Genomic DNA, 54,107 nt, shown 5'->3' on the forward strand with positions numbered 1-54,107 from the left:
AAACGGCGGCCCGGGCAAGCAGTTGTCCACGGTACTGACCCGCTCGATGATCGAGCGGGCGCTGACCGAAGCGGCACGCTGATGCTCAGCCGCAGCAACTGGCTGATCCTCGGCCTGGCCGTGCTGGCCGCCGCGCTGGGCGGCTACCTGCAACACCGCCAGCGGGCCGCCGGGACGACGCCGCCAAGCCTGCTCGGCCAGTTGCCGCCGCCGCTCGTGCTGCCCGACCTCGACGGCAAACTCCATCGACTGGACGATTACCGCGGGCGCCGCGTGCTGCTGAACTTCTGGGCCAGCTGGTGTGCGCCGTGCCTGCGGGAGATGCCGGCGCTGGCCGAGGCCCAGGCCAAATTCGGCGAACAGGGGGCGATCGTGATTGGAATAGCGATGGATGAGCCAGTACACGTTCGCGCCTTTTTGGCGGCACATCCGGTGGATTACCCGATCCTGATCGGGGAGATGGGGCCACCAAGCAGCTCGCTGAAACTCGGCAATACACGTCAGATACTGCCTTATAGCGTGCTGATCGACGCCGATGGACGCATCCTGGCCACACATGCCGGGCCGCTCTCCGCCGCGCAGCTGGCACGGTGGCTGGCACCGGCGGAAGCCGAGCACTGACATACGGCCACGCACGGAAACCCGGCGCTTCTCCGTCAAACATCGCCGATCTGCAGCGAACTGGACAAGATTCCCGACTGCGCGCACACTGCGCCGGGTTCCGGGGCCTCCGGACGCTGGCGGACGGTTTCGTGGCGAAAATCCTGGTCCTGCACGGACCCAACCTCAACCTGCTGGGTGCACGCGAGCCGCAGATCTATGGCCGCGAGACGCTGGCCGACATCAACCGGCAACTGGCCGAGCGCGCGCACGCGGCCGGGCACGAGCTGGCCTGGTTCCAGTCCAACGCCGAGCACGAGCTGGTCGGGCGCGTCCACCAGAGCCGCGACGACCGTACCGCGATGATCCTGTGCAACGCCGGCGCGTTCACCCATACCAGCATCGCGCTGCGCGACGCGTTTGCCGCGGTGGCGATCCCGTTCATCGAGGTGCACCTGTCGAACCTGTTCGCCCGCGAGTCGTTCCGCCACCACTCGTACCTGTCCGACCTCGCGCTCGGCGTGATCTGCGGTTTCGGCGGCGACAGCTACCGGCTGGCGCTGGACGCGGCGCTGCAGCGATTGCAGGCGCCGGCCGCGTCCTGACCGGCGTGCCGCCGTACGGCCCACCCCATCCACTTCCAGCCACCCCGGTGGCATGACTGACCAAAGGCTGATCCGATGGATTTGCGCAAAATCAAGAAACTGATCGACCTGCTCGAGGAATCCAACCTCGCCGAACTGGAAATCAAGGAGGGCGAGGAAGTCGTCCGCCTGTCGCGCGTGCCGAAGAGCGCCGCACCCGCCCCGGCCGCCGTACCGGCCGCGCCGGTCGTGATGGCCGCCGCGCCCGCCCCGGTCGCCGCGACCCCCGCGGCGCCGTCCGCCGAGGCTGCGGTCGCGAACGCGCTGCCCGCCGGCCACGTGGTGAAGGCACCGATGGTCGGCACGTTCTACGCCTCGGCCACGCCGGGCACGCCGGCCTTCGTCAAGGTCGGCCAGCAGGTCAAGGCCGGCGAGACGCTGGGCATCATCGAGGCAATGAAGATGTTCAACCAGATCGAGGCCGACGTGGCCGGCACCGTGCAGGCGATCCTGGTCGAGAACGGCCAGCCGGTGGAATTCGACGAACCCATGTTCGTGATTGCCTGAGGCCGCCCGGATGCTCGAGAAGGTCGTCATCGCCAACCGCGGCGAAATCGCCCTGCGCGTGCTGCGCGCCTGCCACAGTCTGGGCATCAAGACCGTGGCGGTGCACTCCACCGTGGACCGCAACCTGAAGCACGTCGGCCTCGCCGACGAGTCGATCTGCATCGGCCCCGGGCCGTCGGTCGACAGCTACCTCAACATCCCGCGGATCATCGCCGCGGCGGAGATCACCGACGCCCAGGCGATCCACCCTGGCTACGGCTTCCTGTCCGAGCGTGCCGACTTCGCCGAGCAGGTGGAGCAGTCCGGCTTCGTCTTCATCGGCCCGACCGCCGAGGTGATCCGCCTGATGGGCGACAAGGTCGAGGCGATCCGCGCGATGAAGTCGGCCGGCGTGCCATGCGTGCCCGGCTCCGGCGGCCCGCTCGGCGAGGACGTGGACACCAACGTCAAGATCGCCCGCGAGATCGGCTACCCGGTGATCATCAAGGCCGCCGGCGGCGGTGGCGGCCGCGGCATGCGCGTGGTGCGCACCGAGGCGCACCTGGGCAACGCCATCACCATGACCAAGGCCGAAGCCAAGGCCGCGTTCGGCAACGAACAGGTGTACATGGAGAAATTCCTGGAGAATCCGCGCCACGTGGAGATCCAGGTACTCGCCGACGGCCAGGGCAACGCGATCCACCTGGGCGAGCGCGACTGCTCGATGCAGCGCCGCCACCAGAAAGTCGTGGAAGAAGCCCCGGCCCCGGGCATCACGCCGGAGCAGCGCGCGGCGATTGGCAAGGTCTGCGTCGACGCCTGCCTGCGCATCGGCTACCGCGGCGCCGGCACGTTCGAGTTCCTGTTCGAGAACGGCCGCTTCTACTTCATCGAGATGAACACGCGCATCCAGGTCGAGCACCCGGTGACCGAATTCATCACGGGCATCGACCTGGTGCGCGAGCAGTTGCTGATCGCCGGCGGCGAGAAGCTGTCGATCCGCCAGGAGGACGTCAAGATCACCGGCCATGCGATCGAGTGCCGCATCAACGCCGAGGATCCGGACACGTTCATGCCCAGCCCCGGCACGGTGAAGCGCTTCGAGGCGCCCGGCGGCCCCGGCGTGCGCGTGGACACCCATCTGTACGACGGTTACCGCATCCCGCCGAACTACGATTCGATGATCGGCAAGCTGATCGTGCACGGCCCCGACCGCGAGACCGCGATCGCGCGCATGCGCCTGGCGCTGGCCGAGACGGTGATCGAGGGCGTCAAGTGCAATATCCCGCTGCAGCAGCGGATCATGGCCGACGCCGGCTTCCACCATGGCGGCCAGAACATCCACTACCTCGAGAAGCGGATGGCCGAGCAGAAGGAACACAAGGCGGCCGGCGAAGAGAGGGAGTGAGTGGAGAGGAGTGAGGAACGAGAGAGGGCACGCACGTGGCGCGCCCCCTGAATCGGCCTTGCCCGCTCCATCCACACCGCAAGATCCGCTCTCCGACAACTTCTCCAGCCATCGGCTCTTCTTCCACTCCTCTCCCCTCACTCCTCGCCTGATGCCTTTCCTCGAACTCTCCCTGGTCGTCCGCACCGAACAGCAACCCCGCGCGGAAGAAGCGCTGGACGACCTCGGCGCATTGTCGATCACGCTGCGCGACGCCGATGCCGAGACGCCGGACGAACAGGCCATCTTCGAGCCGGGCGTGGGCGAGCTGCCGCTGTGGCCCACGATCACGCTCGACGCCCTGTTCGACCAGCACGCCGACCGGCGTGGCCTCGCCGCCGCGCTGGGCGAACTGCTGCCGTGGCTCGAACCCGACCAGCTGAACTTCGCCGAGGTCGCCGACCAGGAGTGGGAGCGCGCCTGGATGGACCAGTTCAAGCCGATGCCGTTCGGCCGGCGGCTGTGGATCTATCCGTGGAACATCGAGCCACCGGCCGACGATGGACTGGTCGTCGTAAGGCTGGACCCCGGCCTGGCCTTCGGCAGCGGCACCCATCCCACCACTGCGTTGTGCCTGGAGTGGCTGGACGGCCTCGACCTGGCCGGCAAGACGATCACCGACTACGGCTGCGGCTCCGGCGTCCTGGCGATCGCCGCGCTGAAACTCGGCGCGACCGGCGCGGTCGGCGTCGACAACGACCCGCAGGCGCTCACTGCCTCGCGCGACAACGCCGAACGCAACGGCGTCGCCGACCGGCTCGCGCTGTTTCTCCCGGAGGACGTCGAGGCGGAGGCGGCTGATGTCTTCATCGCGAACATCCTCGCCGGCCCGCTCGGCGAACTGGCGCCCACCTTCGCCGCCGCGGCGAAACCCGGTGCACCGTTCGCGATCTCCGGCATCCTCGCCGGCCAGCAGGACGAGCTGCTGCAGCGCTACGCCGAATGGTTCGACGAACTGCGCGTGGATACCCGCGAGGACTGGGTGCGCATCAGCGGCCGCCGCCGCTGAGCGGGCGACGGCCGCCGGCGACTCCCTGCTAAGCTTGCCGCGGTTCGATCGAAGCGGCTCGCATGTACACCCAATGTCCCGAATGCCTGTCCGTGTTTTCGCTGGATGCGCAGACACTCGCGAAGGCGCACGGCCACGCCGTGTGCGGACACTGCCATGCCAGCTTCGACAGCCTCGCCACGCTCACCGCGCAGTTGCCGCCGGAGCCATTCGTCGAGCTGCCGGTCAACGAACCCGCGTTCGAGCCGCCGTGCCTCGACCTGGTGGTCTACCGGCCGCGCTCGGAACCGCCGGTGGTGGTGGTCGGCGACAATGCGGCGAGGGCAGGCGCAGCGGCGATCGAGGATTTTTCGCAGCTGGTGTTCGCCCCGCGCTTTGCGCGCGAGCCGCAAGCCCGTGCGTCCGGGCGGTCGGGCCGGCGCACGCGGCACCGGCATGGGGCGCTGTCCGCCGAACGACGCTGGCCGTGGGTGCTGGCATGCCTGACGCTGGCGCTGCTGCTCGGCGCCCAGCTGGCCTGGGCCAAGCGCGATGAGCTGGTCCGCAACCCGCTTACCGGCGACTGGTTGCGCAGCAGCTGCGCCCTGCTCGCCTGCCGCCTGCCGCTGGTCGCCGCGCCGCAACAGCTGCATCTGCTGGCCAGCAACGTGCAGGCCCACCCCAGCGTTGCCGGCGCGTTGATGATCAGTGCCAGCGTGCGCAACGACGCCGCGTTCGCCCAGCCGTATCCGGTGCTGACGATCACCCTGTCCGACGCGCAGGGCCAGCGCATCGCGATGCGCCGGCTGCAGCCGCACGAGTATCTCGACGACGAGGCCACCCTGCAGCGTGGGCTGGCGCCGGGTGCAGCCGCGGTGCTGCTGCTGGAAGTGGAGGACCCCGGCGACAAGGCGGTGGGGTTCGAACTCGGTTTCGAATAGCACTTAAAATTATCGGCACACGCGGGTAGACTCGGCCCCCTGCGCAGATCGCCAAGCCGGTACTCGACACCCCCGCGATCTGCCGCGACAGCCATGACCATAATGCAGCGGCCCATGCAGCCGCCGCCTCGCACCCGAGGGAAGATGTCCGTGAATGCCGTAAGACTGCCTGCCGTCGAGGCCGCGAAACAGACCTCGTCGCAGAACGCCGGTTCGCCAGGCGTCAGCTCCCAGGGGCAGAGCGCATTGAGCGAATGCGTCACCCGCACGGTACGCCGCTATCTCGCCGACATCGGCGACACCGAGTGCGCCGAGGGCCTGCATGCGCTGGTCCTGCGCGAGGTCGAACTGCCGCTGCTGCGCGAGGTGTTGGCCTTTCACGACGGCAACCAGAGCCGCGCCGCCACGGCGCTGGGCATCAACCGCGCCACCCTGCGCAAGAAGCTGGCCGCACACGGCCTGCTGTAATCCCTCGATCCGGCCGCCCCTGCACGGGACGGCTATAATGAGCGGCTTTCCCGCCAAGGAACCCCGCCCATGTCCGCCCCCCAGCTCGTCCCGGTCCGTCGCGCCCTGCTCAGTGTTTCCGACAAGACCGGCCTGATCGATCTGGGCCGGCGCCTCGCCGCGAAAGGCATCGAACTGCTCTCCACCGGCGGCAGCGCGAAGGCGCTGCGCGAAGCGGGCATCGCGGTCACCGAGGTCAGCGACCTCACTGGCTTTCCCGAGATCATGGACGGCCGTGTGAAGACGCTGCACCCGAAGGTGCATGGCGGCCTGCTCGGCCGTCGCGGTACCGACGACAGGGTGATGGCCGAGTTGGGCATCGCGCCGATCGACCTGCTGGTGCTGAACCTGTACCCGTTCGAGGCGACCGTGGCCAAGCCCGGCTGCACGCTGGAACAGGCGATCGAGAACATCGACATCGGCGGCCCGGCGATGCTGCGCTCGGCGGCGAAGAACTGGAACGACGTGGGCGTACTGACCTCGCCGGATCAATACGAGAACGCACTGACCGAGATCGAAAGCCAGGGCGGCCTCGCCCGCGCCACCCGCTTCAGGCTCGCGGTGGCCGCATTCAACAACGTGTCCAGCTACGACGGCGCGATCAGCGACTACCTGTCCGCGCTGGAACTCAACGACACGCAGGACGCGATCGCCGGTCATGCCGCGTTCCCCGGCCAGGTCAACGGCCGCTTCGTGAAGCTGATGGACCTGCGCTACGGCGAGAACCCGCACCAGCAGGCCGCGTTCTACCGCGACCTGTATCCGGCACCGGGCACGCTGGCCACGTTCCGCCAGCTGCAGGGCAAGGAGCTGTCGTTCAACAACATCGCCGACGCCGATGCGGCGTGGGAATGCGTGCGCAGCTTCGTCAAGCCGGCCTGCGTGATCGTCAAGCACGCCAACCCGTGCGGCGTGGCGGTGAGCCTGGACGGCATCGGCAAGGCGTACGACCTGGCCTTCCAGACCGACCCCACCTCCGCGTTCGGCGGCATCATCGCGTTCAACCGCGAAGTCGACGGCGCCACCGCGCGTGCGATCGTCGAACGCCAGTTCGTCGAGGTGGTGCTGGCACCGGCTTATGCGGATGACGCGCTGAAGGCCTTCCACAAGAAGGGTAACGTGCGCGTGCTGGTGATCCCGACACCTGCTGGCGGCGACTTGCGTGCCGCGCACCCCGGCATGAACTCCAAACGGGTCGGTTCCGGCCTGCTGCTGCAGAGCGCCGACACTGGCATGATCAGCGCGGCGGACCTGAAGGTGGTCACCCGCAAGGCACCCACCGAGGCGCAGATCCACGACCTGATCTTCGCGTGGAAGGTGGCCAAGTTCGTCAAGTCCAACGCCATCGTCTACGCCCGCGACCGCCAGACCATCGGCATCGGCGCCGGCCAGATGAGCCGCGTGTACAGCGCGAGGATCGCCGGCATCAAGGCGGCCGACGAAAAGCTCGAAGTGCGCGGCTCGGTGATGGCGAGCGACGCCTTCTTCCCGTTCCGCGACGGTATCGACGCCGCTGCCGCGGCGGGCATCAGCGCGGTGATCCAGCCCGGCGGCTCGATGCGCGACGCCGAGGTGATCGCCGCCGCCGACGAGCACGACATGGCGATGGTGTTCACCGGGATGCGCCACTTCCGCCACTGAGCCGGACTGCGCCGGCAGTGGCGCACTCACGCCCCGTAGAAGTCGCGCGTGCCAAGATCGGCGGTGAGTCCGGAAAAACGGCCATGCGCTACGAGCTCTATTACTGGACCGGCATCCAGGGCCGCGGCGAATTCGTGCGGCTGGCGCTGGAGGATGCCGGTGCCAGCTACGTCGACGTGGCCCGCGAGCAGGGCGACGACGCCATCATGCGCTACCTCGACGGCGTGCACGAGGGCGCGCTGCCGTTCGCGCCGCCGTTCCTCAAGGCCGGCCGGCTGCTGATCGCGCAGACCGCGAACATCCTGCAATACCTGGCCCCGCTGCTCGGCCTGGTGCCGGAGGGCGAGGGCCGGCGGCTGTACGCGCACCAGCTGCAGCTGACCATCGCCGACCTGGTCGCCGAGGTGCACGACTCCCATCACCCGATCGCCGCCAGCCTGTATTACGAGGACCAGCTCGGCGAGGCGCGCCGCCGCTCCGCCGACCTGCGCGAGACGCGGTTGCCCAAGTACCTGGACTACTTCGAGCAGGTGCTGGAGCGCGGCGGCGGCCACCATGCGCTGCACGAACACTCGTATGTCGATCTCTCGCTGTTCCAGTTGACGAGCGGGCTGGAATACGCGTTTCCGCGCGCGATGCGCCGCCTCGGCAGCAGCCTGCCGCACCTGCAGGCGCTCAAGGTGCGCGTGGCGCAGCGGCCACGCCTCGCCGCCTACCTGGCATCGCCGCGGCGGCTGCCGTTCAACGAGAACGGCATCTTCCGCCACTACCCGGAGCTGGATGATCCGGCGTAGATCCCGCTCAGGCCAGCGCGATCACCATCGCGCCGGCCACGATCAGGCCGCCGCCGACCAGCAGCGACAGGCTCGGCTTCTCGCCCAGGAAAACCAGCGCCAGCACGATCGCGATCGCCACGCTGAGCTTGTCGATCGGCGCCACCTTGCTGACCGGGCCCAGTTGCAGGGCGCGGTAGTAGCACAGCCACGACAGGCCGGTGGCGATGCCCGACAGCACCAGGAACAGCCAGCTGTGCAGCGGCAGCCCGCTTGGCCTGGCCCATTCCTGGCGCAGGCTGAGAATGCCGGCGGTGACGAACAGGATCACCACGGTGCGGATGAAGGTGGCGAGGTTGGAATTGATGCCGGCCACGCCGAGCTTGCCGAACAGCGCGGTCAGCGCGGCGAACAGCGCCGAACCCAGCGCAAACAGCAACCAGCTTTCACGCAGTTGCATCGCGTCGCCCTCCGCCCGGATACCGCTTCGGCTCCGCCGGCACGCCCGCGCCGGCGGGGCGGTTCAGTGGCCGCTGTCCGCTGCGGCAGGTGCGCTCGACTCCGCGGCCGGCGGCGGGCTCTTGCCCCACTCCAGCAGCTTGTACATCACCGGCCCGACCGGTTTCATGCCGTGCTCGTCGACCAGGCGGCCCTGCGGGTCGACCATGTAGGTCTGCTGGATGCCGCTCTTCGGCGTCACCACCACCATGTAGACGCGGCCGTTGCGGCTGTACTCCTGGATGCTGTTGTCGCCCTCCTGGCGGATCCGCACCTGCGGCGGCGACTGGTCGCGGGGCGCCGTCCGCGCGCCGCCGTCGTCGCGCATCGATGGCAGGGACTGCGGCTTCAGCTTCAGCGATGTGCCCGTCGTCCGCGCGGAAGCCGGTGTCGCCGGCGCCACCGCCTTCACGCCCGGGTCGTTCAGTCCCGGCGGCGGCGGCACGTTCGCCGGGGCAGCGGATTGCGCTATCGCATGCGTGGCGAACAGGAAGCTGGCGGCAAGCAGCAGGGCGGCGTTTTTCATGGCGGCGACCTCGTTGGGGCAGCAGAGCATAACAGCGGCCACCGCCCCCATCCGTGAAGCGCGGCATTCCGTCTTGGCGCAGGAAGGCTGCGCGCATCGGCCCCGCCAAGCAGGTCCGACTGCCCCGCGTCATCATTCGGCCGTGTATCGACATACACTCCCCCATTCTTCCCTGTCGCGCCGGCCAGCAACCCACCGGCGCGGCCTGCTTCGCACAGGTCAGCCCGCCCCCATGCCCAAACTCATCCTGATCGACGGCTCGTCCTATCTGTATCGCGCGTTCCATGCGCTGCCGCCGCTGAGCAATGCCCGCGGCGAGCCCACCGGCGCGCTGTTCGGCGTGGTCAACATGCTGCGTGCCACCCTGAAGGCGAACCCCGATTACCTGGCCTTCGTCAGCGACGCGCCCGGCCCCACCTTCCGTGACGCGCTGTACGACCGGTACAAGGCGAACCGGCCGCCGATGCCGGACGACCTGCGCGCCCAGGTGGAGCCGATGCTGGCGATCGTGGGCGCGCTGGGCTTTCCGATCCTGCGCGTGCCCGGGGTCGAGGCCGACGACGTGATCGGCACGCTGGCGCTGCAGGCGCAGGCGCTCGGCATCGAGGTGGAGGTTTCCACCGGCGACAAGGACATGGCCCAGCTGGTCGGTTCGCACGTCACCCTGGTCAACACCATGAGCAACACGGTGATGGACCGCGACGGCGTGATGGAAAAATTCGGCGTGACGCCGCAACAGATCATCGACTTCCTCGCGCTCACCGGCGACGCCATCGACAACATCCCCGGGGTACCCAAGTGCGGCCCGAAGACCGCCGCGAAGTGGCTGGCCGAATACGCCACGCTGGACGGCGTGATCGCCAATGCCGACCGGATCGGCGGCAAGATCGGCGAAAGCCTGCGCGCCACGCTGCCGCAGCTGCCGCTGTCGCGCCAGTTGGCGACGATCAAGGTCGACGTGCCGCTGGAGTTCGGCCCCACCGAGCTGACCCGGCGCGAGGCCGACAGCACGCTGCTGCGCGAGCTGTACACGCGCTACGAATTCAAGGCGGCGCTGAAGGAACTGGACAATGCGGCACCGGCCAGCGGGGAAGGCGACGACACTTCTGCCGCGGCCACGACGGAAGGCATCGCGACTGAAGTCGCTCCTGCAGAGGCGGCCGACTTTTCATTCGCGGGCGAATACGAGCTGGTCACCACGCCGGCACAGCTCGATGCATGGATCGGAAAGCTGCGCGAGGCGCCGCTGATCGCGTTCGACACCGAGACCACCAGCCTCGACGCGATGCGCGCGGACATCGTCGGCCTCAGCCTCTCGGTGGAGCCGGGCAAGGCCTGCTACATCCCGCTCGGCCACGACTATCCCGGCGTGCCGAAGCAGCTCGATCGCGACAGCGTGCTCGCCGCGTTGAAGCCCCTCTTCGAGGATCCGGCGCGGCCCAAGCTGGGCCAGCACGCGAAGTACGACATCAACATCCTGTCGCATTACGGCATCGCCGTGCAGGGGCTCAGGCACGACTCGATGCTGGAGTCCTACGTGTGGAACGCCACCGCCACGCGCCACGACATGGATTCGCTGGCGAAGAAGTACCTCGGCTACGACACCGTGAAGTACGAGCAGGTCGCCGGCAAGGGGGCGAAACAGATCTCGTTCTCGCAGGTGGACCTGGACACCGCCTGCCGCTACGCCGCCGAGGACGCCGACGTCACCCTGCGCCTGCACCACGCGCTGTGGCCGAAGCTGGAGAGCGTGCCGTCGCTGCGCCGCGTGTACGAAGAGATCGAGATCCCGCTGGTGCCGGTGCTGGCCGAGATGGAACGCCGCGGCGTGTTGATCGACGGCGACGAGCTGCGCCGGCAGAGCCAGCAGCTGGGCAGGCGCATGCTGGAACTGCAGCAGCAGTCGTACGCGCTGGCCGGGCGCGAGTTCAACCTCGATTCGCCGAAGCAGCTGCAGGCGGTGCTGTTCGACGAACTGCACCTCGAAGCAAAACTGAAGACGCCGACCGGCCAGCCGTCGACCAACGAGGAAGCGCTGGAGGCGATCGCCGACACCCACGAACTGCCGCGGCTGATCCTCGACTACCGCGGCCTGGCCAAGCTGCGCAGCACTTATACGGACAAGCTGTCCGGCATCGTCAACCCGCGCACCGGCCGCGTGCACACCAGCTATCACCAGGGCTCGGTGGCGACCGGGCGGATCTCCTCCTCCGACCCGAACCTGCAGAACATCCCGGTGCGCACCGAGGAAGGCCGGCGCATCCGCCAGGCCTTCATCGCGCCGCCGGGCTGGCAGGTGATGGCGGCGGACTACTCGCAGATCGAGCTGCGCATCATGGCGCACCTGTCCGGCGACGAGGGCCTGCTCAAGGCCTTCCGCGAGGGCGGCGACGTGCACCGCGCCACCGCCGCCGAGGTGTTCGGGCTGAAACCCGAGGAGGTCAGCGCCAACCAGCGCCGGGCCGCCAAGGCGATCAACTTCGGCCTGATGTACGGCATGAGCGCGTTCGGCCTGGCGCGCCAGCTCGGCGTGGATCGCGGCGAAGCCAGCGACTACATGGCGCGCTACTTCGCCCGCTACCCCGGCGTGCACGCATTCATGGAGGCCACCCGCGAACGCGCGCACCGCGACGGCTACGTGGAGACGATCTTCGGCCGCCGGCTGTACCTGGAGAACCTCACCTCGCGCAACCAGGGCCTGCGCCAGGGCGCCGAGCGCGCCGCGGTGAACGCGCCGATGCAGGGCAGCGCGGCGGACATCATCAAGCGCGCGATGATCGCCGTGGCGGCGTGGCTGGCCGGCCGCGACGACGCCCACATGCTGATGCAGGTGCACGACGAACTGGTGTTCGAGGTGCGTGCCGATGCGATCGATGCGGTACGCGCCGCGGTGGTCGAGCGCATGTCCGGCGCGGCGGAACTGGCGGTGCCGCTGCTGGTCGATGTCGGCGTGGGCGCGAACTGGGATGAGGCGCACTGAGCGGTGCCGCGCCGCCGAGTCGCGTTTGCCGCGGTTAATATTTCATGAGAATGAATCGTTTCTGAATTTTTTTCGGAACGCTGCAACTTTTTCCCGCCAATCGCACTCCAACACATCGGATGCACGCAACGGCATCCTGGCGCGTCCACCTCCCTGGACCCGCCACAGGCACGAAACCTCTCCCCTGGGTTTTCTTGCCTGCCCCCCGCCCCGGAGGCTCCCCCTAGCCTCCGGGGCTTTTTTTCGTCCCGCGTGCCGCCTGTACACTGCAAACATGCCGTCCCCGGCATACTCGGCCCGTCACCCACCGAAGGAGTTCCCATGCGCGCAGGACTTTTCATCGCCGGCATCATCCTGCTGGTCGCCGGCATCTGGATCACCCTCGGCAAGGCCAGCTACCAACAGACCGAAACCCTGGCCCAGCTGGGTTCGGCGAAGGTCGAAGCCACCCACACCAAGGCCGTGCCGGCATGGCTCGGCATCGCCGGCATCGTGGCCGGCGGCCTGCTGGTGGTCGGCGGCATCGCCGGCAGGAAGCGCTGAGCGCCCACCGCGGCTCCAAGCCGCCGCGCCATCGCGGCGGTTTGCGCATGCGGCCATTACAATGGGCACGATGGATGTCTCGTACCTGATCGACCCGCTCAACGACGCGCAGCGCGAAGCCGTCTGCGCTCCGCCCGGCCACTACCTCGTCCTCGCGGGCGCCGGCTCCGGCAAGACCCGCGTACTCACCCACCGCATCGGCTGGCTGACCCAGGTGGAGCGTGTGCCGCCGTGGGCGATCCTCGCCGTCACCTTCACCAACAAGGCCGCCGGCGAGATGCGCGCGCGGCTGGAAAACCTGATTCCGGGCGGCATCCAGGGCCTCACCGTGGGCACCTTCCACGGCATCGCGCACCGCCTGCTGCGCCGGCACTGGCGCGAGGCCGGGCTGCCGGAAGGCTTCCAGATCCTCGATGCCGACGACCAGCAACGGCTGGTGAAGCGCGTCGTCGCCGGACTCGGGCTGGACGAGGCGAAATTCCCCCCGCGCCAGGCCGCCTGGACCATCAACGGCTGGAAGGACGAGGGCAAGCGCCCCGACGCCATCGAGCACCGCGACCATCCGGTCACGCACACCTTCGTGCGCATCTACCAGGCCTACGAGGAAGCCTGTCGGCGCGCGGGCCTGGTCGACTTTGCCGAACTGCTGCTGCGCGCGCACGAATTGTGGCTGAAGAACCCGGCCGTGCTGGAGCACTACCAGCAGCGCTGGCGGCACCTTTTGATCGACGAGTTCCAGGACACCAACACCCTGCAGTACGCGTGGATCCGCGTGCTCGCCGGCGCCACCGGCAAGGCGGCTTCCGGACAGGTTTTCGCCGTGGGCGACGACGACCAGTCGATCTACGGCTGGCGCGGCGCCAAGGTGGAGAACATGCAGCAGTTCCTGCGCGACTTCCCCGGCGCGCGCACGATCAAGCTGGAACAGAACTACCGCTCCACCTCGACCATCCTGAAGGCGGCCAACAGCGTGATCCAGCGCAACGGCAGCCGCCTCGGCAAGCAGCTGTGGACCGCCGGCGGGGAGGGCGAGCGCATCGCGCTGTATGCGGCCTACAACGAACAGGACGAGGCGCGCTTCGTGGTCGAGCGGATCCGCGAATACATCGCCGAGCACGGCAGCGCGAAGGACTGCGCCATCCTGTACCGCTCCAACGCGCAGTCGCGCAATTTCGAGGAGCAGCTGGCCCAGCGCAGCATCGGCTACCGCGTCTACGGCGGCCAGCGCTTCTTCGAGCGTGCCGAGGTCAAGGACGCGCTGGCCTACCTGCGCCTCACCGCCAACCGCCACGACGACGCCGCGTTCGAGCGCGCGGTGAACACCCCGCCACGCGGCATCGGCGATCGTACGCTGGACGTGCTGCGCCGCCGGGCACGCAGCGGGAGCAGCTCGATGTGGGAAGCCGCGCTCATCGAACTCACCGGCGGCAGCGAACTGGCCGGGCGGGCGAAGAATGCGGTGAAGGCGTTCCTCGGCATGATCGACACGATGGCCCGCGCTTTCCAGCCGCCCACGCCCGATGGCGAAAAGGAGGCGCTGACCCTCGCCGAGCAGATCGACCACGCGATCACCCACACCGGCCTGCGCGATTTCTACGAGAAGGACAGCCGCGGCAACGCCGAGTCGCGGGTGGAGAACCTGGACGAACTGGTCAACGTGGCCAGCCGCTTCGAGCGCACCGCCGAGGACATCGACGCGGGCCTGGGCGAACTGTCGGCGTTCCTCTCGCACGCCACCCTGGAGGCGGGCGAGAACCAGGGCGAAGCCTGGGACGACTGCGTGCAGCTGATGACGCTGCACTCGGCCAAGGGGCTGGAGTTTCCGCTGGTGTTCCTGGTCGGCATGGAGGAAGGCCTGTTCCCCAGCCAGCGTTCGGTGGAGGACGAGGGCCGGCTGGAGGAGGAGCGTCGGCTCGCCTACGTCGGCATCACCCGGGCCCGCGAGCGGCTGGTGGTGAGCTACGCCGAATCGCGCCGCATGCACGGCACCGAAATGCTGGCGCGGCCGTCGCGCTTTCTCGGCGAAATACCGGCCGAGCTGGTCGACGAAGTGCGCCCGCGCGTGCACGTCACCCTCCCGCGGTACGCCGGCCGCCCGCACGAGGTCGCTCCGTCGCTGGAGGAATCGCTGCCGGTGAAACTCGGCCAGCGCGTCAGCCACCCGAGCTTCGGCGATGGCGTGGTGATCAGCGCCGAAGGCAGCGGTGCACACACCCGGCTGCAGGTGAACTTCGAAGGTGCCGGCAGCAGGTGGCTGGTGGCGGCGTACGCCAATCTCACGCCGCTATAGCCGTAGCTGTCCCTACCGTGTCCGCCCGACCATAACGCATTGCGTCATATGACGAAAAGCGTTATGGTCGCCGCATGATACGGAGCTTCGCGGACAAGGAGGCGGAGAAGATCTGGGGCGGCACGCCGTCTCGACGCCTGCCCATGGATATCCAGTCGGTCGCGCGCCGCAAATTGCGCATGCTCGACAACGCCTCGACGCCGGACGATTTGCGTATTCCACCAGCCAACCGCCTCGAAGCGTTGAAGGGCGACCGCAAGGGCTGCCACAGCATCCGCATCAACGACCAATGGCGCGTCTGCTTCCGCTGGAAGGACGGCGATGCCCACGACGTGGGAATCGTCGATTACCACTGATTACCGGAGTCGGCCATGAAGACCCTGCCCAACATCCATCCAGGCGAAGTGCTCCTCGAAGAGTTCCTGCTGCCGCTGAACATCAGCCAGAACGCCCTCGCCCGCGCCGCCGGCGTCCCGCCGCGCCGCATCAACGAGATCGTGCTCGGCAAGCGCGGCGTCACCGCCGACACTGCCGTGCGGCTTGCCGCCGCGCTCGGCACCAGCGAGCGCTTCTGGCTGGGCCTGCAGGCCGACTACGACCTGGAGGAAGCGCACCGGGCGCTGGGCAAGGCGGTGGGACGCATCGAGCGGATCGCCGCCTGACTGCCCCATCGAACAGGTGAAGCTGACACCCCTGGCTTTCCACTTTTTAAGCTTTCGACCCGACGGCAAAGCTATCCACGCAACCGCGGCACGCCATGCATGTCGCGTTCCTCCAGCGCGACCGGTTGCGTATCGGGCTGCAGCGGATTGGCCATTTGCGCCAGCGGGACGATCGCGTCGCCGCGGCCGAACGCCAATGCATTGCGATAACAGCGCTGCGCCTGTTCGGCATCGCCCTGCCCGGCAAACGTATCGCCGAGCGCTTCCCACGCACCGGCACCCGGCGCCAGGGCGAGCGAGCGCTGCAGGTATTGCCGCGCCTTGCCCCATAGTTTCAGCCGCACGCACATGCGGCCGAGCGTGAGCAGCAGGTTGGCGTCGTTCGGGTGCGCGTCGAGCCAGCCTTCAGCACGGCGCAGGCGCGCCTCGACGTCGTCGCCGGCCAGCATGCCGTAGGTTTCGATCAAGAGTGGCGACCACTCGCGACGCAGCGCGGATTCCACCTCGTCCATCGCCGGCAGGGTCAGCCCGAACGCGGCGGCGCGACGGGCGTAGGCGTCGATCACCGCGGGCACCCGGCGCTGCGTCTTCGGCAACTGCGACCACAGCGTGTTGAGGCTGGCGCCGTCCGCCGCGGCCTGGACGGTGGCGACCAGCACCTGCGCCTCCAGCGCGGCATAGGCGCGATTGCCCAGCGCGCCGCTCTTCTGCAACGGCGCCAGCGCTTCGCGGGCGCGCCGGATGTCGCCGGTGGCCAGCGCCGCCCTGACCAGCTCGCGCCAGCCGCCCGGGGTCAACGTGCCCTTGTCGGATTCGGGGATCAGCAGGGCCAGCGCCTCGGCCGGCCGGCCTTCGCGGCGCAGCACGCGGGCGCGCAGCACGCGTGCCGCCTGCGGCGCGGATTGCGCGGCCTGGTCCAGCGCCTCCAGCGCGCGGCCATGTTCGCCGCGGCGCGAGGCGGCCTCGGCGGCGGCCAGCAGGGCCGGACCGCGCAGGCTGTCCAGCCGCGAGGCACGATTGAGGTCGCGCTCGGCGTCGCCGTGGCGGCCTTCCATCAGGGCGATCAGGCCGGCGCCCAGACGTTGCTGGCTGAGCCGCCGGTGCCGCCGCGAGAACGCGCCGAACGGCCAGCGCAGCAGGCGCCACGCCACGACGATCAACGCCCACGCCAGCAGCAGCAGGACCAGCGCCGCGACCACCGTGGTCTCCACCCGCCAGCCGCGCAGGCGCACCAGCACGTAGCCGGGATCGGCCGCCACCCAGTGCCAGCCGAACGCGGCCAGCGCGGCGGCGACTACCAGCAGGCCGATCCCGTACCAGAGCCTCATGGCCGGGCTCCGCCCGCCGTCGCGGGACTGGCCGGCGCGGGGCTGAGCGCGTGCACCGCACGCAGGTTGCGCAGTTCGCTCAGCGCGGCGCCCAGCTGCACCGGCGCGGTCGCCGGCAACTGGCTGGCGAGCTGCTTCAAGGTCTCGCGTGCCTGCTGCACGGCCGCTGCCTTGCCGTCGAACTGGCTGGCCAGCGCGCCGTCCACCCGCTGCAGCGCGGCTGCATAACCCGGGCTGTCATGGGCCAGCAACGCCGCCTGCGCCTGCGCCAGGTCGAGCGCGGCCAGTTCGCGCGCGAAACGCGCATCGGCTACCGCCAGCGGCGCGCCATCGTCGCGCTGCACGCTGACCACGCTGGCCAGCGCGTGACGGATGCGCGACCAGGCGTCGGTGGCGGGGGCGGTGTCGGCGTCGAGCGGCTTCAGCGGCAGCGCGGCGAGCTCGCCACGCAGGGCCTCCAACTGCTGCAGCGCGCCGGCCTGGCTGGCCGGCTGGCTCTTCACCAGCGCCTCGCGCTCGGTGTTGACGCTCTGGCGCAGGCCGCTGAACGCGCCATCGTTGACGGCGGCCAAGGTCTGGTCGGCCAGCGCGTACGCGTTGGCCGCGCCCTGCGCGTCGTGGAACAACGTATAGCGCTCGCCGGCCATGCGCAGCAGCGATTCGGTTTCGTCCAGCAGCATGCCGTCGCGGCCGGACAGGCTCTTCTCGGCCAGCTTGGCCACCGCGTCCTCGAGGTGGCGCGTGCGCTCGGCCTGGCCGAGCAGTTCCTCTCGCAACGAACGGTTGACCTGGACCGCGTCGTCCAGCCGCCGGCTCAGGCTGTCACGCTGGCCGTCGGCCGCGGTCAGCGCGGTTTCCAGCGTGCCCACGCGCTGCTGCAGGCCGGCCAGCTGCCGGATGTCGCCGGCGCTACCCCGCTCCTGCTGCCACTGGCGCCATCCGACATAACCGGATGCGCCCACCGCGATCAGCGCCAACAGCACCGCCAGCGCCAGGCTGCCGCCGCGGGCGGGAGATGCCGGACGCGGGGTCCGCAAGGACGGATCGGCCGGCGCGTGGCCGGGACGTGCGCCCTCGGGCGCGACGGACTCGTTTGACTGGTCTGGGGAGCTCATGCGCGCATGCTAACAGCCCATACGGCCGCGTTCGTAGCACGCCCGCGTGAAGGGCTCAGGCCGCGCCGGCCGCGGCGTCGAGCAGATCGGCGGAGAGTGCCGAAGCAGCCGACACGATGCGCGTGAAGCCCGCAGCGCGGGCTGCCGCCGCCAGCCTCCCGCTGCTGGCCACCGCGGTCGCCGCGCACAGCCGCACCCACGCCGCCGCCGGCAGCAGTTGTCGCAGGTTGTGCAAGGCCTCGGCGCTGGAGAGCAGTACCCGCGCCGACGGCCGCAGCCGCGACAGCGCGTCGAGATGGCGGCGATCCAGCCGCGGCGGCACTCGCCGGTACACGTGCAGTTCGCGCAATCGCGCGCCACGCGCGGCGAGCTGTTCGCGCAGCACGCCGCGACCGCCGGGCGCGCCGACCAGCGCCACCCGGCGCCCGCGCAGGTCGCGCAAGGCGGGGTGTTCGAGCAGGCCTTCGCTGTCCTGCATGCCGCGCGGGACCAGCGGCGCGGCGACGCCGTGCCGACGCAATGCACGTGCCGTGCCCCGACCCACCGCCAGCACCACGCCCGCCGTGTCGAGCGGCAGCAGCGCCGCGGCGTAACGCACCGCAGCGGGACTGGTGAACACCAGCAGTTCATCCTGCAGCGCCAGCCGCAGGCCGTCGCGCGCCGCCGCCTCGTCCGCCGCGCCGCGCAGCGCCAGGCCCGGCAGCAACAGCGGCACGCCACCAAGTGCGCGCACCCGCCGCGCCAGCGCCGAGGCGGTGCCGGCCGGCCGCGTGATCACCACGGTCCGACCATGCAGCCGGGGTTTTCCGGAGGATTGCCGCTGCATCCGCGCACCGCGTCCCTTCACTGTGATGGTCTCAGTGTAGCGGTGGCCCTACACTGACGGGCTTCCCTTCCCCCGAATCCCCGATCACGTGAGTACCATCGACGACGCCGCGACACCCGCCCGACAACTGATCGAGTTCATTCGCGACGAGATCCCGCTGGCCCACGCCATGGACCTGCAGCTGGCCGGCAGCGGGGACGATTTCCTCAGCCTGCGCGCGCCGCTGGCGCCGAACGTGAACGACAAGGGCTGCGCATTCGGCGGCAGTCTGGTCAGCCTGATGACCCTGAGCGGCTGGGCGCTGGTGGAACTGGCGCTGCGCCGGCGCGGCCTCGACTGCGACGTGTTCGTGGCCGAGTCGACCGTGCGCTACCTGGCACCGCTGTGGCAGGACTTCCACAGCAACGCCCAACTGGCCGGGGACGCGAACTGGGCCACCTTCTTCAACACGCTGGCTGCCCGCGGCAAGGCGCGCATCGGCGTGGACTGCGTCATTCCCGGCGACAACGGCCAGCCCGCCGCCACCCTGGCCGCCCGCTTCGTCGCCAAACGGCGTGTCTGAGTCGTCCGCCGCCACTTGGGGCAGAATGGCCGGATATCCATCGGGGAGGAAGACCATGCGCCGCATCCTGAGCCTGCTTGTCGCGTTGTCCACGCTATTTGCGCTGGCCGGTTGCGCCACCAAGACCCGCAGCGACGAACTGACCACCACGCTGAAGGCCTACGGCAGCACGCTGCGCTGGGGCGACTTCCGCAGCGCGGCGCAGTTCATCGAACCGTCCCGCCGCGCCGCCCATCCGCTCAGTCAGCTCGACCTGGCGCGCTACCAGCAGGTGCGGGTAAGCGAATACGACGACGGCGCCGGCCCGGTGCCGAGCGGCGAGTTCGACGTGCAGCAGACCGTGCTGATCAACCTGATCAACGTCCACACCCAGTCCGAGCGCAGCGTCGTCGACCACCAGACCTGGCACTACGACGAGAAGACCAAGCACTGGTGGCTGACCAGCGGGCTGCCGGACATCACCCAGGACTGAACCGCGGCGGCCGCGGCATACCCGTATAATCGCCGGTTTACCCGGATCGGCGCCGCGCGCGCGAAGTGGACTGACGATGAACGATTTCCTGCACAAGCTGCCCGAATTTGTAGGCAACCATGCGGCCTTGTCGGCCCTGTTCGTGATCCTGCTGCTGGCGCTGGTCGTCATCCAGGTCAGCACGCTGTTCAGCAAGGTCAAGGAACTGAGCCCGGCCGGCCTGACCCAGCTGATCAACCGCGAGAGCCCGCTGCTGATCGACCTGTCGGCGATCGCCGAGTTCGAGAAGATGCACGTGCCTGGCGCGAGGCACGTGGCGATGAGCCAGTTCGACCCGGAGCACAAGGACCTGGCGAAGACAAAGGAACTGCCGGTGGTGGTGATGGACAAGGACGGTCACGGCAATTCGCTGAAGGCTTCGCAGCGCCTGGTCAAGGCCGGCTTCGCCAAGGTCTACACCCTGGGCGGCGGCGTGCTGGCCTGGCACGCGGCGCAGCTGCCCGTCGCCAAAGGCAACAAGTAGCCACGCACCCGCTCTTCGCCGTATCGAAAGATCAGGGCGGGCGCGGCCCCCCGCAGGTGCCCGGGCTCCCGGCAACGTATCGAAAAGCCGGCGGACAATGTCCGCCCTACCGGTCTAGCTAGCCATCGTGGATGCCGGCGCGCCCGGTGAGGATCTGCGCCAGCACGTCCGGCGCGTATTCGAACGAGTCGTAGTAGAGCCGTTCCTCCGGCAGGCCCGCGGCGAGGAACTGCGGGTGCGCGGCGTCGATCATCGCCGGCGGCCCGCTCATGTACAGGTCGTGGCCGGACAGATCCGGCTGGTCCTGCAGCACCGCTTCGTGCACCAGCCCCGTGCGCAGCCCGTCGGCCTGCGCCGGGTCGGAAACGACAGGGAAGAAATGCAGGTTCGGCAGCTCGCGCCCCCAGTATTCGGCCAGGTTGCGCAGGTACAGCTCGGCCGCGCCGCGCACGCCCCAGTACACCCGCATCGGCCGGCGCGTGCCCAGTGCGATGAAATGCTCCACGATCGCCTTGACCGGCGCAAAGCCGGTGCCACCGGCCATGAAGATCATCGGCCGCTCGGAATCCTCGCGCGGCACGAAGGTGCCCAGCGGCCCCTCGATGCGCAGCCGGTCGCCCAGCTGCAGCCGGTCGCTGACCCACGAGGTGAAGCCGCCGCCGGCGACGTGCCGCACGTGCAGTTCGATCATGCCGTCGTCGCGCGGGCCGTTGGCGACCGAGAACGGCCGGCGCCGGCCGTCATCGAGCAGCACGTCCACGTACTGTCCCGGCAGTCGCTTCAGCCGGCGCTCGCCGTGCGCCGGCAGCAGGCGCAGGCCGATGACCTCGCGCGCCAGCCGCCATTTCTCCGCCACCACCACGTCGAGCTGACGCCGCGCGATGTCCTCCACCGAGGTGACCTCGCGCGCCTCCAGCAGCAGGTCGCTGGCCGGTACCGCCTGGCACAGCAGCACCGCATGCTGCGCCAGCGCGCCCGCGTCCAGCGCCCGCGGCGGATTGCGCGGGTAGTCGCAGCGCCCCTCCAGCAGGATCGCCTTGCAGCTCCCGCAGACGCCGGCCCGGCACGAATAGGGCAACGCCACGCCGGCGCGCTGCGCCGCCTCCAGCACGGTTTCGCCGGGAGCCACCAAGAACCGGCGACCGGAAGATTTGAGAGTGACGGTAAGCACCAGCAGCATTGTCGCGGCGATCGCTGCGGACAACAATGCGGCCTTGCATCACGGGAATCAACGATGAGCCTCTGGAAACAGCCCGCCGACCTCGCCCGCCTCAACGGCTGGAGCGCCAATACCCTGATGGAGACGCTGGGCATCCGCATCACTGCGGTCGGCGACGACTGGCTGGCCGGCAGCATGCCGGTCGACCGGCGCACCCACCAGCCGTACGGCCTGCTGCACGGCGGCGCCTCGGTGGCGCTGGCCGAGACGCTGGGCAGCACCGCGGCGATGCTCACGCTGGATCCCGAGAAGGAACTGGCGGTGGGGCTGGACATCAACGCCAACCACGTGCGCGGCGTGCGCGAGGGCACCGTCACCGGTACCGCGAAGGCGCTGCACATCGGCCGCACCACCCAGGTGTGGGAGATCCGCATCGAGAACGAGGAAGGCGCGCTGGTATGCATCTCGCGCATCACCATGGCGGTGATCCCGGCGCGCGGCATGGGCGTGCGTTGACCGTGACGTTCCCGCGAGCACCCGCCCCTCACCTCAATCCTCTCCCCCGCGTGGGGAGAGGAGGCGATCGAAAGAGGCGCGGTACCCGATGACAGCCGGCACGCCGTACTCCACCCTTACCCCCGATCTGGTGCTCGATGCGGTGGGCACCTGCGGCCTGTGGCCGGACGGCCGGCTGCTGGCGCTGAACAGCTACGAGAACCGGGTGTGGCAGGTGGGACTGGAAGACTCCGCCCCGGTGATCGCGAAGTTCTACCGGCCCGGCCGCTGGAGCGACGCGGCGATCATCGAGGAACATGCGTTCACGCAGGAACTGGCCGAGGCCGAGCTGCCGGTGGTGGCGCCGCTCGCCTTCGGCGGTCACACCCTGCTGCACCACGGCGGCTTCCGCTACGCGCTGACCCCGCGCCGCGGCGGCCGCGCGCCGGAACTGGAGGCGATCGACCAGCTGCAGTGGCTGGGCCGGCTGATCGCGCGCCTGCACCTGATCGGCGCCCGTGCGCCGTTCGCGCATCGCGGCCAGCTCGATCGCGACACGATGGTGCAGCAGCCGATGCACGCGGTGCTCGCCTCGTCGCTGCTGCCCACGGCGCTGCACGCGAACTACCACGCCGCGGCGACACGGCTGGATGCCGCGATCGCCACACGCCTTGAGGCGGTCGGCCCGGCACGCCAGCTGCGCCTGCACGGCGACTGCCACCCGGGCAACGTGCTGTGGACCGACGCCGGCCCGCACTTCGTCGACTTCGACGATGCCCGCACCGGCCCTGCCGTACAGGACCTGTGGATGCTCGCCAGCAGCGAGCGCGCGATGGACGCCGTGCTCGAGGGCTATCGGCAGTTCCGCCCGTTCGACCACGCCGAGCTGGCGCTGGTCCCGGCGCTGCGCGCGATGCGCCAGCTGCACTATGCCGGCTGGATCGCCGCGCGCTGGCACGACCCGGCGTTCCCCGCCGCGTTCCCGTTCGCCGCCGAATCGCGCTGGTGGGAACAGCACGTCGCCGACCTGCACGAGCTGGCCGACGCGCTGGCATGAAGGCGCGCCGCGGCATGCGGCCGCAAGAACTTCCTTCCGCACACGCAAGCAGGCATGCTTGGCCGGATACCCTGCCGAGCGTGCCCATGAAACGATCCCGCACCGCCGCCCTGCTGCTGATGAGCACGGCTCCGTTGTTGCTGACCGCCTGCGACCGCAGCGAAAGCGCCTCGCGCGAAGGCCTGTACACCTCGGTCGCGGCCTGCGTGGCGCAGACCAACGACAGCGCCACCTGCCAGCAGGCGTTCGCCAAGGCGCAGCAGGACGCGACGGCCACCGCGCCGCGCTTCGCCAACCGCGAGGCGTGCGAGGCCAGCTACGGCAAGGAGCAGTGCGCCGAACGCAGCGACGGCGGCAATCATTCGTTCTTCGGCCCGCTGATGACCGGCTTCTTCCTGTCGCAGATGATGCGCAACGGCATGGCCGCGAGCGGCTTCAACAGCGCGCCCGCGTTCCGCGACAGCAACGGCGGCTGGCAGCGCCCGGCCGCCGGTGCCGGCGGCGTCTACAGCGGCGGCGCCGGCACCGCGATGGTGCCGGTCAACGCCACGCCGAACCGTGCGGTCACGGTCAGCCGTTCCGGCTTCGGCACGTCCGGCAGCAGCCGCGGCATCGGCGGCTGATGCGCCGCATCGCCACGGCCGAGCGCCCCGACTGGCGCGCCAAGGCCGCCGCCTGCGGCTTCGGCTTCCACACCATCGACGACGCTCCATACTGGGACGAGTCGGCGTACTACGCGTTCACCTTGCGCGAGATCGAGCAGGACATCGAGGCGCCCACGGAAGAACTGCACGCGATGGCGCTGGACATGATCGAGCGCATCATGGGCAGCGAACAGCAGTTGCGCCAGCTGGCGATCCCCGAACCTTACTGGGACTGGATCGCCGAAAGCTGGCGCAAGCGCGACCCGCACCTCTACGGCCGCCTGGATTTCGCCTACGACGGCACCGGCCCGGCCAGGCTCTATGAGCTGAACTACGACACGCCGACCTCGCTGTTCGAAGCCGCGTTCTTCCAGTGGCAATGGCTGGAGGACCAGCTCGCGCGCGGCGTGCTGCCCGCCGGCAGCGACCAGTTCAACTCGATCTACGAATCCCTGGTGGAAGCGTTCGGCACGATCGCGCGCGGAATCGCGCGGCCGTTCCACTTCGCCGCCGTGCGCGACTCGGTGGAGGACCAGGGCACGGTCGCCTACCTGCGCGACTGCGCGCTGCAGGCCGGCATCGACTGCGGCGCGCTGGCGATCGAGGACATCGGCATCTCCGCCGACGGCCGCTTCACCGACCTCGACGACAACGTGATCGGCTGCCTGTTCAAGCTGTATCCGCTGGAGGACCTGTTCCGCGAATCGTTCGGTGCGTACCTGCCGCGCGCCGGCCTGCAGCTGATCGAGCCGCCGTGGAAGGCGCTGCTCAGCAACAAGGGCATCCTGCCGCTGCTGTGGGAGGCGCATCGCGGCCATCCGAACCTGCTGGCCGCCGAATTCGACGGCGGCGGCGCGCTGCCGCGCGGCTGGGTGCGCAAGCCGCTGCATTCGCGCGAGGGCGCCAATATCGCGATGCACCTGGACGACGGCCGCGAGCTGCGCACCGGCGGCCCCTACGACGGTCCGTGCGTCCGCCAGGCCTGCCATCCGCTGCCCGGCTTCGATGGCCAGCATCCGCTGGTCGGCAGCTGGGTGGTCGGCGACCGCGCCTGCGGCATCGGCATCCGCGAGGACCGCTCGCTGGTCACCCAGGACAGCGCCCGCTTCGTGCCGCACGCGATCGTCGAGGAAGCGCGCGGCGTGCTGATGGCCTGAGCCACATCGCCCTCTGCGGAAAATCGCGACGCCGCACAAATCACTCCGGCCCCGCTCGGCTAAGCTTGCGTCTTTTGGAACGGGACCACGCGTGCGCAACTTTCTCTTTCGCCTGATCGGCATCCTCGAAGTCGCCGGCGGCTTCTATGGCGCGGCGCTGATGCTGCGCCGCCTGCTGCCGCTGGGTTCGACCCACGACAGCATCCTCGCGCTGATCGGCCTGCTCCTGTACGGCTTCGTGCTGGTCGCCGGCGTGCTGCTGCTGGAAGGCAGCGAAGGCGGCGTGCGGCTGTCGCGCTGGGCGCAGCTGCTGCAGTTGCCGCTGATCGCCACCCCGGTATTCAGTTATGCGCTGCATTGCGGCGCCTTCGTCAACGTGTTCGTCACCCTGCAGGCCACACCGCGGCTGGGTATCGACTGGCACTTCGGCAGCCAGGGCTTCGTGCTGGCGATGGCCGGGCCGGCGGTGTCGAGGCTGGGCCTCAATCTGCTGGCGTTGCTGTCGTGGCTGGTGCTGCGGCTGCGCTGACGCCGTGATCCCTTCCCCTGCCAAGCAGGGAGAGGCGCAGAGCACCAGCTATCATGCGTGGATGAATACGTCCGCTGCGCTTCCCGTCATCCGCCTGAAATCCGATCGCAGCCCCGGCCATCCGTGGGTGTGGTCGGCGCAGATCTACAAGCCGGAGCAGAAGTTGCCGCCGGGCAGCGTGGTCGAGGTGCACGACGCGAAGGATCGCTTCGTCGGCCGCGCGTTCTGGAACGGTCACGCGCGCATCGCGCTGCGCCTGCTCGACACGCATCCGGATGCGGTGATCGACTCCGACTGGATCGCCGCGCACATCGCCCGCGCCGTGCAGCTGCGCCGTGACTGGCTGCAGCTCGACCAGGTCAGCGATGCCTGGCGCGTAGTGCACAGCGAGGGCGACGGACTCTCCGGGCTGATCGTCGACCGCTACGCCGACGTTCTGGTGATCGAATATTTCGCCGCCGGCATGTGGAAGTTCCGCGAGGCGATCCACGCCGCGCTGCTGGCGCACTTCCCCGGCGCGCAGCTGTACTGGTTCGCCGAATCGCACGTGCAGAAGCAGGAATCGTTCGACTGCCGCAGCCCCGACGTGCCCGCCGCGTTCGAGGTGCGCGAGCACGGCCTGCGCTTCCACGCCGCGCCCGGCTCCGGCCACAAGACCGGTTTCTTCGCCGACCAGCGCGACAACCGCAAGCGCTTCGCGGAGCTGGCGAAAGGCCGCCGCGTGCTCGATCTGTGCTGCAACGCCGGTGGCTTCGCGGTGCACGCGATGGCGGCCGGCGCGCGTGAAGCGGTCGGCGTGGATCTGGATGCGGGCATTCTGGAAGTCGCCCGCGCCAACGCCGCCGCGAACAACGTCGCGGTGGCGTTCGAGCAATCCGACATCTTCGACTGGGTGCGCGCCGCGGTGGCGCGCGGCGAGCGCTACGACGCGGTGATCCTCGACCCGGCCAAGCTCACCCGCGACCGCAGCAAGGTGATGGACGCGCTGAAGAAGTACTTCGCGATGAACCGCATGACGCTGGACATCATCCCGCCCGGCGGCCTGCTGCTGACCTGCTCGTGCACCGGCCTGGTCGGCGAAGGCGAGTTCCTGGAGATGCTGCGCCGGGTGGCGCTCAACGCCGGCCGCGAAATCCAGGTGCTGGAAGTGCGCGGCGCCGGCGCAGACCATCCGTTCCGCACCGACGTGCCGGAAGGGCGGTACCTGAAGGCAGTGTTCTGCCGGGTGGAGTGAGCCCTCCGGAGTTCCGTAGGGCGGGCACCGCCCGCCGCCCCACCTCACATCCACAAGGACCAAAGCCGGCGGGCAGCCCGCCCTACGAGGCTGCCGGATGGATCAGGGTCGCCTTTCGGTAGAGGTTGTTTACGCGTTGCGCGGCAGTCGCCCGCGCAGCGAGGCGGCGTCGAACGGCCCGGGTTGCGCGATCAGCTCGCGCGCAGCGTCCACCTGGCCCCAGGTGTTCCACAACAGCACGCCGCGCACGCGGCCGCCGTCGAGGTAGTACACCACGCCCTCGCGGTTCGGCTCGCGCCAGTCCTCGACCACCTGCAGCCGCGTGTCGAGCAGGCCGACCGCCTCGTAGCCGAGGTCGAACAGGTCCGAATAGAAGAACGGCAGCACGGTGTATTCCCCGGCCACGCCGGCCATTGCGCGGCCGGCATGCCGGCCCATGCTGACCGCCGCGTCCTCGTGCTCCACGCGCAGGCGCCGGCCCAGCGCCGGGTTGTGGAAGTTGGCCACGTCGCCGGCGGCCCAGATGTCCGCGTCACTGCTGCGCAGCTGGGCATCGACCACGATGCCGTCGTCGACGGCGACTCCGGCCTGCTCGGCCAGCGCGGTGTTCGGCGTCACGCCGAGACCGGCCACCGCCGCCTCCACGCGCAGCAGGCTGCCGTCGGACAACACCAGTTCCACGCCGCCGTCGGTGGGGTTGCTGCCTTGCACGCGCACGCCGGCGCGCACGTCAGCGCCGCGACTGCGGTAATAGTCGTCGAGATAATGCGCCAGGCCCTCGGGGTAGCGCCCCGCGCCGATCGTCCCGCCGGGAAACAGCAGGGTCACCTTGCAGCCAAGGCTGCACAATGATGCCGCCAGCTCGCAGCCGATGAAGCCGCCGCCGATCACCGCGATGAAGGCACCGGGCTGAGCGTAACGGCGCAAGGCCTGGTAATCGTCCAGCGTGCGGAAATGGATGATCCGCTCGCCGCCCTCGAACGGCAGCCGCCGCGGGGTGGCGCCGGTGGCCAGCAGCAGGCGGCGGTAGCGGTAGCTGTCGCCGCGGTCGTCGTGCGCGGTGCGCGCCACGCGGTCCAGCGACTCGACATGCCGGCCCGTATGCAGCGTCGCGCCGCTTCGCGCGGTGGCAAGGTCGATGTCGGCCACCGACTTGTCGCCCTTCCACAGCGCCTTGGACAGCGGCGGCCGCTGGTACGGCGGCTGCGCCTCGGCACCGACGATGCCGACGTTCGCCGCGGCATCGATCTCGCGGATCGCCTTGGCGGCCGCGTCGGCGGCCATGCCGCCGCCGATGATCAGGTAATCGTGAACATGTTCCATATCTGTCTCCCGGGCCGACGGATCGGCCCATGATGCACCGCTGCGGCAGCAGCGACGTGAAATAGGCGCAGCCGATGAGACCACTCGACGTACACTGGATGCATCGACCCGGGAAAACGTTCCATGCCGCTCAACGAAGTCCTGCTGATTGCCCTCGTCATCCTCGCCGCGCTGGTGCTGCTGTTGCAGATCGCGGTGCTGCTGCGCGGACGCGGCGACCCCGGCCTGGGCGCGAAACTCGATGCCCTGAAGGACGACAGCGCACGCGTCGAACGCACCCTGCGCGAGGAACAGCGCGCCGGGCGCGAGGAGCTGCAACAGGGTTTCGACCGTTTCCGTAGACACGTCGGCGAGCAGCTCGGCGGCATGTCGCAGCAGCAGGCCGAGAGGATCGACGGCTTCGGCCAGCGCCTCGCCGCCCTCACCGACGGTACCAGCCAGGGCCTGCAGACGCTGGCGCAGCAACTCGCCGAGGACGCGCGCAAGAGCCGCGCGGAAACCACGCTCGCGCTCAACCATTTCGGCGAGCAGCAGCAGCAGCGCTTCAGCGCGCTCGGCGCTGAACACGAGAAGCGCATGGGCGAGGTGCGCGCCACGCTGGAGGCCAAGCTCGGCGCGATCCAGCAGGACAACGCAGCCAAGCTCGAGCAGATGCGCGCCACCGTCGACGAGAAGCTGCACGCCACGCTCGAAACCCGCCTCGGCGAGTCCTTCAAGCTGGTGTCCGAACGGCTCGAAGCGGTGCAGCGCGGGCTGGGCGAGATGCAGACCCTGGCCACCGGCGTCGGCGACCTGAAGCGCGTGCTCGGCAACGTGAAGACACGCGGCGTACTGGGCGAAACCCAGCTCGGCGCCCTGCTCGAACAGCTGCTCACGTCCGACCAGTACGCCGCCAACGTGGCCGTGGTGCCCAACGCCGACGCGCGGGTGGAATACGCCATCCACATGCCGAACGGTGTCGACGGCGCCCCATTGTGGCTACCGATCGACGCCAAGTTCCCGCTCGAGGATTACCAGCGTCTGCAGGAGGCCCAGGAAAACGCCAGCGCCGTCGCCGCCGCGGACGCCGCCAACGCGCTGGAGCGACGCGTGCGTGAGGAAGCCAAACGCATACGCAGCAAGTACGTGGTGCCGCCGCACACGGTGGATTTCGCCATCCTGTTCCTGCCCACCGAGGGCCTGTTCGCCGAAGTGCTGCGGCGGCCGGGCCTGTTCGAGTCGCTGCAGCGCGACCATCACATCACGGTCGCCGGGCCGACCACGCTGGCGGCGATCCTGACCAGCCTCAAGGCCGGCTTCCGCACGCTGGCGATCGAAAAGCGCAGCAGCGAGGTATGGCAACTGCTGGGCGCGGTCAAGACCGAATTCGGCAAGTTCGGCGCGGTGCTGGACAAGGTCAAGAAGAATCTCGACCAGGCCAGCAACCAGATCGACGCGACCGGCGTGCGTACCCGCGCCATCGAACGCAGACTGCGCGGCGTGGAAACCGCCCCGGGCGAAGTCACCCGACAATTGCTGGACGACGTGCCCGCACCGGACGACAGCGACGACGACGCCGAGACGTGACTTCCCCGCCACGCCCGGACCTGCGCCGGCTTGACGCGGACGTTAAACTGCCCCATCCGTCCACCCGAGATTCCCCATGAGCGAGCAGCGCAACCCTTACGATGTCAGCCAGGAGCAGGCCGAGGAGGCAGTGCGCACGCTGCTGCGCTGGGCCGGCGAGGATCCTTCGCGCGAGGGTCTGCTGGACACCCCGAAGCGGGTGGTGAAGGCGTACCGCGACTGGTTCTCCGGCTACGAATCCGACCCGGGCGACTACCTGCGCCGCACCTTCAAGGAGGTGAACGGCTACGACGAGATGGTGGTGCTGCGCGACATCGAGTTCGAGAGCCACTGCGAGCACCACATGGCGCCGATCATCGGGCGCGCCCATGTCGGCTACCTGCCGACCAACCGGGTGGTGGGCATCAGCAAGCTGGCGCGCGTGGTCGAAGGCTTCGCGCGCCGTTTCCAGGTGCAGGAAAAGCTCACCGCGCAGATCGCGCAGTGCATCCAGGAGACCCTGCAGCCGGCCGGTGTGGCGGTGGTGGTCGACGCCAGCCACGAGTGCATGACCACTCGCGGCGTGCACAAGCGCGGCGTGTCGATGGTGACCAGCCAGATGCTCGGCACCTTCCGCGACGATGCGCGCACCCGCGCCGAATTTCTGCAGTTCATCGGCATCCACGGCGGCCACCGCTGATGCGGCGCGCCGCCATCGCCGCGGCGCTCCTGCTGCCGCTGGCCGCGCTCGCGCAGGACTCGCGCGCGGACTACCTCAGGCTGTTCGACGCCAACGGTGACGGCAAGGTGAGCGAAGCCGAATACGTGGCCTACATGAGCCGGGGCTTCGAGCGCATGGACACCAACCACGACGGCGTACTGGAAAGCGGCGAACTGCCCGGTAGCCGCGGCAAACCGATCACGCTGAAGGAATACCAGGACAACCTTCGCCGCCAGTTCCACAAGCTCGACCGCCACCACCACGGCTACCTCGACGCCCGTGAACTGACCGCGCCGCCGCGCTGAACCTCAGAGCCGTCTCCCTTCCCGCAAGCAGGGAAGGAGCAGGGGCAGGCCGGCCTTCGCTCATGCCATCGGCACTACCTCCCCTGCCTGGAGGGGAGGAGCCATGCATGGCTCAGGCCGAGATCGCCAGCTTCTCCGAACGGTACAGCTGCGCGGTCACCAGCACCGCGAGCAGTGCCGCCGCCGTGCTGCCAGCCAGGCACAGGCCGAGCTGTTCGCCGCTGACACCGTCGCCGCGCAGCAGCTGCATGATGCCGAGGTTCTGGCCCAGCAGCGGCACCGCATACATCCACGCCTGCGCCTTGATCGGCATGAACGACAGCAACAGGCTGGGGATGATCGGCACCAGCATCAGCAGCGAGATGTAGGTCTGCGCCTCGCGATAGCTCTTGGCGAACGCCGCCACCATCGACTGCAGCGCGGCCAGCAGGACCACCAGCGGCAGCATCAGCAGCAGCACGCAAGTGGCGAAGCGCAGGCCGAGGTCCAGCTCCATGCCGATCTTGCCGGCGGGGATGAACTGCCCCACCACCGCGAACGCCAGCAGGGTGATCAGCAGGCTGGCGGTGGAGAACGCGCAGATCGCCGCCAGCTTGCCGCACAGGATCTTCCAGCGCGGCACCGGGTTGGCGAACAGCGGTTCCAGCGACTGCCGTTCGCGCTCGCCGGCGGTGAGGTCGATCGCCAGGTACATGCCGCCCATGAAGATGGTGATCACGAAGAAGTACGGCAGCATCGCAAACATCAGCACCGCGCGCGACTGTGGCGTGGCCTGGTCGCGCCGGGCCACCTGCAGCGGCCACGCCGTGCCCGGCGAGAGGCCGCGCGCGACCAGCCGCATCGCGCCCTGCTGGCGGGCATAGCCTTCGACCAGTTTGGTCACCCGCTCCACCGAGGTATTGGCGTCGCGCTGCGAGGAGTCGTAGAACAGCTCCACCTGCACCGGCTCGCCCTCGCGCCAGGCCTTGCCGTAACCGGGCGCGATGCGCAGCACCACGTCGGCGTCCTGCTTGCGCACCGCCTGGGCGGGGTCGGCCACCGGCGCGCCCGGCACCACGCCGCCGGCCTTCAATGCAGAGACCAGGTTCGGCGCGTGTTCGGCGCCGATCACCGGTACCGGCAGCGGTTTCTCGGCCTTGTCCAGTTCGCGGGTGAGGGCGTAGTTGATCATCATCACGAACAGCAGCGGCCCCAGCAGCGGGCCGGTGAGAAAGGCGCTGACGAGGGTCCGGCGGTCGCGCAGGTTCTCCTTCACCTCTTTCAGGAACACGGTGAGGAAGGCGCGGGTTTTCGGGGTTGCCTTGTTCATGCCGCCAGTCCCTCTTCGCTGCCGATGATCTTCACGAAGGCGTCTTCCAGGTTGGATTCGCCGGTCTGCGCACGCAGCGCGTCCGGTGATTCGTCGGCCACCACGCGGCCGTGCGCGATCACCACGATGCGGTCGCACAGCGCGGCGACCTCCTGCATGATGTGGCTGGAGAACAGCACGCAGCGGCCCTCGTCCTTCAGCTGCCGCATGAACCGGCGCAGCGCGCGGGTGGCCATCACGTCGAGGCCATTGGTCGGCTCGTCGAGGATCACGTTGCGCGGGTCGTGCACCAGCGCGCGGGCGATCGCGGTCTTCACCCGCTGGCCCTGCGAGAAACCCTCGGTGCGGCGGTCGGCGATGTCCTCCATCTCCAGCGCCTTGACCAGCGCCTCGCGCCGGCTCGCCAGCAGGTCCTCCGGCAGGCCGTGCAGGCGCCCGAAATAATCGATGTTCTCGCGCGCGCTGAGCCGCTTGTACAGGCCGCGCGCATCCGGCAGCACACCGAGCTGGCGGCGCACACCGAGCGGATCGACCGCCCCGTCGATACCGTCGACCAGCACCTGGCCGCGATCCGGCGCCATCAGCGTGTACAGCATGCGCAGCGTGGTGGTCTTGCCGGCGCCATTGGGGCCGAGCAGGCCGGTGATCTCGCCGTCGCGGGCGCTGAAGCCGACGCCGTCGACGGCTTTCACCGCACCGAACGCCTTGTGCAGATCCCTTACCTCGATCATGGGGTGGCTCCATTGAAGTCGATGAAGATCGGCGTGGCTTGCAGCCTCTCCAGGCAACTCGCATCCAGCGCCCTCGGGTCGGGCTTCTCGACGAAGTGCTGGATCAGCTGCGGCGTACAGCCCGCCGCCATCACGTTGTGCGCCTGCCCCTTGAGCACCAGCACGCGCGCGTTCGGCAGTCCCTTCGCAACCTCTTCCGCGTAACGCGGCGGAGTGACCGGGTCGTACTGGCCGGCCAGCAGCAGCACCGGCTTGTCCGTCTTCAGCGGCTGGTGGAAATCTGCCGGGCGCGCGCCTTTCGGCCACGCCGAGCAGACCGCCTTCAGCGCGTCGACCATGCGCGTGCCGAGGATGGTCTGCGCATCCCCGGGGCGCGCCGTGAGCAGGTCGGCGTCCTCGCTGCAGATCACCGCGTACTGCATGCCGCTGCCCATCAGGTCGGACAGCTCGCCGGACAGCAGCTTGGCCTGGCCCAGCAACGGGCCGACGTCGCCATGGGCAGCAGCGTCGATCGACAGCGGCAGCAGCGCGGCGGTGGCCGGCGTGTAGGCGAACATGCGCACCACGCTGGCCAGCGAGTCCTCGTCCAGCATCCGCTTCACCGTCTGGTAGCTCTGCGGATCGCGGAAGCTCACCTCGTGCGGGTTCGCGCGCAGCGCGTCGCGCAGCTGATACAGGGTCTGGTCCGGGTCGCCGAACTGCTTCCTGCAGGCCGGCTCGGCGGTGCAGCGGGCGAACTGCGCCCTCAGTGCCTCGTCCAGGTTGCGCGCGAAATCCTCGCCCAGCGCCAGCGTGTTGGGCACCGCGCTGTCCAGCACCACGCTGCGCACGGCATCCGGGAAGCGCTGCACGTATTGCTGCGCCAGCCGCGTGCCATACGAAACGCCGAGCAGGTCGAGCGGCGGCGCACCTAGCGCCTTGCGCACGTCCTCCAGGTCCTGCGCCGCGATCGTGGTGGTGTAGTAGCGCGGGTCGGCATGGCCGGCCAGCTGGTGCAGGCACTCGGCGGCGGCCGCGCGCAACTTGCCGGCGTCGAGCGTGCCGTCGTCGCCGGGCGCGGCGCGCTCGTCGGCGTGCTTGCAGCTGAGTGCATTCGAACCGCCGGTGCCACGCTGGTCCACCAGCAGCACATGGCGATGCGCCAGCAGCGGCTGCAGCACCGACGCCACCGCGCCGGCCGAGTCGGTGGCGGCCTGGCCGGGACCGCCGGCGAGGAACGCCAGCATGTCCGGGCTGGCCACCTGTGCACGCGAACGCAGCACCGCCAGCTTCAGCCTGATCGTGCGGCCGTGCGGGTCGGCGCGGTTCTCCGGCACCGGGAAGTCGGTGCACCACGCCGCCGTGCTCAGCCCGCTGTTCGGCTGGGCCAGTTCGCATGCGGTGAGCGTCAGCGAACCGAGTTTCCAGACTGCCGGCGCAGCCTTGGCGACGGGAGCCGCCAGGCTCTCCGACGACGCTGCCGCCGGAGGCCGGTCGTAGTCCTGCCCGCGATGATGGGAAACGCGATGACCCGCGAAGATCGCCACCGCGATGGCGACAAAGACGCCCATGCGTGCTCTGGGTTTCATGCTCACGTGTTACTCCCCGGGTGCAAAAATGGATTCGATGGGCTGGCCGAACAATTGCGCGATTCTGAAGGCCAGCGGCAGGCTGGGGTCGTACTTGCCGGTCTCGATCGCATTGACGGTCTGCCGGGACACGTCCAGCCGCGTAGCCAGGTCGGCCTGCGACCAGCCCCGTTCGCCGCGCAGTTCGCGCACGTGGTTATGCATGGTTTCGATGGCGCCGGGAAACCAACAGCTTGGCGATGCCGAAGCTGGCGAACAGGCACGGCAACACCCGCATCACCACCGCTCCGCCGCGCAGCTGCCAACCCACGTCCGCCAGTTGCAACAGGCCGAAGCTGAAAAAGCCGAAACCGGTGACCATCGGGGCGATCGCGAACGATTCCAGATCGATGCGCCGCTCCGGCTCGTCCTGATCGCGCAGCACCCGCACCGCCGCACAGATCGCCAGCAGCACCGGCAGCAGCGTCAGCACGATCCGCACCGGCAGGCTTCCGGTTACCGGCGCCAGGAAACCGGACATCACGATCAGCACCGCGCAACCGGCAATCGCCGGAACGAACTCGCGCAGGTAGCGCTTACGGACGGCGCGCATGGCGGTTCCCGGTGGTTGCGGCGAAACCGGGCTCAGGCGTCATGGGACGGTCCACTGGCGGAACGACGGCGCCGCCAATGAATGATGCCCTGCACCAGCACGACAAGCACGACCGCCGCCGCCATGCCCATGAACAGTCCGGCATCGAAGGCGTCCCGGCGGCGGAAGGCGAACCACCCCACCACGGCGATCAACCCGGCAGCCAGCAGCATGCGCCAGCGCAGCGGCATGTCGGCGTCGTCACCGGTGCAGGCCGCTTCGTTGCCGTAGTGGCGCACCACCCACCATTGCGCCGCCTGATAGCCGAGCAACATCACCGGAAATACCCAGATCAGGATCGAGCCATCCAGTTGCACGACGCCCGCCGCCGCGAGGAAACCGCCGACCAAGCTGGCCACGCCCACGATGGCCGTGGACACACCCAGCGCGATGAGGTGCGTGCGCTGCTCCAGCTCGTCGCCGTGGCGTACCCGCTGCACCATCTGCCAGATCACATAGAGCACCGGCAACGTCGGCAGCAGCGCCAGCACGATCCGCAGCGGCTGACTGACCGTGCTGCGCACCAACGGCCATGCCAGCAAGAGCACGACGACATACAACACCATCGCCAGGGCCACCCTGCGCTGATAACGCCTTTCCGCAAAACGCGACATGCCGCTGTCCTCACCGTGTGTTCCGAATGGCCGCCGGCCCATGCACGCGTGGCGATCCCCACGCCGCCCGTCATGTCAAGCAAGCTTGACAGGCGAAGGATAAGAAACCTTTCTCGTGCATGTCAAGGACGCTTTACAAAAACTCCTCCAATCCGGTGGCAAGCGGCTCTGGAATGTGAAAGCGGCATGATGACGACGTACGAAATAAGTGACATAGTTCGCACTTTAAGGTGTCGATTTTTGTCAGGGAAGACTGACAAATTATGCGAAACCCTTGCCGCGCCTCAAATTCTGCCCTCTCACGGCCGGCCCTGTGTCTTGAGTAACCGTTTACATAAAAATTCTGGCATGTTGCTTGCTTAAAGCTGGACCAGCCGCGACCGAGGCCGTGGCAGACATCGATGTCCGGGGGGACTTCTGAAACTCAACACACGCCGGACGGATCCGTCGCCTGTCGACCCCGAACCATGGCGCATCCCCACCGCAACGCAAACCGTCACCCATCCGCACTCACGAGGAACCACCGAAAAATGAACAAGAGCCTGCTTTCCACCGCCCTGGTCGCCGTCATCGCCGCCACCGCCTTTGCTCCGACTGCCCAGGCGGCCAGCAGCGGCACCATCAGTTTCACCGGCAAGGTGCTCGCCGATACTTGCGTCATCAAGATCAACAACAGCGCGAGCAACGTGGTCGCCCTGCCGACCGTCATGGCGGCGACATTCGGTTCGGCAGCCGGCAACGTGGCCGGCGCCACCAATTTCACCGTCGACCTGAGCAACTGCGACACGAACACCGCGAGCGCCAACATGGCTTTCACCGCCGGCACCAGCATCGACAGCACCACCGGCAACCTGAAGAACGCCACTGCCGGCGGCTCGAATGTGCAGATCCAGCTGTTGAACGGCACCGCCGCGATCAATACGTCGACCCAGGCCAACGCCCCGGTCATCCCCATCAGCGGCGGCGTGGGTTCCGCCTCGCTCACGGCGCAGTACATCTCGACCGCCACGGCAACCACGGCGGGCCTGGTCACCTCGTCGGTCGGCTTCACGCTGACCTATATGTAAGCGGGAATCGGCGCGCTGCAGCCAGGGAGCCTGGCTGCAGCGATCCTACTGCCGATCGCCGCGGCGCCCTGACCCGCAACGGATACCCTGATGAAAAGCCTGCTCTGCGCCATCGGTGCAGCCTTGATCGCGCTTGGCGCCACCATCGGACCCGCCAGCGCGAGCGTCGTGATTGCCGGCACCCGCGTGGTGTTCCCGGCCGCCAACGGCGAGGTCACCGTGCGCCTGAGCAACGCCGGTAACCAGCCGGCCCTGGTCGAGGCGTGGATCGACAGCGGCAACCCCGACTCCACTCCCGACAGCGCCAAGGTGCCCTTCCTGATCACGCCGCCGCTGGCGCGCATGAACGCGGGCAAGGGCCAGAGCCTGCGCATCGTCTATACCGGCCAGCCCCTGCCCGCCGACCGTGAGTCGCTGTTCTGGCTGAACGTGCTGGAGATTCCACCCAAGCCCACGGCGAAACCAGGCGAGGAACAAAACACGCTGCAGTTCGCCGTGCGCTCGCGGCTCAAATTCTTTTTCCGCCCGGCCAACCTGGCCGGCGATCCCTCCACCGCAGCTCGCGACGTCACCTGGCACGTGGTCGTGGACGGCGGTGGCTACGCGCTGGAGGCCCGCAACCCCACGCCGTACCACATCACCTTCAGCAAGCTGTCGCTGAGCGTCGACGGCGTAGCGTATGCGCCGGACAGCGGCATGGTGGCGCCACTGTCGTCGCTGCGCCTGCCGGTCAAGCGGCTCGTCCATGCGCCGGCCGCGGGCAGCACGGTCGACTACACCGTCATCAACGACTTCGGTGCCGCCGCGTCCTACCAGGGCACGATCGCGCCGTGAGCCGGTTGCGCGCCAGCGCCTCGACCACGGCTTCGCGCGGGCCCCTGGCTCGCCGTCAGCTGCTGTCGGCCTTGATCGGCCTGGCGCTGTGCGGCGGGGGCCGCCATGCCGTGGCCGCGCCGGCGGCCGCCGGCCCGAATGCGGACGCCAGCGCGCCGGCGGTGGACGCCGTGGATGCCAGCTTTGACCGCAGCATGCTTTCCGGTGCGGGGCAGAACACCACCGACTTGTCCCGCTTCGAGCGCGGCGACTTCGTGCCAGCCGGCACGTACAGCGTCGACATCTATCTCAACGACCGTCCCGTCGGCCGGAGCAACGTGCGCTTTGCGGCGACATCGGCCGATGCCGCCGCTACGCCCTGCGTCACCATGGCCCTGCTCGACAGGCTGGGCCTGCACCCGACCGACCTGTCAGCCCGGACCACCGCCGATCTGGCCGACGAAAAGGTCTGCGTCGACATGGCCCGCGTAATTCCCGGCGCCAGCATGGCGTTCGAGATGTCCGACCTGCGCCTGGACACCAGCGTGCCCCAGGCCTCCCTGGGGCTGATGGCACGTGGCTACGTCGACCCGAAATACTGGGACTCCGGGGTCAACGCCGGCCTGCTCAACTACAACTTCAACAGCTATCGCACCAGCAGCCACGGCCTGTCGCAGACCTCGTCGTATCTCGGCCTGAACGCCGGCCTGAACCTCGGCCGCTGGCACCTGCGCCACACTTCCTCGCTGAGCTGGCAATCCGGCACCGGCGGCGTGGGTTCCGGCCACCACTGGCAGAACATCGCCACCTACGCGCAACGCGATCTTCCGGGAATGCGCGCGCAGCTGACGCTGGGCGATGCCTGGACCAGCGGTGAGATCTTCGACAGCATCGGCCTGCGCGGGGTGCAGGTGGCCACGGACGACCGCATGCTGCCGCAGTCGCAGCGCGGCTACGCGCCCACCGTGCGCGGCATCGCCGACAGCAATGCCAAGGTGACCGTGCACCAGAACGGCATGGTGATCTACCAGACCACGGTGGCACCGGGCCCGTTCGTCATCGACGACCTCTACGCCACCGGCTACGGCGGCGACATCGAGGTCAGCGTGACCGAGGCCAGCGGCCGCGTGCACACCTTCTCGGTACCGTACGCGTCGGTGCCGCAGCTGTTGCGCCCGGGCGTCACCCGCTTCAGCGTGGCCGCCGGCCAGCTGCGCGACGCTTCGATCGAGCACAAGCCGAACGTGGCGCAGGCGACCGTGCAGCGCGGCTTCTCCAACCTGCTGACCGGCTATGCCGGCGCGGCTGGCTCGCAAGGATACGTGGCGCTGCTGCTGGGCGGTGCGCTGAACACGCGCTATGGCGCGTTCGCCGCGGACGTCACCAGCGCACGCACGCGCATCCCGGGCCTGGAAGCGATGTCCGGCCAGAGCGTGCGCCTGAGCTACAGCAAGATCCTGGCGCAGACCGGCACCTCGCTGACCGTGGCGGCCTACCGCTACTCGACCAGCGGTTTCCTCTCCCTCGGCGATGCCGTGCGGGCGCGCGACTATGCCCGTCGCGGTCTGCCGGTATTCGCCAGCGGCCCGGCCCGGCCGCTGACGATCAACGGCGTGCCGGTCTCCAACCTGCTCACGCCGGCACAGCAGGCCGCGCTGGCGGGCGTCGACTACCGCGACTTCCTGACGCCGAACGGCGTCGATCGCCAGCGCAACAACTTCAGCCTCACACTCAGCCAACGGCTTGGCAGCAGCGGCTCGCTCTACGTCAACGGCTCGGCCCGCGACTACTGGAACCGCGGTGGCACCGACACCCAGTTCCAGGTCGGCTACAACAACGCGATCGGCCGGGTCAGCTACAACCTCTCGGCCGCCCGCGAACGCGACCTGTTCGGGCGCAGCGACAACCGCTACATGGTCAATCTCACGATTCCGCTGGGCGACGATTCGCATACCCCCATCTTCACCGGCAGCCTCGTCCGCGATGGCAACGGCGGCATGCAGCAGCAGGCCACGCTCAACGGCAACGCCGGGGTCGACAACCGCTTCTACTACGGCGCCACCGCGACGCACGACAGCAGCAACGCCGCCGGCAGCACCGGCAGCATCAACGCGGGCTACCGCGGTGCCCATGCGCAGCTCAACGCCGGCTTCGGCGTGGGCAGCGGCTACTCGCAGGCATCGCTGAACGTGACGGGTGGCATCGTCGCGTATCCGGGTGGTGTCACCTTCGGCCAGCCGCTGGGCGACACCGTGGCCATCGTGCAGGCGCCCGGCGCCGGCGGCGCACGCGTCGGCAACGCGGCCGGCGTGCGCATCGACGACGCCGGCTACGCGCTGGTGCCCTATGTCACCCCGTACGTCCTCAACACGATCGACATCGATCCCACCGGCCTGTCGCTGGACGTGCAGCTGGACAACACCAGTGCCCAGGTGGCACCGCGCGCCGGCGCCGTGGTGATGGTGAAGTTCAAGAGCGAGAGCGGGCGCTTCGTGCTTATCCAGACCCACCTAGCTGACGGCAAGACCCTGCCGTTCGGCGCGGAAGTGCTGGACGAGCAGGGCCAGGTGGTCGGCGCCGTGGGGCAGGCCGGGCGGATCATGGCGCGCGTAACGCGGCAGACGGGGCACCTGGGCGTGCAGTGGGAGGATGCGGCGGGCAGCGCGCACCACTGCGCGTTCGCCTACCGGGCGCCCTCCACCGCGGCCGGCACCGACCGCTACGCCACGCAGGACGCCAGCTGCCATGAACCCGGCGCCACGCCAGCCTCCGAGGTGAGCCACCATGAATAGACCACTGCGGCCGCCTGTCCTGCGCTCGATCCTCACTCGCGGCGCCGCCGTGCTCGCGGCCGTGGCGCTGCTGGCACTGGCGCCCGGATGGGCGCATGCCTCCGGCTGCACGGGCACCGCGTCGGCTACCTACACGGTGTCCGTGCCGTCGACCATCGTCAACGACCCCAATATCGCCGTGGGCACCGTGCTCTACACCTCGGCTCCCACCCCGATCAGCACTCCGGTCACCTACTACTGCAACGGCCAAGGCAACGGCTGGGGACTGGTGGCGCCTTCCGGAGCCCTCCTGCCGGCCAGCACGAACCTGTTCCCCACCAACATCAGCGGCGTGGGCTACCGGGTATTGGAGAAAGGCGTCTATATCACCGCGTACCCTTACGCCCAGAGTCGGGACAACCAGAGCTCGTACACCGAGTCCGACTCGGTCACGATCGAGCTGGTGAAAACCGGCCCCATCGCCAACGGCAGTTCCCTGCAGGGCCCGCTGGCCGCCCTCAAGGCAGGCGCCACCAATTTTGTTATCTACGCAACGATCAACCTGGCCGGCTCCCTGACCTTCACGGCCCCCGCCTGCCAGGTCAGCACCAGCAACATCACCGTGAACCTGCCCGCGGTCACCAGTCAGGCCTTCAGCGGCGTGGGTTCGGTCGCCGGCACCACTCCGTTCCAGATCGGGCTGACCTGCTCCAGCGGCGCGATCGTCCGCATCACCCTGGACACGGCCACGCCGGTCGCCGGCAAGCCTGGCGTAATCGCGCCATCGAGCGGCGGCACCAGTGGTGTTGGCGTGCAGGTGCTGGATTCGTCGGGAACAACCCCCGTGCAATTCGGCGTCGCCCAGACCATCGGTGCCACACCGAACGGCGCACTCTCGGTGAGCTACTTCGCCCGTTACTACCAGACGGGAAGTGCGGTGAGTGCAGGCCTGCTTGGCGCCACGGCGACCTTCACGCTTTCGTACCAGTAGGTTCCACACTCAGTCGTAGGTGCGCGTGACGAGCCTGGCCATGACCTTGCCGCCAGGGGCCACCGGGGCATAGCTGGCGAAATAGTCGAGCAGGCGGTCGTGCCGACGGTTGGCCGTGGCCAGGTCGACCACTTCGTGGGTAAAGGTGGGGCCGGCGTCGGCGCCGGCGCGACGGCCGCAGCCCGAGCGTTGCCCGGCCGGGTCGGTGGCGGCGGAGGACATCGCCGGGGCAAGCTGCTCGGTGGAGCAGGTGGGCTCCACCACGGCACCGGCAAAGTTGATGCGCCCACTTTGCGCCCACGCTCCCGACATCGCCAGCGCGACGAGCGAACCAACCAACCAACGATGCTGATTGCGCATGTGCCATCCCTCGCAGCGCGCGGAATCACGCGCGCCTGAAGGTGTTTTCGGCGCCGCCCGCGCAGGCTTTATGGCGCACGGTGACTGCAGCCCCAGAAATGCGAACCACGTCACGCTTTTTGACGCCACCGGTTTCCTGGGGAGGCAGTCTGGCGAATGGGTGGTGAACGGCGCGGCTGCGCTCGTGGGAGACTTATCGACGCGGCGCTAACAAACCTGAGGACGTTCGCGGCCATGCCCCCGGCTCCGGGAACGCGCCGCAACCCCCGCTCAGCGGGACGAAATGTACTTCTCGCGGCGGATCTGCGGCACGGGCAGGCCGAACTCCTTCAGCGCGTTGAACGCGGCATCGACCATGTTGGGGTTGCCGCACAGGTAGGCGATGTCTCGCTCGGCATGCGGCCCGAGTTCGGCCAGCACGTGCTGCACGTGGCCGCTGCGGTCGGTGGGGCGGGGCACTGCGCGCGCCTCGCGGCTGAGGCAGCCATGGAAGGTGAAGCCGGGGTGGGTGCGGGCGAACGCCTCGAACTCCTCGCCGTAGAGCAATTCGGCTTCGCTGCGCGCGCCGTACAGCAGCACCACTTCGCGGCGGCCCTCCGCCAGCAGCTTCTCGATCTGCGGCAGCATCGCGCGGTACGGGGTGACGCCGGTGCCGGTGGCGAGCAGCAGGTAGCGCGGGTGGCTGTCGGTTTCCTGCAGGCAGAAGCGGCCGTAGGGGCCGCTGGCGTCGATCACGCCGCCAACCGGCAGTTCGCCGAGCAGCTTCGTCGCCGCACCGCCGTCGACGTAGCTCACCGCGATCTCGATGCGTTGCACCGGCGAGCTGCCGTCGCCGACGGTGGCCACCGAGTAGCTGCGCTTGGTCGCCGTGCCGTCGTCGTAGTGGAAATGCACCTGCAGGAACTGGCCGGGCTGGAACACCAGCGGCTGGCCGTCGACACGCTCGAACACGAGATGGCGCACCGTGGGCGCAAGCATGCGGCTGTCGACGAGACGGAGCTGGAAGTGGTCGGCCATGGAGGGTTTCCGGAAACGGTGAGTGCCGTCCGGCAGGGCCGGACGACGGGACGTAGCCCGCTATAATAAGGGCTAACCCCCTCGGTGCAGCCCATGTCCCCGCAGTCCCAAGATACGGCCCCGGCGCTCGTCGTCGACAACCTGCGCAAAACCTACGGCAACGGCGTCGAGGCCCTGAAGGGCATCAGCCTCACCGTTCAGCCCGGCGACTTCTTCGCCCTGCTCGGCCCGAACGGCGCCGGCAAATCCACCCTGATCGGCATCCTGTCTTCGCTGGTCAACTCCACCTCCGGCGACGCGCGGGTGTTCGGCATCTCGGTGAACCGGCAGCGCAGTGAGGCGATGAAGCTGATCGGGCTGGTGCCGCAGGAACTGAACTTCAACCAGTTCGAGAAGCCGTTCGACATCTGCGTGAACGAGGCGGGCTTCTACGGCATCCCGCGGAAGATCGCCGCCGAGCGCGCGGAGAGGTACCTGAAGGAGCTGCGCCTGTGGGACAAGGCGCAGATGCAGGCGCGCACGCTGTCCGGCGGCATGAAGCGCCGGCTGATGATCGCCCGCGCGATGATGAACGAGCCGAAGCTGCTGATCCTCGACGAGCCCACCGCGGGCGTCGACATCGAGATCCGCCGCTCCATGTGGCAGTTCGTCAGCGGCATCAACGCGGCCGGCACCACGGTGATCCTCACCACGCACTACCTGGAGGAAGCCGAGTCGCTGTGCCGCAACATCGCGATCATCGACCACGGCAGCATCATCGAGAACACCAGCATGAAACGCCTGCTGGCCACGCTGGACGTGGAGACCTTCGTGCTCGACGTGGCTGCCATTCCGGCCGGCCTGCCGAGCATCCCCAACGTCACCTTGCGCCGCCGCGACGAACACACGCTGGAGGCCGAGATGGCCCGCTCGCACGACCTCAATTCGCTGTTCGCGACGCTGTCCGCACACGGCATCACGGTGACCTCGATGCGCAACAAGACCAACCGGCTGGAGGAACTGTTCGTGCGGCTGGTGGAAAACGGCCGGCAGGAACCCGGCCGGGAGCGCGCCGCATGAGCAGCAACGCCGCCGCCAACCTGGTCGCCCTCAACACCATCGTGCGCCGCGAGATTGTGCGCATCATGCGCATCTGGACGCAGACGCTGATCCCGCCGGCGATCACCATGACGCTGTACTTCGTGATCTTCGGCAAGCTGATCGGCAGCCGCATCGGCACCATCCAGGGCGGCTTCACCTACATGCAGTACATCGTGCCGGGCCTGGTGATGATGAGCATCATCACCAACAGCTACGGCAACATCTCCAGCTCGTTCTTCGGCGCCAAGTTCAGCCGCGCGGTGGAGGAGATGCTGGTGTCGCCGATGCCGAACTGGGTGATCCTCGCCGGCTACGTCGCCGGCGCGGTGGTGCGCGGCCTGGTGGTCGGCGTGCTGGTGCTGGTCATCGCGCTGTTCTTCACCGACCTGCACGTAATGCACCCGCTGATCACGTTCGCCTCGGTGCTGCTGGGCGCCACCATCTTCTCGCTGGCCGGCTTCGTCAACGCGGTGTACGCGAAGAAGTTCGACGACATCGCGCTGGTGCCCACCTTCATCCTCACCCCGCTGACCTACCTGGGCGGCGTGTTCTATTCGATCAACATGCTGGGCGAGCCGTGGCAGGCGATCTCGCGCGCCAATCCGATCCTGTACATGGTCAACGCGTTCCGCTACGGCGTGCTCGGCATCAGCGACGTGCACGTGGGCTGGGCCTTCGTGGTGATGCTCGGCTTCGTGGCGGCGCTGTCGATCGTGGCGCTGCAGCTGCTCAAACGCGGCGTGGGGCTCAGGTCGTAGAGCGAGAAGTGAGCGTGGAGGAGTGAGAAACGAGAGATGGCGCCACCTCTGCCCGCTTTCGCCTCTTGCTCCGCTTTCCCTGTCCTGCACCCTGTGCATCTGCATGAACTCGCAGGATCTCCTTAGCTCTCACTCGTTTCTCACTCCTCCACACTCACTCCTGCCCTTATGCGCGTCAACAAATACATCAGCGAAGCCGGCCTGTGCTCGCGCCGCGAGGCGGACGAGCTGCTGGTCGCCGGGCGCGTCACCATCAATGGCGAAGCGGTCTCGACCGGGGCCAAGGCGCTGGAAGGCGACGAGGTGCGGGTGGACGGCGAAATCGTCAAGGCGCGCCACCTGGCCACCACGCCGGCCGCGAAGAAAGCCATCTATATCGCGCTGAACAAGCCGGTCGGCATCACCTGCACCACCGACCAGAGCGTGTCCGGCAACATCGTGGATTTCGTCGACCATCCGCAGCGGATCTTCCCGATCGGGCGGCTGGACAAGGATTCCGAAGGGCTGATCCTGCTCACCAGCAACGGCGACATCGTCAACGAGATCCTGCGCGCGGAAAATCACCACGAGAAGGAATACCTGGTCGGCGTGAACAAGGCGGTGACCGACGAGTTCCTGGCCGGCATGGCGAAAGGCGTGCGCATCCACGGCCAGATGACCCGGCCCTGCCGCACCCGCCGCATCGCGAAATTCGGTTTCTCGATCGTGCTGACCCAGGGCCTGAACCGGCAGATCCGGCTGATGGCTGCCGCGTTCGGCTATCGCGTCACGCAGCTGCGCCGCGTGCGTATCGACAACGTGAAGCTGGGCCACCTCAAGCCCGGCCAGTGGCGCAACCTCACCGAAGCGGAGCTGAAAGAGCTGCTGCCGAGCCGCACGCAATGGTGATCCCGTCGCCCCACGAAGGCCGGATGTAGGGCGGGCACGGCCCGCGGGCTCTCGCAGTTCCGGGGGAAAAACGGCGGGCGGTGCCCGCCCTGCGAACGCCTCGCGGTCAGGCTGCCGGCAAAGTCTGCAGATCCCAGCGCGGGCGCACCTGTACGGTTTCGTCCTGCTGCTGGCCGCCAGCCAGGCGGATCGCGCCGGCCAGCGCGATCATCGCGCCGTTGTCGGTGCAGAAGTCCAGCCGCGGGAAATACACCCGGAAACCATCCTTTTCGCCGGCTTTGGCCAGCTCGCTGCGCAGGTGGCGGTTCGCCCCCACGCCGCCGGCGATCACCAGCCGCTGCGTGCCGCTGGCGGTGAGCGCACGGCGGCACTTGATGACCAGCGTATCGACGATCGCCTCCTCGAACGCGCGGGCGATGTCGGCGCGAGTCTGGTCGGACTGATCGGACTGCTGCCAGGCCAGCAGCACCTGGGTCTTCAGGCCGGAGAAGCTGAAATCCAGCCCCGGCCGGTCGGTCATCGGGCGGGAGAAGCGGAACGCACCGGCCGTGCCCTGCCCGGCCAGCTTCGCCAGCGCCGGACCGCCGGGGTAGGGCAGGCCCATCAGCTTGGCGGTCTTGTCGAACGCCTCGCCGGCGGCGTCGTCCAGGGTATCGCCCAGGATCGTGTAGCGGCCGATTGCCTCAACCTCGACCAGCATCGAATGGCCGCCGGAGACCAGCAGGGCCACGAATGGCGGCTGCGGTGGATCGGCCTCCAGCAGCGGCGCCAGCAGATGCCCCTCCATGTGGTGCACCCCGATCGCCGGAACCCCCAGCGCCCAGGCCAGCGCGCGCCCCGCCGAGGCACCCACCAGCAGGGCGCCGACCAGCCCGGGACCGGCGGTATAGGCCACCCCGCCCAGGTCGCGCACGGTCAGCCCGGCCTGGGCCAGCGCCTCGCGGATCAGCGGCAGCAGCTTGCGCACGTGGTCGCGGCTGGCCAGCTCCGGCACCACCCCGCCGTAGTCGGCGTGCAGCTTGATCTGGCTGTACAGGGTGTGGGCCAGCAGTCCGCGGCCCGGCGCGTCCGGCTCCCAACGCAGCAGGGCCACGCCCGTCTCGTCGCAGGAGGTCTCGATGCCCAGCACGGGCTTTGAAAATTCGCCAGTTTCCACGGTATACTTCGCGGCTCGCCCTGTTCAACAGTCCCGTCACCGGGCCAGATTACCACTCGGAGTTTCCATGCCCAACGTAAAAGTTCGCGAGAACGAGCCGTTCGAGATCGCACTGCGTCGTTTCAAGCGTACCTGCGAAAAGGCCGGCGTGCTGGCTGAAACGCGCAAGCGCGAGTTCTACGAAAAGCCGACCCAGGAGCGCAAGCGCAAGCGTGCCGCCGCGGTGAAGCGTCACCTGCGCCGCCTGTCGCGCGACGTCTCGCGCAAGGTCCGCCTGTACTGAGTTTCCGCTCGCCGCCAAGCGGCGGGCCCGCCAGCGTCTTCACGCTGCGCATGCAGGAAACACGGTCGGCGCGGGTTCTCGCAGCCGCCGCCAGCACTCCGGATTCGATATTGGCCGGTGTTGTCCCCCAGGACAACGCCGGCTTTGTCGTTTCCGTAGAATGACCCACCTGACCATGAGGCTCCCGCCATGACGCTCAAGCAGCAGCTCACCGAAGACATGAAGACCGCCATGCGCGGCGGCGACAAGCACCGGCTGGGCGTGATCCGGCTGATGCTGGCGGCGATCAAGCAGCGCGAGGTGGACGAGCGGATCGAGCTGGACGATGTGCAGGTGCTCAGCGTGCTGGAGAAGATGCTGAAGCAGCGCAAGGATTCGGTCAGCCAGTTCGATGCCGCGGGCCGTGACGACCTCTCGGCGATCGAGCGCGCCGAAATGGTGGTGATCGAAACCTACCTGCCGAGCAAGCTCAGTGACGCCGAGATCGATGCGCTGATCACCGTCGCGATCGCCGACACCGGCGCCAGTTCGCCGCGCGACATGGGCAAGGTGGTAGCCGCGGTGAAGGAAAAGGCTGCCGGCCGCGCCGACATGAGCGTGGTCTCGGGCCGGATCAAGGGGCGCCTGGCCGGCTGAGCGTGCCGGCCACGAACAGCAACCCCAGCAGCACCAGCACGCCGGCGATCACGGCCAGCGCGATGCGATGGCGGCGCCGGCGCAGCCGTTGCCAGTTCGCCACGTCGAGGAAATAGCGGCCCTCGCCCGGGCAGCGCAGCACCGCATGGCTTACCAGCCGGTACCAGGCCATGCCCGGTTTCAGCCCCAGCTGCTCCGCCGTGCAGGCGGTCGCCGCCGTGGTGGCGGCAGCCCGCTCGAACGCGCGCACGATTGCACGCTGCCTGAGCATCATCACCGTGCTGATCACCATGGCTCGTCACTCCCGGGGCCGGCCGGGAAGCGTGCCGCACCGCCTGCGCACTGGCAAGCGATGCCATGCATCGCGTTCACGCCCGTCCCGCTACAACCGCCGTGACCCGCCGCATACCCCGCCGCGCGGGTGCCCGTCGCCGCAGGAGAATCAACATGCTGAAGTGGGCCATCATTTTCGCCATCGTCTCGCTGGTCACCGGCTGGCTCGGTTTCGGCGGCGTTTCCGGCGCCACCGCCACCATCGCCAAGGTGCTGTTCGCGTGCTTCGTGATCCTGTTCCTGCTGGCCGTACTGGCGGTGATCGGCTTGATCCATCTGGTCTAGCCGCTATCCGGGCCCGACCGGGGACCGTCCGCTGCCAGGGCTCTACCGAGGCGGCGCGGGAATCCGTTCCGGCACGGCTCGCCGCCGTTCGCCTGTGACATTTCGCCTCAGGTCGCCGCAATCCACCCAAACCTCGCCGGCGGCGACCGACTAGACTAGGCGGTCTATGCGCGGCCTGATTCCCGACAGCTTCATCGACGAACTGCTCGCCCGCGTCGACATCGTCGACGTGATCGAGCGGCGCGTGCCATTGAAGAAGGCCGGGCGCGAGTGGACCGCCTGCTGCCCGTTCCACAACGAGCGCACGCCCTCGTTCTACGTCAGCCCGGCCAAGCAGTTCTTCCACTGCTTCGGCTGCGGCGCGCACGGCAGCGCGGTGAAGTTCCTGATGGACTACGAGCGGCTGGAATTTCCGGACGCGGTGGAGGAGCTGGCGCAGACGGTGGGCCTTACCGTGCCGCGCGAGGGTGGCCGCGATGAACGCCCGCGCGAGGACAAGACCGACCTGTATGCGCTGCTCGATGCCGCCGCTGCCTGGTACGAGGGCGAGCTCCCGCGCAGCGCCGAGGCGCAGGCCTATTGCAAGAAGCGCGGCCTGGACGCGGAGACGATCCGGCGCTTTCGCCTCGGCTGGGCGCCCGCCGGCTACGATGGCGTGATCAAGGCTCTGGGCAACACGCCGCGACGGATGGAGCTGCTCAACGAGGCGGGCATGGTCGCCTCCAGCGAACGCGGCAGCAAGTACGACCGCTTCCGCGAGCGCCTGATGTTCCCGATCCTCGATCGTCGCGGCCGCGTGATCGCGTTCGGCGGTCGGATTATTCAAAAATCCGGCGAGGGATCGCCGGTTCTTGATGCTGGCGCGCAGGACGCGCGCAAAAGTGACGGCCCCAAATACCTCAACTCACCCGAGACCCCGCTGTTCCACAAGGGCCGCGAGCTGTTCGCGCTGTGGCAGGTGAAGCAGGCGAACGCGAACCTGCAGCGGATCGTGGTGGTCGAGGGCTACATGGACGTGATCGCGCTGCACCAGGCGGGCCTGCCGATCGCGGTGGCCACGCTGGGTACGGCGACCACGCCCGAGCACACCGAAGTACTGTTCCGCGCCGCGCCGGACGTGGTGTTCTGCTTCGACGGCGACCGTGCCGGGCGCGCCGCGGCGTGGAAGGCGCTGGAGTCCGCGCTGCCGCGCCTGCGCGACGGGCGGCAGGCCTATTTCCTGTTCCTGCCCGACGGCGAGGATCCGGACACGCTGGTGCGCAAGGAAGGCAAGGTGGGTTTCGACAAGCGCATCCGGGAGGCAATGCCGCTGTCGGATTACTTCTTCAACGAGCTGTCGCACGACGTCGACATGGCGAGCCTCGACGGCCGCGCCCGGCTGGCCGAGCGCGCGCGCCCGCTGATCGCGAAGCTGCCCGACGGCGCGTTCCGCGACCTGATGGGGCAGGAGCTGGAGAAGCGCAGCGGTGCGCGCGCCTTGCTGCAGGCCGACCCGGCCGTCCATCGCGCAGTGCAGCGGCCGGTGGCGGTGCAGCGCAGCCTGGTGCGCAGCGCGATCTCGCTGCTGCTGGCGCAGCCGGGCATGGCCGACCAGGTGGAGCAGCCCTATCGCTTCCTGCGTCTGGACAAGCCCGGCGTGGAGCTGCTGGCCGAGCTGCTCGACATAGCGCGCGCCCGGCCTGGCATCAATTCCGCCATGCTGGTGGAGCACTTCGCCGAGCGGGCTGAATACCCCTCGCTGCAGAAGCTGATGGCGACGATGGCGGTGGGCGAACCCGAGGCGCAGCGCAGCGAATTCTTCGACGCGCTGGCGCGGATGGAGGACCAGGCGTACACGCAACGCCGCGACGCACTGACCGCGAAGAGCCGCGAAAGCCGGCTGGACAGCGCCGAGAAAGCCGAATTGCGCGAGCTGCTGGCCGCCCGCGCGCGGCCGCCGGTAGCCTCGGCCTGAGCATGATGAGCCGTCGTCTGCCCACGCACGTCCTGCGTCGTCCTGTCCCATCGGCCATCGGCCGCCGCCTGACTGTGGGATCATGCCCGGCTGCGGCCCAGCGCGCCCCGCACGAAGCGCAAGGATATTGATGGATCTGTTGCAGCAACTGGTGACGATCTTCGCCGAGAACGGCTATGTGGCCGTGTTCATCGCGCTGATGATCTGCGGCGCCGGCCTGCCGCTGCCGGAAGACATCACCCTGGTAGCCGGCGGCGTGATCGCGGGCCTGGGCTACGCCAACGTGCACGCGATGTTCGCGCTGGCGATGTTCGGCGTGCTGCTGGGCGACTGCGCCATCTTCCTGCTCGGCCACCATTACGGCGCGCGCATCCTGCAATGGCGCTTCGTGGCGCGCGTGCTGACACCGGGGCGCTACGTCAAGGTGCAGGAAAAATTCGACCAGTATGGCAACCGCATGCTGTTCTTCGCGCGTTTCCTGCCCGGCATGCGCACCACCGTCTACCTCACCGCCGGCACCACCCACCGGGTATCGTTCCTGCGCTTCCTGCTGATCGATACGCTGGCCGCGCTGATCAGCGTGCCGATCTGGGTCTACCTGGGCTATTTCGGCGCCGACAACCACGAATGGCTGGTGAAGTGGATACACCGCGGCCAGAGCAGCCTGTGGGTCCTGGTGGGCATCCTGGTGCTCACCGTGCTGATGCTGTGGTGGCGGCGCCGCCGCCGCACGCGCTGCGGGCTGGACTGAGCGCCGGCATGTCGTCGCGCCGCGTCGGTCCCGACAACTTCACGCTCGCCCTGCTCGCCACCGTGGCGCTGGCCTCGCTGCTGCCGTGTCGGGGCGACGCAGCGCGGGTGTTCGACGCGATCACCGATGGCGCGATCGCGCTGCTGTTCTTCCTGCACGGCGCCAAGCTGCCGCGCGCGGCGATCGTGCAGGGTCTCACCCACTGGCGGCTGCACCTGACCGTGCTCGGCAGCACCTTCGTGCTGTTTCCGCTGCTGGGGCTGGCGCTGCAGCCGCTCGGCCATGCGCTGCTGACGCCGCAGCTTTACCTCGGCGTGCTGTTCGTCTGCACGCTGCCGTCCACGGTGCAATCGTCGATCGCGTTCACTTCGATCGCCGGCGGCAACGTGTCGGCCGCCGTGGTCAGTGCCTCGATGTCGAACCTCATCGGCATCGTGTTGACCCCGCTGCTGGTCGGCCTGCTGCTGGCCGGCCACGGCGGCGGCGCCTCCTGGCACGGCGTGCTGGACATCATGCTGCAACTGCTGCTGCCGTTTGCGCTCGGACATGCCGCGCGGCGCTGGATCGGCGGCTTCGTCGACCGCCACAGGGCGCTGCTCGGCTACACCGACCAGGGCACTATCCTGCTGGTGGTCTACACCGCGTTCAGCGCCGCCGTGGTCGCTGGCCTGTGGCGCGACACACCGGTCTCCGCCCTGCTCGCCACCCTCGCGATGTGCGCGCTGCTGCTGGCGCTGGTGATGCCCACGCTGACCTGGACCGCGCGCCGGCTCGGCTTCCCGCGTGCCGACGAGATCGCCATCGTGTTCTGCGGCTCCAAGAAGAGCATGGCCAGCGGTATCCCGATGGCGAAGATCCTGTTCGCCGGCCAGCTCGGCGGCCTCGGCGCGCTGGTGCTGCCGCTGATGATCTTCCACCAGCTGCAGTTGATGGTGTGCGCGGTGGTGGCGCGGCGCTACGCCATGCAGGGCCACCACCGCGTCGTCGAGGACAGCCGGGAGGCCGACTGAGGCGACCCGCGGGCGTGGCCCGTCGCTACAGCCAGCGCCCGTATCGGCGGATGTAGATCACCTTCACCAGCTGGGTCAGCGCGCAATAGGCCAGCACGGTAGCGGCCAGCCATGCGTAGTACACCGGCGGCATTTCCAGCATGCCGAGCTTGTGGCCCAGCCCGGTATACGGAATCAGCATGCCGATCGCGATGATCGCGGTGGTCAGCCCCAGCACCGGCGCGGCCGCGCTGCTCTGCAGGAACGGGATGCGGCGCGTGCGGATCATGTGCACCACCAGGGTCTGGGTGAGCAGGCTCTCGATGAACCAGCCGGACTGGAACAGCGACTGGTGCGCCGGCGTGTTCGCGCCGAACACGAACCACAGCAGCGCGAAGGTGGTGATGTCGAACACCGAACTCGACGGCCCTACCAGCAGCATGAAGCGGCCGATGTCGCTGGCGTCCCACTTGCGCGGCGCGCGCAGGTACTCCTCGTCCATGCGGTCGAACGGGATCGACAACTGCGAGATGTCGTACAGCAGGTTCAGCACCAGGATCTGCAGCGGCAGCAGCGGCACGAACGGCAGGAACACGCTGGCAATCAGCATGCTCAGCACGTTGCCGAAGTTCGAGCTGGCGGTCATCTTGATGTACTTGATGATGTTGCCGAAGGTGATGCGGCCTTCCAGCACGCCCTCCTCCAGCACCATCAGGTTCTTCTCCAGCAGGATGATGTCGGCCGACTCCTTGGCGATGTCGGTGGCGGTGTCCACCGAGATGCCAACGTCGGCATCGTGCAGCGCCGACGCGTCGTTGATGCCGTCGCCGAGGAACCCCACGGTATGGCCCTGGCGCTGCAACGAGCGCACCACCGCGGCCTTCTGCAGCGGCGACATCTTGGCGAACACCGTGGTGCGCTTCACCAGTTCGTCCAGCGCGGCCTCGTCCAGCGGCTCGATGTCGCGGCCCTGCACCGAGTGGGTGACATCCAGCCCCACCTCGCGGCAGATCTTGCGCGTCACCGCCTCGTTGTCGCCGGTGATCACCTTCACCTCGACGCCGTGCTGGTGCAGCGCGGCGATCGCGGTGGCGGCCGAGTCCTTCGGCGGGTCGAGGAAGGCGAGACAACCGACCGCGGTGAGCCCGCTCTCGTCGGCCACGCTCCAGGCGCGCTCGGCCGCCGGTTCGCGGCGCACCGCCACCACCAGCACGCGCAGGCCGTCCTCGTTGAGCCGATGCGTCATCGCCTTGATCTCGCGGCGGCGCTCGTCGGTCATAGCCTCCACCGTGCCACCCACCTGCGCGAATGCGCAGATCGCCAGCATCTCCTCCACCGCGCCCTTGCAGATCAGCAGGTGTTCGCTGCCGCCGTTCGCCACGACGACCGACATGCGCCGGCGCTGGAAATCGAACGGGATCTCGTCCACCACGCGATAGCGCGCCGCGGTCGGCTCCAGGTCGCGGTGCTCCAGCACCGCCTTGTCCATCAGGTTCTTCAGGCCGGTCTGGAAGCGGCTGTTGAGGTAGCCGAATTCCAGCGCCTCGTCGCTCTCCTCGCCGTCGAGGTCGAGGTGGCGCTCCAGCACGATCTTGTCCAGCGTCAGCGTGCCGGTCTTGTCGGTGCACAGCACATCCATCGCGCCGAAGTTCTGGATCGCGTTGAGCCGCTTCACCACCACCTTGCGCTTGGACATCGCCATCGCGCCCTTGGCGAGGTTCGCGGTGACGATCAGCGGCAGCATCTCCGGGGTGAGGCCCACCGCCACCGACAGCGCGAACAGGAACGCCTCCCAGAAACCCTGCTTGTACCACTGGATGCCCAGCACCACCGGCACCATCACCGCCATGAAGCGGATCAGCAGCCAGCTCACCGAGTTCACGCCGCGGTCGAAACTGGTCTGCACGCGCTGGCCGGTCATGCTGTGCGCCAGCGAGCCGAGGTAACTGCGCGTACCGGTGGCCACCACCACCGCGCTGGCGGTGCCGGAGATCACGTTGGTGCCCATGTAGCAGACGGTGGGCAGATCCAGCGGATTGCCGACCGATTCCACGCCGTGCGCATGGATCGGCGCCACCTTCTCCACCGGCAGCGATTCGCCGGTGAGGATCGCCTGGCTGATGAACAGGTCTTTCGCCGTGAGCAGGCGCAGGTCAGCGGGTACCATGTCGCCGGCCGCCAGGTGCACGATGTCGCCCACCACCAGCTCGCCCACCGGCACCTCGATCTGCTCGCTGTGGCCGTCGGATGCCTGCCGCGTCACCGCGGCGGTGTTGCGCACCATCGCCTTCAGCTCCTCGGCGGCACGCGAGGAGCGGTACTCCTGGGTGAAGGTCAATACCACGCTGATGCCCACCATCGCCGCGATGATGATCGGCCCGGTCAGGTCGCTGTCGTCCGCGAACAACTGCACGCCGGCCAGCACCAGCAGCACGATGATGAAAGGATTCTTGAACGCGCGCAGCAGCTGCAGCGACCAGTGCGGCGGCTTCTCGTGCGAAACCTCGTTGGCACCGTCGCGATGCAGCCGCTCGGCGATCTGCTCCTCGTCGAGGCCGGCCGGCGTGCTGTCCAGCCCGGCCAGCAGCGCCTCGTTGTCGC

Annotated in this window: 58 protein-coding genes (2 of these 58 running past the window's edge); 40 read left to right on the top strand and 18 right to left on the bottom strand. The window is 68.7% G+C overall.

What is annotated here, in order from left to right:
* The 10 genes from DEO45_RS12070 to DEO45_RS12115 all read left to right on the top strand — a co-directional run.
* On the top strand, positions 1–82 hold the 3' portion of the coding sequence (locus DEO45_RS12070; protein WP_114343995.1) for a protein-disulfide reductase DsbD family protein. The gene continues 2,105 nt to the left of window position 1, outside the view; the window shows 82 of its 2,187 coding nt (coding positions 2,106–2,187); its start codon lies beyond the left edge, outside the window; the stop codon is at positions 80–82.
* The gene (locus tag DEO45_RS12075) at positions 82–621 is read left to right on the top strand and encodes a TlpA family protein disulfide reductase (RefSeq protein WP_114343997.1); all 540 of its coding nucleotides are present in this window, start codon (positions 82–84) and stop codon (positions 619–621) included. The genes DEO45_RS12070 and DEO45_RS12075 overlap by 1 nt, the downstream gene beginning before the upstream one ends.
* A gap of 131 nt (positions 622–752) precedes the next feature.
* Positions 753–1,205, top strand: coding sequence for a type II 3-dehydroquinate dehydratase (aroQ, locus tag DEO45_RS12080; RefSeq protein WP_114343999.1), 453 nt, complete (start codon positions 753–755; stop codon positions 1,203–1,205).
* Between the two features lie 75 nt (positions 1,206–1,280).
* Positions 1,281–1,751, top strand: coding sequence for an acetyl-CoA carboxylase biotin carboxyl carrier protein (gene accB, locus DEO45_RS12085; protein ID WP_114344002.1), 471 nt, complete (start codon positions 1,281–1,283; stop codon positions 1,749–1,751).
* Between the two features lie 10 nt (positions 1,752–1,761).
* Positions 1,762–3,138 carry an acetyl-CoA carboxylase biotin carboxylase subunit gene (gene accC, locus DEO45_RS12090; RefSeq protein WP_114344004.1) on the top strand — a complete coding sequence of 459 codons (1,377 nt, stop codon included), beginning with the start codon at positions 1,762–1,764 and terminating at the stop codon, positions 3,136–3,138.
* A gap of 151 nt (positions 3,139–3,289) precedes the next feature.
* Positions 3,290–4,186, top strand: a complete 897-nt coding sequence (gene prmA / locus DEO45_RS12095; RefSeq protein ID WP_114344007.1) for a 50S ribosomal protein L11 methyltransferase — start codon at positions 3,290–3,292, stop codon at positions 4,184–4,186.
* Positions 4,187–4,248: 62 nt separating this feature from the next.
* Positions 4,249–5,106: a zinc-ribbon and DUF3426 domain-containing protein gene (locus DEO45_RS12100; RefSeq protein ID WP_114344009.1), complete on the top strand. Its 858-nt coding sequence runs from the start codon at positions 4,249–4,251 to the stop codon at positions 5,104–5,106.
* Positions 5,107–5,250: 144 nt separating this feature from the next.
* Entirely contained in the window at positions 5,251–5,574 is a 324-nt protein-coding gene (locus tag DEO45_RS12105) for a helix-turn-helix domain-containing protein (protein ID WP_114344011.1), read from the top strand.
* 69 nt (positions 5,575–5,643) lie between these two features.
* Entirely contained in the window at positions 5,644–7,254 is a 1,611-nt protein-coding gene (gene purH, locus DEO45_RS12110) for a bifunctional phosphoribosylaminoimidazolecarboxamide formyltransferase/IMP cyclohydrolase (protein ID WP_114344014.1), read from the top strand.
* An 83-nt stretch (positions 7,255–7,337) separates the two neighbouring features.
* Positions 7,338–8,048, top strand: coding sequence for a glutathione S-transferase (locus DEO45_RS12115; protein ID WP_114344016.1), 711 nt, complete (start codon positions 7,338–7,340; stop codon positions 8,046–8,048).
* A gap of 7 nt (positions 8,049–8,055) precedes the next feature.
* Here DEO45_RS12115 and DEO45_RS12120 read toward each other — a convergent pair whose 3' ends face one another.
* Together DEO45_RS12120 and DEO45_RS12125 are read right to left on the bottom strand one after the other, a co-directional pair.
* Positions 8,056–8,487, bottom strand: coding sequence for an EamA family transporter (locus DEO45_RS12120; protein ID WP_114344019.1), 432 nt, complete (start codon positions 8,485–8,487; stop codon positions 8,056–8,058).
* Between the two features lie 63 nt (positions 8,488–8,550).
* Complete coding sequence (locus DEO45_RS12125) at positions 8,551–9,051, bottom strand: DUF2782 domain-containing protein (protein WP_114344393.1); 501 nt, start codon at positions 9,049–9,051, stop codon at positions 8,551–8,553.
* Between the two features lie 232 nt (positions 9,052–9,283).
* Between DEO45_RS12125 and polA the strand changes: the two genes are divergently transcribed.
* The 5 genes from polA to DEO45_RS12150 all read left to right on the top strand — a co-directional run bounded on the left by polA (position 9,284) and on the right by DEO45_RS12150 (position 15,526).
* Positions 9,284–12,031: a DNA polymerase I gene (gene polA / locus DEO45_RS12130; RefSeq protein ID WP_114344022.1), complete on the top strand. Its 2,748-nt coding sequence runs from the start codon at positions 9,284–9,286 to the stop codon at positions 12,029–12,031.
* Between the two features lie 321 nt (positions 12,032–12,352).
* Positions 12,353–12,574, top strand: a complete 222-nt coding sequence (locus DEO45_RS12135) for a hypothetical protein (protein WP_114344025.1) — start codon at positions 12,353–12,355, stop codon at positions 12,572–12,574.
* 70 nt (positions 12,575–12,644) lie between these two features.
* Entirely contained in the window at positions 12,645–14,864 is a 2,220-nt protein-coding gene (gene uvrD, locus DEO45_RS12140; RefSeq protein WP_114344395.1) for a DNA helicase II, read from the top strand.
* Positions 14,865–14,938: 74 nt separating this feature from the next.
* Positions 14,939–15,220 (top strand): type II toxin-antitoxin system RelE/ParE family toxin, encoded by a 282-nt coding sequence (locus DEO45_RS12145; RefSeq protein WP_114344028.1) that lies wholly within the window; start codon positions 14,939–14,941, stop codon positions 15,218–15,220.
* A gap of 15 nt (positions 15,221–15,235) precedes the next feature.
* Positions 15,236–15,526: a HigA family addiction module antitoxin gene (locus tag DEO45_RS12150; RefSeq protein WP_114344031.1), complete on the top strand. Its 291-nt coding sequence runs from the start codon at positions 15,236–15,238 to the stop codon at positions 15,524–15,526.
* Positions 15,527–15,597: 71 nt separating this feature from the next.
* Here DEO45_RS12150 and DEO45_RS12155 read toward each other — a convergent pair whose 3' ends face one another.
* From DEO45_RS12155 to DEO45_RS12165, 3 genes are read right to left on the bottom strand one after another with little or no spacing between them, the layout of a single operon-like run.
* Positions 15,598–16,854 (bottom strand): heme biosynthesis HemY N-terminal domain-containing protein, encoded by a 1,257-nt coding sequence (locus DEO45_RS12155; protein ID WP_114344033.1) that lies wholly within the window; start codon positions 16,852–16,854, stop codon positions 15,598–15,600.
* Positions 16,851–17,969, bottom strand: a complete 1,119-nt coding sequence (locus tag DEO45_RS12160; RefSeq protein ID WP_114344035.1) for a uroporphyrinogen-III C-methyltransferase — start codon at positions 17,967–17,969, stop codon at positions 16,851–16,853. Before DEO45_RS12160 ends, DEO45_RS12155 begins: the two co-directional genes overlap by 4 nt.
* Positions 17,970–18,024: 55 nt before the next feature.
* Complete coding sequence (locus tag DEO45_RS12165; RefSeq protein WP_114344037.1) at positions 18,025–18,795, bottom strand: uroporphyrinogen-III synthase; 771 nt, start codon at positions 18,793–18,795, stop codon at positions 18,025–18,027.
* Positions 18,796–18,883: 88 nt separating this feature from the next.
* On the opposite strand from DEO45_RS12165, the gene DEO45_RS12170 reads away from it, so the two are divergent.
* The 3 genes from DEO45_RS12170 to DEO45_RS12180 all read left to right on the top strand — a co-directional run bounded on the left by DEO45_RS12170 (position 18,884) and on the right by DEO45_RS12180 (position 20,352).
* Complete coding sequence (locus DEO45_RS12170) at positions 18,884–19,357, top strand: YiiD C-terminal domain-containing protein (RefSeq protein ID WP_114344040.1); 474 nt, start codon at positions 18,884–18,886, stop codon at positions 19,355–19,357.
* Positions 19,358–19,412: 55 nt separating this feature from the next.
* On the top strand, positions 19,413–19,829 hold the full coding sequence (locus DEO45_RS12175; protein WP_114344043.1) for a hypothetical protein: 417 nt from the start codon (positions 19,413–19,415) through the stop codon (positions 19,827–19,829).
* Between the two features lie 76 nt (positions 19,830–19,905).
* Positions 19,906–20,352, top strand: a complete 447-nt coding sequence (locus DEO45_RS12180; protein ID WP_114344045.1) for a rhodanese-like domain-containing protein — start codon at positions 19,906–19,908, stop codon at positions 20,350–20,352.
* 118 nt (positions 20,353–20,470) lie between these two features.
* Here the strand turns inward: DEO45_RS12180 and DEO45_RS12185 are convergent, their stop codons facing one another.
* Positions 20,471–21,532, bottom strand: a complete 1,062-nt coding sequence (locus DEO45_RS12185) for a 2Fe-2S iron-sulfur cluster-binding protein (RefSeq protein WP_114344047.1) — start codon at positions 21,530–21,532, stop codon at positions 20,471–20,473.
* 54 nt (positions 21,533–21,586) lie between these two features.
* Here DEO45_RS12185 and DEO45_RS12190 point away from each other — a divergent pair, with 54 nt between their 5' ends.
* The 6 genes from DEO45_RS12190 to DEO45_RS12215 all read left to right on the top strand — a co-directional run bounded on the left by DEO45_RS12190 (position 21,587) and on the right by DEO45_RS12215 (position 26,627).
* A complete protein-coding gene (locus DEO45_RS12190; RefSeq protein ID WP_114344050.1) occupies positions 21,587–22,027 on the top strand; it encodes a hotdog fold thioesterase in 441 nt (146 codons plus the stop codon).
* Positions 22,028–22,115: 88 nt separating this feature from the next.
* On the top strand, positions 22,116–23,063 hold the full coding sequence (locus DEO45_RS12195) for a serine/threonine protein kinase (RefSeq protein WP_114344052.1): 948 nt from the start codon (positions 22,116–22,118) through the stop codon (positions 23,061–23,063).
* 86 nt (positions 23,064–23,149) lie between these two features.
* The gene (locus DEO45_RS12200) at positions 23,150–23,686 is read left to right on the top strand and encodes a DUF1190 domain-containing protein (protein WP_114344054.1); all 537 of its coding nucleotides are present in this window, start codon (positions 23,150–23,152) and stop codon (positions 23,684–23,686) included.
* Positions 23,686–24,864, top strand: coding sequence for a glutathionylspermidine synthase family protein (locus DEO45_RS12205; protein ID WP_114344056.1), 1,179 nt, complete (start codon positions 23,686–23,688; stop codon positions 24,862–24,864). Before DEO45_RS12200 ends, DEO45_RS12205 begins: the two co-directional genes overlap by 1 nt.
* Positions 24,865–24,955: 91 nt before the next feature.
* Complete coding sequence (locus DEO45_RS12210) at positions 24,956–25,393, top strand: hypothetical protein (protein WP_114344058.1); 438 nt, start codon at positions 24,956–24,958, stop codon at positions 25,391–25,393.
* Between the two features lie 61 nt (positions 25,394–25,454).
* Positions 25,455–26,627 carry a class I SAM-dependent rRNA methyltransferase gene (locus tag DEO45_RS12215; RefSeq protein ID WP_114344060.1) on the top strand — a complete coding sequence of 391 codons (1,173 nt, stop codon included), beginning with the start codon at positions 25,455–25,457 and terminating at the stop codon, positions 26,625–26,627.
* Between the two features lie 129 nt (positions 26,628–26,756).
* On the opposite strand, the gene DEO45_RS12220 is transcribed toward DEO45_RS12215, so the two are convergent.
* The gene (locus DEO45_RS12220; protein WP_114344063.1) at positions 26,757–27,950 is read right to left on the bottom strand and encodes an NAD(P)/FAD-dependent oxidoreductase; all 1,194 of its coding nucleotides are present in this window, start codon (positions 27,948–27,950) and stop codon (positions 26,757–26,759) included.
* A 123-nt stretch (positions 27,951–28,073) separates the two neighbouring features.
* Here DEO45_RS12220 and rmuC point away from each other — a divergent pair, with 123 nt between their 5' ends.
* From rmuC to DEO45_RS12235, 3 genes are all read left to right on the top strand, one after another.
* Positions 28,074–29,516: a DNA recombination protein RmuC gene (gene rmuC / locus DEO45_RS12225; protein WP_114344065.1), complete on the top strand. Its 1,443-nt coding sequence runs from the start codon at positions 28,074–28,076 to the stop codon at positions 29,514–29,516.
* 76 nt (positions 29,517–29,592) lie between these two features.
* Positions 29,593–30,195 carry a GTP cyclohydrolase I FolE gene (folE, locus tag DEO45_RS12230; protein ID WP_114344067.1) on the top strand — a complete coding sequence of 201 codons (603 nt, stop codon included), beginning with the start codon at positions 29,593–29,595 and terminating at the stop codon, positions 30,193–30,195.
* Entirely contained in the window at positions 30,195–30,521 is a 327-nt protein-coding gene (locus tag DEO45_RS12235; RefSeq protein WP_114344069.1) for a hypothetical protein, read from the top strand. Before folE ends, DEO45_RS12235 begins: the two co-directional genes overlap by 1 nt.
* Positions 30,522–30,633: 112 nt before the next feature.
* Here DEO45_RS12235 and DEO45_RS12240 read toward each other — a convergent pair whose 3' ends face one another.
* The 6 genes from DEO45_RS12240 to DEO45_RS12265 are packed head-to-tail and all read right to left on the bottom strand — an operon-like array spanning position 30,634 to position 35,374.
* Positions 30,634–31,830, bottom strand: a complete 1,197-nt coding sequence (locus DEO45_RS12240; protein WP_114344071.1) for an ABC transporter permease — start codon at positions 31,828–31,830, stop codon at positions 30,634–30,636.
* Positions 31,827–32,561 carry an ATP-binding cassette domain-containing protein gene (locus tag DEO45_RS12245; RefSeq protein WP_114344073.1) on the bottom strand — a complete coding sequence of 245 codons (735 nt, stop codon included), beginning with the start codon at positions 32,559–32,561 and terminating at the stop codon, positions 31,827–31,829. The genes DEO45_RS12240 and DEO45_RS12245 overlap by 4 nt, the downstream gene beginning before the upstream one ends.
* On the bottom strand, positions 32,558–34,129 hold the full coding sequence (locus DEO45_RS12250) for an alpha/beta hydrolase (RefSeq protein ID WP_114344076.1): 1,572 nt from the start codon (positions 34,127–34,129) through the stop codon (positions 32,558–32,560). Before DEO45_RS12250 ends, DEO45_RS12245 begins: the two co-directional genes overlap by 4 nt.
* Before the next feature lie 9 nt (positions 34,130–34,138).
* On the bottom strand, positions 34,139–34,333 hold the full coding sequence (locus DEO45_RS12255) for a helix-turn-helix transcriptional regulator (RefSeq protein WP_189339741.1): 195 nt from the start codon (positions 34,331–34,333) through the stop codon (positions 34,139–34,141).
* Entirely contained in the window at positions 34,326–34,721 is a 396-nt protein-coding gene (locus DEO45_RS12260; protein WP_114344078.1) for a hypothetical protein, read from the bottom strand. The genes DEO45_RS12255 and DEO45_RS12260 overlap by 8 nt, the downstream gene beginning before the upstream one ends.
* A gap of 32 nt (positions 34,722–34,753) precedes the next feature.
* Positions 34,754–35,374 carry a hypothetical protein gene (locus DEO45_RS12265; RefSeq protein ID WP_114344080.1) on the bottom strand — a complete coding sequence of 207 codons (621 nt, stop codon included), beginning with the start codon at positions 35,372–35,374 and terminating at the stop codon, positions 34,754–34,756.
* Between the two features lie 530 nt (positions 35,375–35,904).
* Between DEO45_RS12265 and DEO45_RS12270 the strand changes: the two genes are divergently transcribed.
* From DEO45_RS12270 to DEO45_RS12285, 4 genes are all read left to right on the top strand, one after another.
* A complete protein-coding gene (locus tag DEO45_RS12270; RefSeq protein WP_189339742.1) occupies positions 35,905–36,441 on the top strand; it encodes a fimbrial protein in 537 nt (178 codons plus the stop codon).
* Between the two features lie 90 nt (positions 36,442–36,531).
* Positions 36,532–37,275: a fimbrial biogenesis chaperone gene (locus DEO45_RS12275; protein ID WP_114344084.1), complete on the top strand. Its 744-nt coding sequence runs from the start codon at positions 36,532–36,534 to the stop codon at positions 37,273–37,275.
* Positions 37,272–40,046, top strand: a complete 2,775-nt coding sequence (locus DEO45_RS12280) for a fimbria/pilus outer membrane usher protein (protein ID WP_223250860.1) — start codon at positions 37,272–37,274, stop codon at positions 40,044–40,046. Before DEO45_RS12275 ends, DEO45_RS12280 begins: the two co-directional genes overlap by 4 nt.
* The gene (locus DEO45_RS12285) at positions 40,039–41,016 is read left to right on the top strand and encodes a fimbrial protein (protein ID WP_114344088.1); all 978 of its coding nucleotides are present in this window, start codon (positions 40,039–40,041) and stop codon (positions 41,014–41,016) included. Before DEO45_RS12280 ends, DEO45_RS12285 begins: the two co-directional genes overlap by 8 nt.
* A 9-nt stretch (positions 41,017–41,025) precedes the next feature.
* Here DEO45_RS12285 and DEO45_RS12290 read toward each other — a convergent pair whose 3' ends face one another.
* Together DEO45_RS12290 and DEO45_RS12295 are read right to left on the bottom strand one after the other, a co-directional pair.
* Positions 41,026–41,376: a hypothetical protein gene (locus tag DEO45_RS12290; protein WP_114344090.1), complete on the bottom strand. Its 351-nt coding sequence runs from the start codon at positions 41,374–41,376 to the stop codon at positions 41,026–41,028.
* A 270-nt stretch (positions 41,377–41,646) separates the two neighbouring features.
* Positions 41,647–42,393, bottom strand: a complete 747-nt coding sequence (locus DEO45_RS12295) for a ferredoxin--NADP reductase (RefSeq protein WP_114344092.1) — start codon at positions 42,391–42,393, stop codon at positions 41,647–41,649.
* A gap of 93 nt (positions 42,394–42,486) precedes the next feature.
* Between DEO45_RS12295 and DEO45_RS12300 the strand changes: the two genes are divergently transcribed.
* The 3 genes from DEO45_RS12300 (at position 42,487) to DEO45_RS12310 (ending at position 45,119) form a co-directional block, all read left to right on the top strand.
* Positions 42,487–43,452, top strand: a complete 966-nt coding sequence (locus DEO45_RS12300) for an ABC transporter ATP-binding protein (protein ID WP_114344094.1) — start codon at positions 42,487–42,489, stop codon at positions 43,450–43,452.
* Positions 43,449–44,231, top strand: a complete 783-nt coding sequence (locus DEO45_RS12305) for an ABC transporter permease (protein WP_114344096.1) — start codon at positions 43,449–43,451, stop codon at positions 44,229–44,231. Before DEO45_RS12300 ends, DEO45_RS12305 begins: the two co-directional genes overlap by 4 nt.
* A 168-nt stretch (positions 44,232–44,399) precedes the next feature.
* Positions 44,400–45,119, top strand: a complete 720-nt coding sequence (locus tag DEO45_RS12310; protein WP_114344097.1) for a pseudouridine synthase — start codon at positions 44,400–44,402, stop codon at positions 45,117–45,119.
* A 106-nt stretch (positions 45,120–45,225) separates the two neighbouring features.
* Here DEO45_RS12310 and tsaD read toward each other — a convergent pair whose 3' ends face one another.
* On the bottom strand, positions 45,226–46,275 hold the full coding sequence (gene tsaD, locus DEO45_RS12315) for a tRNA (adenosine(37)-N6)-threonylcarbamoyltransferase complex transferase subunit TsaD (protein ID WP_223250861.1): 1,050 nt from the start codon (positions 46,273–46,275) through the stop codon (positions 45,226–45,228).
* A 67-nt stretch (positions 46,276–46,342) separates the two neighbouring features.
* Between tsaD and rpsU the strand changes: the two genes are divergently transcribed.
* Both rpsU and DEO45_RS12325 read left to right on the top strand, forming a co-directional pair.
* The gene (gene rpsU, locus DEO45_RS12320) at positions 46,343–46,558 is read left to right on the top strand and encodes a 30S ribosomal protein S21 (protein ID WP_007081639.1); all 216 of its coding nucleotides are present in this window, start codon (positions 46,343–46,345) and stop codon (positions 46,556–46,558) included.
* Positions 46,559–46,747: 189 nt separating this feature from the next.
* A complete protein-coding gene (locus tag DEO45_RS12325) occupies positions 46,748–47,194 on the top strand; it encodes a GatB/YqeY domain-containing protein (protein ID WP_114344100.1) in 447 nt (148 codons plus the stop codon).
* Here DEO45_RS12325 and DEO45_RS12330 read toward each other — a convergent pair.
* Entirely contained in the window at positions 47,172–47,486 is a 315-nt protein-coding gene (locus DEO45_RS12330; RefSeq protein WP_114344101.1) for a hypothetical protein, read from the bottom strand. The two genes, DEO45_RS12325 and DEO45_RS12330, sit on opposite strands and share 23 nt — an antisense overlap.
* A gap of 155 nt (positions 47,487–47,641) precedes the next feature.
* On the opposite strand from DEO45_RS12330, the gene DEO45_RS12335 reads away from it, so the two are divergent.
* From DEO45_RS12335 to DEO45_RS12350, 4 genes are all read left to right on the top strand, one after another.
* Positions 47,642–47,812: a DUF1328 domain-containing protein gene (locus tag DEO45_RS12335; RefSeq protein WP_114344103.1), complete on the top strand. Its 171-nt coding sequence runs from the start codon at positions 47,642–47,644 to the stop codon at positions 47,810–47,812.
* A gap of 166 nt (positions 47,813–47,978) precedes the next feature.
* Positions 47,979–49,766, top strand: a complete 1,788-nt coding sequence (gene dnaG / locus DEO45_RS12340) for a DNA primase (RefSeq protein ID WP_114344104.1) — start codon at positions 47,979–47,981, stop codon at positions 49,764–49,766.
* Positions 49,767–49,896: 130 nt separating this feature from the next.
* Complete coding sequence (locus tag DEO45_RS12345) at positions 49,897–50,517, top strand: DedA family protein (protein WP_114344106.1); 621 nt, start codon at positions 49,897–49,899, stop codon at positions 50,515–50,517.
* Between the two features lie 8 nt (positions 50,518–50,525).
* A complete protein-coding gene (locus DEO45_RS12350; RefSeq protein WP_114344401.1) occupies positions 50,526–51,527 on the top strand; it encodes a bile acid:sodium symporter family protein in 1,002 nt (333 codons plus the stop codon).
* 25 nt (positions 51,528–51,552) lie between these two features.
* On the opposite strand, the gene mgtA is transcribed toward DEO45_RS12350, so the two are convergent.
* A protein-coding gene (gene mgtA / locus DEO45_RS12355; RefSeq protein WP_114344108.1) for a magnesium-translocating P-type ATPase crosses the window boundary here: on the bottom strand, positions 51,553–54,107 show its 3' portion. It continues 94 nt past the right edge of the window; 2,555 of the gene's 2,649 nt are visible here — the last part of the coding sequence; the start codon falls outside the window, past its right edge — the gene reads right to left on this strand; it ends in the stop codon at positions 51,553–51,555.

Source organism: Rhodanobacter denitrificans (assembly GCF_003335105.1).
Taxonomy (GTDB): Bacteria; Pseudomonadota; Gammaproteobacteria; order Xanthomonadales; family Rhodanobacteraceae; genus Rhodanobacter; species Rhodanobacter denitrificans_A.

Excerpts from the sequence above, each read along its gene's own strand:
- uvrD (WP_114344395.1), top strand. The coding sequence starts at position 12,645 with ATGGATGTCTCGTACCTGATCGACCCGCTCAACGACGCGCAGCGCGAA.
- purH (WP_114344014.1), top strand. The coding sequence starts at position 5,644 with ATGTCCGCCCCCCAGCTCGTCCCGGTCCGTCGCGCCCTGCTCAGTGTT.
- folE (WP_114344067.1), top strand. The coding sequence starts at position 29,593 with ATGAGCGAGCAGCGCAACCCTTACGATGTCAGCCAGGAGCAGGCCGAG.
- DEO45_RS12285 (WP_114344088.1), top strand. The coding sequence starts at position 40,039 with ATGAATAGACCACTGCGGCCGCCTGTCCTGCGCTCGATCCTCACTCGC.
- DEO45_RS12220 (WP_114344063.1), bottom strand. The coding sequence starts at position 27,950 with ATGGAACATGTTCACGATTACCTGATCATCGGCGGCGGCATGGCCGCC.
- DEO45_RS12215 (WP_114344060.1), top strand. The coding sequence starts at position 25,455 with ATGAATACGTCCGCTGCGCTTCCCGTCATCCGCCTGAAATCCGATCGC.
- DEO45_RS12100 (WP_114344009.1), top strand. The coding sequence starts at position 4,249 with ATGTACACCCAATGTCCCGAATGCCTGTCCGTGTTTTCGCTGGATGCG.
- DEO45_RS12245 (WP_114344073.1), bottom strand. The coding sequence starts at position 32,561 with ATGATCGAGGTAAGGGATCTGCACAAGGCGTTCGGTGCGGTGAAAGCC.
- accB (WP_114344002.1), top strand. The coding sequence starts at position 1,281 with ATGGATTTGCGCAAAATCAAGAAACTGATCGACCTGCTCGAGGAATCC.
- DEO45_RS12325 (WP_114344100.1), top strand. The coding sequence starts at position 46,748 with ATGACGCTCAAGCAGCAGCTCACCGAAGACATGAAGACCGCCATGCGC.
- DEO45_RS12300 (WP_114344094.1), top strand. The coding sequence starts at position 42,487 with ATGTCCCCGCAGTCCCAAGATACGGCCCCGGCGCTCGTCGTCGACAAC.
- DEO45_RS12235 (WP_114344069.1), top strand. The coding sequence starts at position 30,195 with ATGCGGCGCGCCGCCATCGCCGCGGCGCTCCTGCTGCCGCTGGCCGCG.
- polA (WP_114344022.1), top strand. The coding sequence starts at position 9,284 with ATGCCCAAACTCATCCTGATCGACGGCTCGTCCTATCTGTATCGCGCG.
- DEO45_RS12145 (WP_114344028.1), top strand. The coding sequence starts at position 14,939 with ATGATACGGAGCTTCGCGGACAAGGAGGCGGAGAAGATCTGGGGCGGC.
- DEO45_RS12155 (WP_114344033.1), bottom strand. The coding sequence starts at position 16,854 with ATGAGGCTCTGGTACGGGATCGGCCTGCTGGTAGTCGCCGCCGCGCTG.
- DEO45_RS12190 (WP_114344050.1), top strand. The coding sequence starts at position 21,587 with ATGAGCCTCTGGAAACAGCCCGCCGACCTCGCCCGCCTCAACGGCTGG.
- DEO45_RS12350 (WP_114344401.1), top strand. The coding sequence starts at position 50,526 with ATGTCGTCGCGCCGCGTCGGTCCCGACAACTTCACGCTCGCCCTGCTC.
- DEO45_RS12305 (WP_114344096.1), top strand. The coding sequence starts at position 43,449 with ATGAGCAGCAACGCCGCCGCCAACCTGGTCGCCCTCAACACCATCGTG.
- rpsU (WP_007081639.1), top strand. The coding sequence starts at position 46,343 with ATGCCCAACGTAAAAGTTCGCGAGAACGAGCCGTTCGAGATCGCACTG.
- DEO45_RS12135 (WP_114344025.1), top strand. The coding sequence starts at position 12,353 with ATGCGCGCAGGACTTTTCATCGCCGGCATCATCCTGCTGGTCGCCGGC.
- DEO45_RS12195 (WP_114344052.1), top strand. The coding sequence starts at position 22,116 with ATGACAGCCGGCACGCCGTACTCCACCCTTACCCCCGATCTGGTGCTC.
- DEO45_RS12255 (WP_189339741.1), bottom strand. The coding sequence starts at position 34,333 with ATGCATAACCACGTGCGCGAACTGCGCGGCGAACGGGGCTGGTCGCAG.
- DEO45_RS12125 (WP_114344393.1), bottom strand. The coding sequence starts at position 9,051 with ATGAAAAACGCCGCCCTGCTGCTTGCCGCCAGCTTCCTGTTCGCCACG.
- DEO45_RS12165 (WP_114344037.1), bottom strand. The coding sequence starts at position 18,795 with ATGCAGCGGCAATCCTCCGGAAAACCCCGGCTGCATGGTCGGACCGTG.
- DEO45_RS12200 (WP_114344054.1), top strand. The coding sequence starts at position 23,150 with ATGAAACGATCCCGCACCGCCGCCCTGCTGCTGATGAGCACGGCTCCG.
- DEO45_RS12330 (WP_114344101.1), bottom strand. The coding sequence starts at position 47,486 with ATGGTGATCAGCACGGTGATGATGCTCAGGCAGCGTGCAATCGTGCGC.
- DEO45_RS12150 (WP_114344031.1), top strand. The coding sequence starts at position 15,236 with ATGAAGACCCTGCCCAACATCCATCCAGGCGAAGTGCTCCTCGAAGAG.
- DEO45_RS12345 (WP_114344106.1), top strand. The coding sequence starts at position 49,897 with ATGGATCTGTTGCAGCAACTGGTGACGATCTTCGCCGAGAACGGCTAT.
- DEO45_RS12240 (WP_114344071.1), bottom strand. The coding sequence starts at position 31,830 with ATGAACAAGGCAACCCCGAAAACCCGCGCCTTCCTCACCGTGTTCCTG.
- DEO45_RS12270 (WP_189339742.1), top strand. The coding sequence starts at position 35,905 with ATGAACAAGAGCCTGCTTTCCACCGCCCTGGTCGCCGTCATCGCCGCC.
- DEO45_RS12265 (WP_114344080.1), bottom strand. The coding sequence starts at position 35,374 with ATGTCGCGTTTTGCGGAAAGGCGTTATCAGCGCAGGGTGGCCCTGGCG.
- DEO45_RS12180 (WP_114344045.1), top strand. The coding sequence starts at position 19,906 with ATGAACGATTTCCTGCACAAGCTGCCCGAATTTGTAGGCAACCATGCG.
- DEO45_RS12275 (WP_114344084.1), top strand. The coding sequence starts at position 36,532 with ATGAAAAGCCTGCTCTGCGCCATCGGTGCAGCCTTGATCGCGCTTGGC.
- DEO45_RS12310 (WP_114344097.1), top strand. The coding sequence starts at position 44,400 with ATGCGCGTCAACAAATACATCAGCGAAGCCGGCCTGTGCTCGCGCCGC.
- DEO45_RS12160 (WP_114344035.1), bottom strand. The coding sequence starts at position 17,969 with ATGAGCTCCCCAGACCAGTCAAACGAGTCCGTCGCGCCCGAGGGCGCA.
- accC (WP_114344004.1), top strand. The coding sequence starts at position 1,762 with ATGCTCGAGAAGGTCGTCATCGCCAACCGCGGCGAAATCGCCCTGCGC.
- DEO45_RS12075 (WP_114343997.1), top strand. The coding sequence starts at position 82 with ATGCTCAGCCGCAGCAACTGGCTGATCCTCGGCCTGGCCGTGCTGGCC.
- DEO45_RS12295 (WP_114344092.1), bottom strand. The coding sequence starts at position 42,393 with ATGGCCGACCACTTCCAGCTCCGTCTCGTCGACAGCCGCATGCTTGCG.
- dnaG (WP_114344104.1), top strand. The coding sequence starts at position 47,979 with ATGCGCGGCCTGATTCCCGACAGCTTCATCGACGAACTGCTCGCCCGC.
- prmA (WP_114344007.1), top strand. The coding sequence starts at position 3,290 with ATGCCTTTCCTCGAACTCTCCCTGGTCGTCCGCACCGAACAGCAACCC.
- DEO45_RS12185 (WP_114344047.1), bottom strand. The coding sequence starts at position 21,532 with ATGCTGCTGGTGCTTACCGTCACTCTCAAATCTTCCGGTCGCCGGTTC.
- DEO45_RS12175 (WP_114344043.1), top strand. The coding sequence starts at position 19,413 with ATGCGCCGCATCCTGAGCCTGCTTGTCGCGTTGTCCACGCTATTTGCG.
- DEO45_RS12205 (WP_114344056.1), top strand. The coding sequence starts at position 23,686 with ATGCGCCGCATCGCCACGGCCGAGCGCCCCGACTGGCGCGCCAAGGCC.
- DEO45_RS12335 (WP_114344103.1), top strand. The coding sequence starts at position 47,642 with ATGCTGAAGTGGGCCATCATTTTCGCCATCGTCTCGCTGGTCACCGGC.
- rmuC (WP_114344065.1), top strand. The coding sequence starts at position 28,074 with ATGCCGCTCAACGAAGTCCTGCTGATTGCCCTCGTCATCCTCGCCGCG.
- DEO45_RS12115 (WP_114344016.1), top strand. The coding sequence starts at position 7,338 with ATGCGCTACGAGCTCTATTACTGGACCGGCATCCAGGGCCGCGGCGAA.
- DEO45_RS12105 (WP_114344011.1), top strand. The coding sequence starts at position 5,251 with ATGTCCGTGAATGCCGTAAGACTGCCTGCCGTCGAGGCCGCGAAACAG.
- DEO45_RS12250 (WP_114344076.1), bottom strand. The coding sequence starts at position 34,129 with ATGAAACCCAGAGCACGCATGGGCGTCTTTGTCGCCATCGCGGTGGCG.
- DEO45_RS12290 (WP_114344090.1), bottom strand. The coding sequence starts at position 41,376 with ATGCGCAATCAGCATCGTTGGTTGGTTGGTTCGCTCGTCGCGCTGGCG.
- DEO45_RS12120 (WP_114344019.1), bottom strand. The coding sequence starts at position 8,487 with ATGCAACTGCGTGAAAGCTGGTTGCTGTTTGCGCTGGGTTCGGCGCTG.
- DEO45_RS12260 (WP_114344078.1), bottom strand. The coding sequence starts at position 34,721 with ATGCGCGCCGTCCGTAAGCGCTACCTGCGCGAGTTCGTTCCGGCGATT.